This is a genomic window from Collinsella tanakaei (genome assembly GCF_016900375.1).
Classification (GTDB): Bacteria; Actinomycetota; Coriobacteriia; order Coriobacteriales; family Coriobacteriaceae; genus Collinsella.
The window spans coordinates 115,128-172,798 of sequence record NZ_JACJKB010000002.1; the positions used below are offsets into that span (position 1 = coordinate 115,128).

Here is a 57,671-nt window from a genome sequence, read left to right on the forward strand (position 1 = left end):
CGCAGACCTCCTTCTCGCGACCCTAGACCGGGTGCATAACTCGCAATTTCATCCAAGGAGCTCTTCCACCGGCCCAGCAAGACCGATTCTTACCGCACCGTCGACGCAGTCCGACTCAATCGCGGCGCAAAAAAGGGGCCAGGATTGCATCCTGGCCCCTTATCGCCATATCGCGTAAGCGCTACTCGTCCATCAGGTCCTCGAGCGCCTCGTCACCGCTTCCGATATCGACGTGATCCTCCTCGTTGGGAACATCCATCGCGCCAGCTGCAGCAAGATCGAGCGACTCCTGGCCCTCGGCCACCGCGGGGGCCTTCGGCTTCTTCTTGGCGCTCGTCATGCGCGCCACGGCGGTCACGCAGTCGCCGTCGGCAACCGACATCATCTTGACGCCCTGCGTGGCGCGGCCGGTCTTGGAGATCTCGTCGGTCTTCACGCGGATAACCGTCGCGCCCTCCGTGATGATGAACAGCTCGTGCTGCGGGCCGACCGTCTTCATAGCCGCCAGATTACCCTTCTTCTCGGTCATCTGGATGGTGTAGACGCCCTGACCGCCACGGTTCTGCTCGGGATAGTCGGCAACCGGAGTGCGCTTGCCGTAGCCGCGCTCGGTGATCACGAACAGGTCGCCGCGGCCGTTGGAGATCTCCATGCCGAGCACCTTGGTGTCGCCCTTCATGGTGATGCCGCGCACGCCGCTCGTGTCGCGGCCGGTCGCGCGCACCTGTTCCTCGTTGAACATGATGGCCTTGCCGGCGGTCGTCGCCAGAATGACCTTATCGCCCTCGCGCACGCGGCGAACGTCGAGCAGATTGTCGCCGCTCTTGAGGTTGATGGCGATAATGCCGTCGCGGCGGCTGCGGTCATACGCGCTCATTACGGTCTTCTTGACCATGCCGCTCGCGGTGGCGAACATCAGGTACTCGTTGTCGGGGAACTCGCGGCACGAGATGACGCTCGCGATCTTCTCGCCATCCTCGAAGGGCAGCAGGTTCACGATCGCGGTGCCGCGGGCCTGGCGCGTGCCGACGGGCAGCTCATGCACCTTCAGGCGGTAGACCTTGCCGCGGTTGGAGAAGAACAGCACGTACTCGTGGGTACTCGCGATGAACATCTCCTCGATGACGTCGTCTTCCTTGAGGTTCGCGCCGGTCACGCCCTTGCCGCCGCGCTTCTGCGCGCGGTAGGCGGCCACCGGGATGCGCTTCACGTAGCCGGTGTGGGTGATCGTGACGACCATGTCCTCGTCGGCGATGAGATCCTCGACATCCAGATCCTTCTCGGCGGCGCAGATCTCGGTGCGGCGCTTGTCGCCGTACTTGCGCGAGATCTCGCGCATCTCCTCCTTGATGACGCCCAGGATCTTCTCCTCGTGCGCCAGCAGGTCCTCGTAGTAGGCGATGGCGCGGCGCAGGCCGTCCAGCTCCTCCTGAATCTTGTCGCGCTCGAGGCCGGTCAGGCGGCGCAGCTTCATCTCGAGGATGGCCGTGGTCTGCTCCGGCGTGAAGCCGAAGCGCTCGATCAGGCGCTGGCTCGCCTCGGAATCGGTGCGCGATCTGCGGATGATGGAGATGACCTCGTCGATGTGGTCGAGCGCCATGAGGTAGCCCTCGAGGATGTGCGCGCGGGCCTGGGCCTTCTTGAGGTCGAAGCGCGTACGGCGGGTCACGACGTCGGCCTGGTGGTCGATGTAGGCGCGCAGCATATCGCGCAGAGACAGGCACTTGGGCACGCCGCCGACAAGCGCAAGGTTGTTCACGCCGAAGGTGTTCTGCAGCGAGGTGTACTTGTACAGGTTGTTGAGCACGACCTGCGGGATGACGCCCTTCTTGAGCTCGATGACCAGGCGGATACCCTTCTGGGTCGACTCGTCGCGCATGTCGGAGATGCCCTCGATGCGCTTCTCGTTCACGAGCTGGGCGATCTTCTCCTGCAGGTTGCCCTTGTTCACCTGATAGGGGATCTCGGTGAACACGAGGCGGTTGCGGCCGGTCTTCGTGGACTCGACGTGCGCCTTGGCGCGCACGGTGATGGAGCCGCGGCCGGTCTCGTATGCCTGGCGGATGCCGTCGGAACCCATGATGCGAGCGCCGGTGGGGAAGTCCGGACCGGGCATGACGGTCATGAGCTCATCGGTGGTGGCATCCGGGTTGTCGATCAGCATGCACGTGGCCTCGATGGCCTCCGTGAGGTTATGCGGCGGGATGTTCGTCGCCATGCCGACCGCGATGCCCGAGGAGCCGTTCACCAGCAGGTTGGGGAAGCGCGCGGGCAACACCTGGGGCTCGGCGAGCGACTCGTCGTAGTTGGGCTGCCAGTCGACGGTGTCCTTCTGCAGGTCGCGCAGGAGCTCCATAGCGGGCTTGGCAAGGCGGCTCTCGGTGTAACGCATGGCCGCCGCAGAGTCGCCATCGATGTTGCCGAAGTTGCCATGACCGTCGATGAGCGGGGTTCGCATGGAGAACCACTGCGCCAGGCGGACCATGGTGTCGTACACCGCGGAGTCACCGTGGGGGTGGTACTTACCGATAACCTCGCCGACCGTCCAGGCCGACTTCTTGTGCGGGCGGTTGGGATAGATGCCCGACTCGTTCATGGCGTAGAGGATGCGGCGGTGCACAGGCTTCAAACCGTCGCGGACATCCGGCAGGGCGCGGGCGGTGATGACCGACATCGAGTACTCGATGAACGACTGCTTCATCTCGCGGCCGAACTCGGAGACCTGCAGCTGTCCGCCGTTGATATCCTCGCCGGCAGCCTCACCGCGGTCGACGGTGCCGAAGCTCTCCTCGAGCTCGCCGTCATCCTCCTCTTCGTCGTCCTCGACCGCGTCGGGATCGTAGCCCACGGTCTCACCATCCTCGTTTTGCGTCTCGGCGCGCGCGAGGAGGCGCTTCAGGTCCTCGGGCAGGCCCTCGGTACCCTCATCTCCCGTCGGCGTGTTGTTCATATCGTCTGCCACGTACTACCTCCTGTGGTTCGGTCGTGGTTCAGTGCATTCAAGACAAGATGCGACAAGTTTGTACCTGGCCCCATCTTGTCAGCTACGAAAAACCTAGCAGGTCCTTCGGGTTTCCCAAGTGCCCGAGATTGCCCTGAAAGCCGAGGGCGCACGCCTAGCGTGCGGCGCCCGAAGGCTTGAAGGGCAAGGTCGGGTGCTTGGGGAAGCCGAAGCTATGCGTCGAGGAACCTTGCGTCGTGCGCGTGCTTCTCGATGTACTCGCGGCGGAACTCCACCTGGTTGCCCATGAGCTCGCGCACGGCGCGGTCGGCGACGGCAGCGTCCTCGATGGTCACGCGCTGCAGGATGCGCGTCTTGGGATCCATCGTGGTCGACGCAAGCTGCTTGGGGTCCATCTCGCCCAGACCCTTGTAGCGCTGGACGGTGTAGCCGCGGCGCTTCTTGGTCATCTTGCCACCAGCGGCCTCATCCTCACCCTCGTCGGGATTCAGGCCCAGGCTCTTGATGGTGTCGCGCAGGATCTCCTCCTCGGGCTGGCGGCCGTTGGGATAAACGTAGTGGATCTTGTTGCGCACCTTGATGCCGAAGATGGGCGGGCAGGCGACGTACACGTAGCCGGCATCGATCAGCGGACGCATGTACTTGTAGAAGAACGTCAGCAGCAGGATGCGGATGTGGGCGCCGTCGACGTCTGCATCGGTCATGATGATGATCTTGTGGTAGCGGGCCTTCGTGATGTCGAAGTCGCCGCCCTCGCCGTTGCCGGTCGTCACGCCGCAGCCGATCGCCGTGATGAGCGACTGGATGGTGTCGCTCGAGAAGGCGCGGTGGTCGCCCACGCGCTCGACGTTCAGGATCTTGCCACGCAGGGGCAGGATGGCCTGGATATCGCGGCGACGGCCGTCCTTAGCCGAACCGCCTGCGGAGTCGCCCTCGACGATGAACAGCTCGGTCATCTCGGCGTCGCGCACCGAGCAGTCGGCGAGCTTGCCGGGAAGCGAGGCGGTCTCGAGCAGGCTCTTGCGGCGCGTTGCCTCACGCGCCTTGCGCGCGGCGTTGCGGGCCTTAGAGGCCTGCTGGGCCTTCTTGATGATCTCGCGCGCCTGCTTGGGATGCTCCTCGAGGTAGTCGGCAAGGCCCTCGGACACCACCTTGCGCACCAGCGTGCGCATGAAGGAGCTGCCCAGCTTCGCCTTGGTCTGACCCTCGAACTGCGGGTCGGCGAGCTTGACGGAGATGACCGCAGCAAGACCCTCGCGCACGTCGTCGCCCGTGAGGTTGGCGTCCTTCTCCTTGAGGATGTTCTGCTTGCGAGCGTAATCGTTGATCACGCTGGTCAGCGCGGTGCGGAAGCCCTCGAGGTGCATGCCGCCCTCGGGCGTGTAGATGTCGTTGGCGAAGCTCATGACCGTCTCGGAATACGAGGTGTTCCACTGCATCGCGATCTCGACCTCACCGGTGCGGTCGGCCGGCAGGCCCGGCTCGGAGGCTCCGGACAGGTAGATGGGCTTCTTCAGGCCATCGGGGATGTCCTTGCCCTCGTTCAGGAACTTGACGAAGTCGATGATGCCGCCGGCGTAGCAGTACTCATCGACGCGCGGGGCGAGCTCGCGCTCGTCCTTGAGCACGATCTTCAGGTTCTTGTTGAGAAACGCCGTCTCCTGCAGGCGGTTGCGCAGGATATCGTAGTCGTAGACGGTGGTCTCGAAGATCTCGTCGTCGGGCCAGAAGGTCGTGGTGGTGCCCGTCGTCTTGGACGTGCCGACCTCGATCATCTTCTGGGTGGTCTTGCCGCGGCTGAACTGCATCTCGTAGATCTTGCCGTCGCGGCGGACCTGGACGACCATCTTCTTGGAAAGCGCGTTCACGACCGAGACGCCGACGCCGTGCAGGCCGCCGGACACCTTGTAGGCGGAGTTGTCGAACTTGCCGCCGGCGTGCAGGATGGTCATGACGACCTCGAGCGTCGGGATCTTCTTGACCGGGTGCTTGTCCACGGGGATGCCGCGGCCGTTATCCACGACGGTGATCGAGTTGTCGGGGTGCACCGTCACCTCGATCTTGGTGCAGAAGCCGGCCATGGCCTCGTCGACGGAGTTGTCGACGATCTCCCACACGAGGTGATGCAGACCGCTCGAGCTCGTCGAACCGATATACATGCCCGGGCGCTTGCGGACAGCCTCAAGACCCTCGAGGATCTTGATTTCGCTACCGCCGTATTCGTTCTTTTTCGCCACGCACATCTCCTTTGAGTTCAGAAGTGCTATTAACCTTCAATATTCTAATTGATTACCAAGGGTACGTAGCTATGGTTCGGATGGCCCTACAAGACCACCAGACGGCGTTCACGCCTTGTTGAGACCGTCGGTTGGTATTTTGTGCTCAAAACTGGCTTTCATGGCGTTTTTGAGGGCCTGCCGCAGCCGGGGGTCATCGATTGGGGAGACATCCTCGTCGAGCGCGCGCTCCGCCGCAGGAGACAGCGGCGTGGCGGAAGGCTTCTGCTCGGTACGGGGCTTCTTCGACGATTCTGGCTGGACGAAACGGCGCTCGAAGCCCTCGCGCGAGCGCTTGATCTTGATGTCGGCGATATCCACGCCGCGGCGGAACATCCGGGCACGGATGATCTCGCGCATCATGGAAAGTTCGCTCACCCAGGTGGCGCCGTCTGCGTACACGATCAATTCGTTCGATTCAGGGACGTAGTGCAAGCCGGTCACGTGCGCTGCCTCGCGCGTGCCGGAGCATACCTCGTTCCAAGCGCGGTAGACATCGCGGCTCGCCTCGGCGGCGCGCATCTGCTCACGGCGGACCTTGGAGGCGCCGTCCATGATGCGGCGGCGCTCGGCGGGCAGGAAGTCGGCCAGCGAATGGGTCTCGCCGGAGCGGTCGCTACGCTTCACCGATATGCACCACCTTCGCGCCATCGAGCACTGACGACGAGAAGTAACCCAGGTTCGTCGTGGTGATGACCGTCTGGATCTCGCCGGCGATGAACCGGACGATCGACTCGCGCCGTGTCTCGTCAAGCTCGCTCATGACGTCGTCGAGCAGCAGGATGGGGTAGCGGCCCAGAATGTCGTTGGTGACCTCGACCCCGGCGATCTTCCACGCGAGCACGAGGCTGCGCTGCTGCCCCTGGCTCGCGAACGAGCGGGCCTCACGGCCGTCGATCATGAAGACGACCTCGTCGCGGTGGGGGCCGACCAGCGTGAGCCCGCGGCGAGCCTCCTCGTCGGCTGTCTCGCGAAGCGCGTCAGCGAACCGCACCATGACCGCATCACGGTCTTTCGCCTCGTCGCGGGCGATATCGCCGATCGATGCGCGGTAGCGCACGTCGATGCTTTCACGTGGAGCGATGGCGCGGTACACCTCGATGAGCCGCTCGCGGATGCGCTCCAGCAGCGCGACGCGGTGCACCAGGACCGACGAGCCGGCCGAGATGAGGGCATCGTCCCACGCAGCGAGGAGATCACGCGAGGCGAAGCGGTCCTTGAGCAGGTTGTTGCGCTGCTCGAGCGTGCGCTCATAGCTCGAGACAAGCTGTGCGTAGCTCTCGTTCAGCTGCACGCCGAAATCATCGAGCGCGGCACGGCGGACCGATGCGGATCGTTTCACCATGTCGAGATGGTCGGGGCAGAACAGCACGCTCGGCAGGATGCCGCGCACGCCGGCGGTGGTCACGCGCTTGCCGTTCTTGGTGAAGTTGCGGCGGCCGCGCTCGGCGGTGATCCCCAGGTCGACCAAGCGACCGTCGCCCTCGAGCCGCAGGCTCGCCTGTGCGCGGGAGGCGCCGTCGCGCACGAGGTCGGCAGGGGAGGGACGGCGAAACGACTGCCCCGCGGTGAGCAGCTGGATCGCCTCGACGAGGTTGGTCTTTCCCGCCGCGTTGGGACCGACGAGGACGGTGACGTCCTCGGCAAGTGCCAGCTCGAACGAGTCATAGCTGCGAAAATCATGCACATCGAGCGTGCGTGCATAGATGCCCAACAGCATCACCTCCCCAACGCTCTCACAGGTGTCCACTTTCGGGACGGAGATGCTTCCGGACGCCCGGCGCGGGCTGGCCTCTGTGGGGCCGTAGCCGGGAGGCGCCAAGCCGGGAATCCCGGATGGCGGCCTCGCCGCGGTAGCGGCTTGGCGCCTCCCGGCTACGGCCCCACAGAGGCCAGCCCGCGCCGGGCGTCCGGAAGCATCTCCGTCCCGAAAGTGGACACCGCCACCGATAGACTGCTAGATACGGACCGGCATGACCAGGTACAGATAGTTGATCTTGTCGTAGCTCTTGAAGATACCCGCCTGGCTGTAGCTCTGCAGCTCGAGCGTGAGCTCCTTCTCGCGCGAAAGCACGTTCAGGCAGCCGAAGATGTAGTGGTAGTTGAAGGCGATGACGCCCGAGGCGCCCTCGACCTCGACATCGATGGTCTCCTGCGCCTGGTCTTGATCGTTGGAGATGGCGGAGAGGCCCATCGTGCCGGTCTCGGCCGAGATCTCGAACTTCACGGCGGAGTTGGCCTGGGCGACCACCGCGACGCGCTTGAGCGCGGCCGAGAACGACTCGACGTCGATCTTGACGGTCGTGGCGCAGGTCGCGGGCAGCAGCGCCTTGTAGTTGGGGTAGTTGCCCTCGATACGACGGGACACATAGGTCGTGTTGCCCGCAGCGAAGACGACCTGCGTGTCGGTGGAGCCGATCATGATGGTGCCCTGGCCGCCCATGATGTTCAGGGCGTCGTTGAACGCCTCAGCGGGCACGTTCAGCTCGAAACTACCCTCGAGCGAGGAGGTCTCGACCTGCGTGTCACACACCGCAAGACGATACGAGTCGGTGGCGACCAGACGCACCGTGTTGTTCTCGACCGTCATGTACACGCCGTTCAGCACCGGGCGGTTCTTGTCCGTCGAGGTCACGCGCCATACGCGGCCGACCATCTCGGACAGGATATCGCACGGCAGCTCGACCGAGCGCTCGAGAGCGATGGTCGGGAACTCGGGAAAGTCGGTCGGATCGAGCGTGTTCAGCTTGAACGAGCTCTTCTCGCAGGTGATGCTCACCTGGCGTTCGGCGATCTCGAACGACACGGGCGCATCCGGCAGCGTCTTGGTGATGTTGGAGAGCATCTTGCAGGGGATGACCGTCTCGCCCTCCTCTTCCACACGCGCGGCGATGCGATGGCGGATAGAGATGGTGTAGTTGGAGGTGTGGAACTCAAGCACGCCGTCGGCGGCTTTGATGAGCACGCCCGAGAGGATGGGGAGCGTGCTTGCGCTCGCAACACCCTTCATGACGATGCTGAGCGCCTCGGCGAGTGCCGGCTGGCTGACGGTGAATCTCATGTGCCATCGGTCCTTCCTTTTATATCTCTATCTATATATCTATATCTAACAATAGTAATAAGTAGGTGGACGGTGTGGACTACTGGTAAAACGCCTGCTCAGGATAGGCGAAGTTCTCATTTCACCCCTGTGGATAACCAGAGTTGTTTTCCACAGGCCCAGCCGAGCGCTCTCGTTGTCCCCGGTCCCCATGCATCTTCCCACAGGTTTTCCCTCAGTATTCCCATGGTTTTCAACATGTTATGACTTGATGAGGATAACGTTTTTGAGTTGCTGAAGCTCCTCGTTGAAACGGGCGTCCTCCTTCATCTTGCTCTCCACGACCTCGAGGCTGTGGATGACGGTCGTATGGTCGCGTCCGAAGGCGGCTCCGACCGCCTTGAGGGACATCTCGCACATCGTGTTCGTGAGGTAGACGGCCACATGGCGGGGGAACGCGATGTTCTTCGAGCGCTTGCGGCCGATCATGTCCTCGTGGCTTACATGATAGAACTCCTCGACGACACTCTGGACGGTGTCGACGCGCACGACCTTATGGGCGGTGTCGAAGTACTCGTCGGCGATGGCGTCGATGTCGCTTGCCGTGAGCTCGCCACCCGCCTGCTCCTTCTCGTAGGACAGGCCGGCGCAGCGCTCGCAGAAGCTCTCGAGCTCGCGAATGTTGTTGCCCGAGATCTCGGCCATATGGCGCAGGTGGTCATCGGTCAGATGACCCTCCTCCATGCCGATGCCGTCGAGCAGCGATGCCCCCGCACCATCGACGGGGCGCGCCGCGACGGCGCGGATGGTGTGCTCGTAGTAGTTCTTGAGGATGGCGTACTTCATCTCAAAGCCCGGTTCAGACACGAGGCACAGCATGCCGGAGTTGAACCGGCTCGTCAGGCGTTCATCCATACCGAGTTTCTTGGGGGCGCGGTCGCTGGCGATGACGATCTTCTTGTTCTCGCGGATGAACTCGTCGACGAGCTGGAAGAAGAACTCGATGGACGCCTGGCGGCCGATGATGTTCTGGATATCGTCGATGATCAGCACGTCGGCGGCGCGGTACTCGCGCATGATCGGTTCGCCCGGCCCGCGCTGCGCACCGAGGTCGCGCATGTAATCGTCGATATACGCCTGGCTGTTGGCGTACTTCACGCGGATGTAGGGCTTCTCGGCGGCAAGGTAGTTCTTGATGGCGAACAGCAGGTGCGTCTTGCCGAGGCCGGAGTTGCCGTAGATGAAGAGGCTCGTGCACTGGCCGGGCTCCTCGGCGAAGGCGGCGAAGCGCACGGCCGACTGGTAGGCATGCTTGTTCTCGTCGCCGAAGACGAAGTTCTCGAACGTGTACTTGGCGTTGATGCCGACGGCCGGGTAGCTCTCCTCATGGGGCTGCGGTTCCGGCTCGTGCACCGACACGGGCTCAGGCTCGGCCGCCCCGCTCGACTTGAGGTTGGCGATCAGGCGCTTGAACTGGTCGTTCGATATGGTGTTGTTGACGTTCACGCGGTGCCCGTCGCCTGCGTCGGCGGCGAGCATCGGGCCCGTGTGACGTGGCATGTTTGCACCCGAGGCGGTCGCCTTGGCCGGTTCGGCGGCTGGTTCTGCGGTCCCGCGGGCAACGGGTGCCGCTGCGCCAGCGTTCGCCACCGGCTCGGTGCGCGACGCCGGGGCGCCCGCGACCTGCGGCACGGTGATGTTCAAGGCGATCGGGGCGAACGCGATCTCCTCCAGATAGCGTTCGATGATCGGCCGCTGCTTCACCAGATACGAGTAGGCGAACCTGCTCGGCGCCTCGATGGTGAGGGCGTCTTCGGTGAGGTCGGTCGCCCGCGCGCTGGCGAGCATGTTGATCAGCCGCGCATCCATGCCGTCCCGTTGGCAGAACGCGATGGCGTCGTCGAGGAGCAGTCGTGCCTCGCTCTCCATGGTTCACCGGCCTTTCTGTTTATATCTGACGGCTTTGGATCCACGCCTGCCCGGCGTCGGTCAAAAAGCGCTTCTGTCCACGTTTGATAACGAGCCCGACCTGAGCGAGCGCCTCGAGCTCACGCGACCAGGTGGGCGCCGACGATCCGAAGGCACCGGCGAGGTCGGTGGGGCCGCCGCTTCCGCGCTCTGCCAGGAAGGCGAGTGCCTGCGCCCCGCGCTCGGACACGTAGGGCTCGGCTGCTGCATTCGGAGCGCCCGGCGCGCCTGCGTAGGGCTGCTGCCATGCCTGCTGTTGAGCGGCGGGATTTTGCCCCCAGGGATTCTGCTGGTACGGCGTCCATCCGCCCTGGCCGGGCCACGGCTGGGGCGGCTGCGGATAGGGCCATCCCTGCTGATAGGCCGGGTACATCGCCGACTGCATGCCGGGCGCCATCTGGTTCGCCGGCGCTTGCATTCCTGCCTGGGGATATCCCATGGCCTGGGGTGCGGCAGCTTGACCTGCGGGGATGCCGCCGGGCCCCATCGGCTGTCCAGGCATCGCGCCCGCAGGCGGCATCGGGGAAGGCATTCCCGCGGCACCGCGCACGGCGCCGCCGCGCGCGCCCGCCCGCTCGATCTCGGCCACGCGCGCAGGGTCGATCGATACGGTGACCACGGTGCCCTGATGCAGGTTGTCCTCGATGGACACGGCCCCGCCCGCGTTCTCCAGGTACTGCTGGACCATCGGGAAGCCCGCACCCGTGCCGCGGATGTAGCGCTTCTGGTTGCGGTCGGCGCTCGTCACGCCGAACTCGAACGCCCGCTCCTTGTCCTCGATACCCGGGCCCTGGTCGGCGAAGCGGATCGTATTGCCGTCGTCGAGGATGGAGATGATCGGCTCCACGAAGTTCGCGTGGATGAAGTTTTCCACGATCTCGCGGATGACCATGAGCGAGATGCCTCCGCCCTGCTCTTTCATGCAGCGGTAGACGGTGTTCGTGATCTCCTCGAGGTAGGTTCTGACGTCTTTCGGCGCGATGACGATTACCCGCGGCGTCGAAAGCAGGTCGTCGTAGATGGCGATGCGCGTGGCATAGCTGACCTGCGAAGCTACGTCGCCCCCGTTACCCGCGACCTCCTGCGCATCCGCTGCCCGCGCGCCATCGCCGCGCCCGGTTAAGTGCGCGTTATCTGGAGCGGGGTCTCCGGAGTCCACGAAAGGGTAGAAGTCATCTGACATGGGGCATATCGCAATCCTCGAACCTGCGGTGGCACAAGGATATCAGCTCGCCACGCCCGCCCGCGCAGCTTTCAACAACTTTTCCCAACTTGTTGAAAACTGTCGCAAACGAATGAAAAGTTATTCACAGTTTCCCCGCTGCCTGTGGAAAAGTCTCTGAAAGAATCTGAAAACTTGTCGAGTCGGTTGCACGATGTATGAAGGGTTCGCGCGGAGATGAAAACTAAACGTGCTTTTAGCTCGCATTCATTGACATCGCCGCACCATATTCCCTACAATCTCTAAGCTCACGAGTCTATACCGTGCATATCGCACTGAAAGCACTAAACGCAGCAGGAGGATGTCAACCATGAAGCGTACGTACCAGCCTAACAAGCGTAAGCGCGCCAAGACCCACGGCTTCCGCGCCCGTATGGCCACCAAGGGCGGCCGTGCCGTGCTCGCCCGTCGTCGCGCCAAGGGCCGCAAGCGTCTTACCGTTAGCGATAACTAAGACAATGCGTCTCGCATGAGGACGATTAAGTCTCGATTGGATTTCGAGCGCGTCTTCCATCAGGGTAAAAGCTTCAAGCATCCCCTGATGCGTATGATTGCATGCGAATCCGTGAACGAAGGCGATCCGGGGCGGGTCGCCTTCGTTGCTGCAAAACGTCTTGGCTGTGCCGTCGTGCGCAACCGTTCCAAGCGCGTTTTGCGCGAGGCCGCCCGGTCCTGCGGGTTTCCCAGGCCGGGCTACGATGTCATCCTGTTCGCGACGCATCGGTCGCGAACGTCTACGCCATGCGAGCTGCAAGCCGCCCTCACCACGCTGTGCTCACGGGCAGGCTTAGATGGACAACAGAGGTAACGTGCTTGCGCACCTGCCGCGACGCCTCGCCGTCGCTGCGGTGCGCTTTTACCAAAGAGCCATCTCGCCGCTTTTGCCCAACGCCTGCATCTACACGCCCTCGTGTTCCCAGTACACCCTCGAGGCCATCCAGAAATACGGTGCGCTCAAGGGCTGCTGGCTAGGGTTTCGCCGCATTCTGCGCTGTAACCCCTTCCACGAGGGCGGTTACGATCCCGTGCCGTAACACGGCGCCTTACGTTCGGAGGTTTTACACATGTGGGACTGGATAGTCAACATCCTCTTCCAGGTACTGAAGCTCATTCAGGGTTTCGCAGTTGACTGGGGCCTTTCGATCATCATCTTGGTGGTCATCATCCGTCTGCTGCTGACCCCGCTGATGGTCAAGTCGTCCAAGTCGACGGCTCGTATGCAGGTGCTGCAGCCCAAGATGATGGAGATCCAGGAGCGCTATGCCGACGATCCCCAGCGTCAGGCCGAGGAGATGCAGAAGTTCTACTCCGAGAACAAGTTCAACCCGTTCGGCGGGTGCCTGCCGCTTCTCATCCAGATGCCCGTCCTGTTCGCCCTGTTCACGCTGCTGAACAACCTTCCGCAGTACTTCTCGGGCGAGAACTTCTCGTTCTACAACATCCTGCCCGACCTGCAGGCTACGCCTGCCGGCACGATGGGCGAGGGCCTGGCTGTCGCGGCTCCCTACCTGATCGCCCTGATCCTGTTCGCCGTCCTCACGCTGATCCCGCAGCTGTATATGTCTCGCAACCAGACCGGCCAGCAGGCCCAGACCATGCGCATGACCGCCCTGATCATGACCGTCATGATGCTCTGGATCGGCTGGGGCCTGCCCGCGGGCGTTCTTCTGTACTACGACGTCTCGTCGCTGTGGCAGGTCGCCCAGCAGCTCTTCGTGACCCAGAAGGTCATCGAGAAGGCGAAGGCCGAGGAGGAGGAGCGCATGGCGAATGCTCCTATCGAGGTCAACGTCGTGCGTCGCGAGCGCAAGCAGCGTCCGCACAAGAAGAACTAGCCTGAACAGTAATTAGGTACCTAACTAATGGAGTATGACATGACTGACGAGCTTCAAGAGGTAACCGAGGAAGTTGGCGGTCCGTACGCTCAGATCGCCGAGCGCTACAAGGCGGGGGAGGAGCTCTCCGACGAGGAGCTCGATGCCATCGCCGATCTCGCCGTCTCCGTTCTTCGCGACCTTCTGTTCTACTTTGACGCCCAGGATTCTCCCATCGATGAGTATGATGGGGACGAGGGGGAGCTTATCCTCGACGTCACCGCGCCCGATCTGGCGGTGCTCATCGGTCGTCACGGCAAGACCCTGGAGTCGCTTCAGACCCTCTTCTCGCTGCTGGTTAGCCGCAAGCTCGGGTTCCGCTATCCCGTTGCCGTGGACGTCGAGGGCTATAAGAGCCGCCGTCACGACAAGGTGATCTCGATGGCCCACAACGCTGCCTCCCGCGCTGTGCGTCAGCATTCCTCCGTTTCGCTACCGCCCATGAGCGCGTACGAGCGCCGTCTGGTGCATATCGCGCTGCGCGATAACGCCCGCGTGGATACGCACTCCGAGGGCTCCGATCCCGAGCGCCGCGTTGTCATCACGCTTCGCTAGTTTTCTTAGGAACTGGATCGAAGGGGTATGTCACCGACATGCCCCTTCTTTTTTGTCAAAACTTCTTGTTACACTGATTTCTGTCGGAACATAAGGTTTGTAAGGTGAGGTCGCTGCCATGTCCGATACACCCAATCGCACAATCCTGCTTCACGATCTGGATGTCGATGCTTCCCGCTTCGATAGTCTGAAGATTCGGCTTCGCTCTCTTGCCCAAGAGGTCGGTGTCTCGCTCGAAGATGATCAGGCGCGACTTTGCCTGGAGCATCTGCTGTACGTCGACCAGGTGAATGCCTATATCAACCTGACGCGCATCACCGATCTCGATGATGCCGTCGTGCTGCATATTGTCGACTCGCTGACGCTTGTTCCCTATATCGCTGCTGACGTGTATTCGTTTGTGGATATGGGTACCGGTGCTGGTTTTCCGGGTGTGCCTTTGGGCGTGGTTTCCGGTCAAGCGGGTTACCTTCTTGACTCGGTGGGGAAGAAGGTCAACGCTGTGAACGCAATCGTTCAGAAGCTCGGCCTCGATAGGCTCACTGCCGTCCACAGCCGCCTGGAGACGTATGGCAAGGAGCACCGCGGATCTGCCGATCTTGTTGTGGCTCGTGCGCTTGCCCAGCTTCCGATTCTGCTCGAGTACGCTTCGCCGATTCTGAAGCACGGGGGACAGCTTCTTGTCTCCAAGGGGAACCCGACTGATGATGAGGTGCAGCATGGTCGTGCTGCTGCCAAGCTCTGTGGGTTCGAGCTTGTTGATGTTCACCGTATCGAGCTTCCCGAAGGTTATGGTCATCGAGAGATCTGCGACTTCAGATTGCTTCACAAGCCTTCGGTGAAGCTACCTCGTGCCGATGGCATGGCAAAGCGCCAGCCACTCGGTTAAGGGATATTCCAGTGAAAGGGCCAGATTTGCATCTGGCCCTTTCACTTTTAGTTTCACGTGAAACATCAACGTTGGCCTCTTCCGGCTACGTCCCCAATGAGGCCATCTTTGGCCTTATTGGGGACGTAGCCGGAAGAGGCCAAGTATAAAGCTGGTCGTGTTTGGCTTGAGAGCTCGTTCTATTAATATGCGTGCTACATCGGCGATGCAATCAAGAGAGCCTGCTGATCACCTGATGTCGAAAATCAAAGTTTCCGGCGACTTCTGGTTTCACGTGAAACGATGACGGTGTATGAGAGTGTTGTTATGAGCTCATATATCTAGCAGAGCATGTTGAAGCAATACACGCGGTACGTCGTACATGAGGAATCTGAGGTTCAAATACGACTCCCGTATCACCACTGCAAATCGCAATCCAATCTCAGCTCTCATCAATGTCTTTGAGATAGTTCAGAATGCCTCTCACGGACGCTTGCGCTTGGGTTTCACGTGAAACATAATGAACGATGGAACGCGTGGGTGAGAATCGACACATGTTTCACGTGAAACGCGCTTTCAGCACTGTAGACAATTCGTACCAAGGAGGGCGCAGTGGGATTCAGGGATACCAAACGCTCTAAATCCGGCATCAGCACACGCGTGATTTCGATCATCAACCAAAAAGGCGGCGTCGGAAAGTCAACGACTGCTGTCAATCTAGCAGCTGCCTTGGGAGAGCTCAATTACAAGGTGCTGGTTGTCGATTTCGACCCGCAGGGAAACACGACGAGCGGACTCGGTGTCGAGAAGGAGCAACTCGATCATTGCATCTACGACGCGCTGCTTCACGATGTGCCGGTTGAGGATATTATCCAGGACACCGAGTGCAAGAAGGTGTACGTGGTGCCTGCGACGATCCAGCTTGCGGGTGCAGAAATCGAGCTCGTTTCGACCATGGCGCGCGAAACGAGGCTGAAGGATCTTCTCGAGCCAGTAATCGATGAGTTTGATTTCATCTTTATCGATTGTCCACCCTCGCTCGGTCTGCTCACCATCAACGCTTTGACTGCAGCCGATAGCGTGCTGATTCCCATCCAGTGCGAGTACTACGCGCTCGAGGGCGTTACGAAGCTGCTCGAGTCGATGAAGATGGTCAAGTCGCGTATCAACAAGAAGCTCGAGACCTTTGGCGTACTTATGACCATGCACGACAGTAGGACCTCGCTTTCGAACCAAGTGGTGGATGAGGTTAAGGGTTACTTCGGCGATCTTGCGTTCAAGACGTGCATTCCGCGTTCGGTGAAGGTTTCCGAGGCTCCGTCGTTCGGCATGCCGGTCGTGACGTATGCACCCACCAATAAGGGTGCTCTGGCATACAAGGCTCTTGCGAAAGAGGTGGTGAAGCGTGCCAAGTCCTAAGAAGAAGGCGCTCGGCCGTGGCTTGGGTTCCCTCATTCAGGAGGCTCAGACTGAAGCCGGTAGCAATCAGCAGGATCGCCAAGAGACCATGGTCTCCATCGAGGACATCCATCCGAATCCCCATCAGCCCCGTACCCACTTCAACGAGACCGAACTCGAGGAGCTGAGCGAGTCCATTCGCAGCCATGGCGTTCTCCAGCCTCTGCTGGTGCGCAAGGACGATAAGGGCTATGAGATCATCGCGGGTGAGCGACGCTACCAAGCGTCCAAGATCGCTGGCGTGACTGAGGTCCCCGTCGTGGTCCGTGAGGTCGACGACAACGAGATGCTCGAACTTGCCCTCATCGAGAATCTTCAGCGCTCCGACCTCAATCCTATCGAAGAGGCAAAGGGCTATCGCAAGCTGATTCAGGCGACTGGTATGACGCAAGAGGCTCTCTCAAAAGCGGTCTCCAAGTCGAGGTCTGCCATCACCAACTCGCTGCGCCTGCTCGATTTGCCGCAGCGCGTTCAGGACCTTCTGTTCGAGGGTAAGCTGACTGCCGGACATGCACGTGCCATCCTTGCAGTGCCGTACGAGGAAGCGCGTATCAAGCTGGCGGAGAAAGTGGTTGCTGAGGGTCTGTCCGTTCGTGCGACAGAAAACCTTGCTCCATTGTTTTCGGTCGGAGATACGCCAAAAGCCCCTCGTCCGGTCACGCCGCAGTCGTTTAAGAAGGCTGCGCGTATGCTTCGCCAGGTTTTCAATACCAACGTGAAAGTTAAGTCCTCCCGTGGCAAGAATAAGATCGAGATCGAATTCAAGGACGAGGACGAGCTCGCGAACATCATGAATCGCGTGCTCTCCGATATGAAGCCTTCGGAGGTGGAGGATGAAGAGTAGGATCATCGCGGCGTTGATATCAGGTGCGGCCGTTATTGCGGGAGTCGCTGTCGGCTACAAGATGGTTACCGACGAAGAGTTTCGCGGAAGACTGACGCGTGGTGCGAAGGATGTCTACCAGACCTCGAAGAAGAAGGTGGGGGACATGACCGAGGACGTTGCGGTCCGCACCGCCCAGATGACCAAGAACCCCAAGATCAACCAGGAGTGGGTTGAGAACCAGTGGGAGGCTATTGGTCTATAAGGTACCTAAATAATTGTCGGTACCTGCGCTAATAGCATCTAGTAAGAACGAAGGCCTGCCGGCGATCGTGCCGGCAGGCCTTCGTGTTTCATGTGAAACGTCGTATCGCCTCGTGTGGGCTTACGCCTTCTGCTGGGCGCTCAGGCGCTGCTGCAGCTGGCCGCACGCGGCGTCGATGTCGGAGCCGCGCGAGTTGCGGATCGTCGCTTCGACGCCATGCATCTGCAGACGCTTCTGAAGCGTTTCGACCTTCTTCATGGGGGAGGGCTTCAGCAGGGCATTCGGCGTGTCGTTCAGCGGGATGAGGTTCACGTGGCATAGCGTGCCCTGGCAGAAGTCGATAAGCGCTTCCATTTCGGGGTTCGTATCGTTCACGCCGTCGATCATCGCGAACTCGTACGTCGGGCGGCGACCCGTCTTCTCGACATAGGCCTGAATCGCCTCGTGCAGGCGGGGAAGCGTGTACTTCTTGACGCCCGGCATCAGCTTGTTGCGGGTGCTCTGGATGGCGGAATGCAGCGAGATGGCGAGCGTGAACTGCTCGGGAAGCTCGGCGAAGCGCTTGATACCCGGAATAACGCCGCAGGTGGAGACCGTCAGATGGCGCGCACCGATGGCCATGCCGTTCGGGTCGTTCAGCATGCGCAGCGCCTCGATCGTGGCGTCCATGTTGACGAAGGGCTCGCCCTGGCCCATGAAGACGACGCTCGTCACGCGCTCGTCAAAGTCGCGGGCAACGTGGATGACCTGGTCGACGATCTCGCGCGCCGTCAGCGAGCGCTTGAGGCCGCCCATGCCGGTGGCGCAGAACGCGCAGCCCATGGCGCAGCCAGCCTGGGTCGACACGCAGACCGACAGCTTGCCGCGGCTCGGCATGCCGACGGTCTCAACCGAGGTCCCATCGCTGAACTCCAGCAGATACTTACGCGAACCGTCGTGTGAAACCTGCTTGGCGGCCTCGGTCGGCGTGGCGAACGTGAAGTGCTCGGCGAGCTGTTCGCGCAGCTTCTTGGGGATATTGGTCATCTCGTCGAACGAGCCTGCCTGCTTGGCGAAGAGCCATTCGCAGATCTGCTTGGCCCTGAATGCGGGCTGGCCGAGTTCTTTGACGAGATCGGCGATCTCCTGCTCAGAAAGCGAGCGGATATCGCGCAGACGATGAGAACGTTCCATGCAGTACCTTCCAAAGGTTGTACAGCTTGTAGGTGTACAGCTTACGATACCTATACAATAAAATAACGCGCGGCTCGCGGCCGCATGAGTCGCGCGCAATGGACAAAGAACATCAAGGCATGCGACCGTGACACCGATAAAGGAGCAACGATTATGCAGAGCAGTCAACGTGCGGATATGCACATCGCCGTGCTTGCAGGAGGTTTCTCGTCGGAACGAGAGATCTCGTTCTCATCCGGACGCAATGCCGTCAATGCGCTGCAACAGGCCGGTTTCGGGTCCGTTGACCTGCTCGACCCCGCCGACGAGGGCTTCATCGACGCCATGCGCTCCAGCTCCTACGACGCCGCGTTCATCGCCTTGCACGGAGCCGGCGGCGAGGACGGCATGATCCAGCATGTGATGGAGTTCCTCGACATCCCGTACACGGGCTCGGATGCCCAGGCGAGTGTCTGCGGTGCCGACAAGGAGCTCTCGAAGATCCTGTACGAGCGCGCAGGCATCCCGATCGCCAAGGGTATGTCGGTGCAGAAGGGGGAGGATATCGACCCCGGGCGTGTCTTTGCCGAGCTCGGCAGCACACTGTTCGTGAAGCCCGCGGTCAACGGGTCCAGCTACGGAGTCACGAGGGTAGCCGACCCCGCCGAGCTCTCCTCGGCGGTTGATGCGGCGCTTGAGTACAGCGAGAAGGCCCTGATCGAGACCTGCCTCGAGGGAACCGAGATCACCGTCGGCGTCTTCGGCGGTGAAAACCTGAAGGCCCTGCCCATCGTGGAGATCTGCACGCCGGAGAACGCCGAGTTCTACGACCTGAGTGTCAAGTACGTCGACCCCACCGACATCCACCGCATTCCCGCGCGCCTGCCCGAGGACGTGTACGCCCGCGCGCAGGAGCTCGCCTGCCGCGCCCATCGCGCCCTCGGATGCTCTGGCTTCTCTCGCAGCGACTTCATCGTCACCGCCGACGGCCCGGTCATCCTCGAGACGAATACCATTCCCGGAATGACCGATACCTCGCTGTTCCCCGATGAGGTCCGCCACGCGGGCATGGATTTCAGCGATGTGTGCGGTCAGCTGATCGAGATGGCGATCGAGCGCCACGCGCGCCGATAAGGAGAGACCGTGCCCATGACGACGATGGAAGATGCCGTGATGGCGGGAACGCCCGACGCGGTTGTGGCGGCCTACGAGACCCTGGCCGAGCGCGCCAAGACGCGTTCGTTCGGCCTGATCGAAGATGACGTCATCATCCTCGACACCGAGACCACCGGTCTTTCGGTGCAGGACAACCGCCTGATCGAGATCGCCGCGGCCCGCCTGCGCGGCCGCGAGATCGTCGACCGCTTCGACACCTTCGTACACCCAGGTGTGCCCATCCCCGACGAGATCGTGCGCCTGACCGGCATCCGCGATAGCGATGTCCAGCACGCGCCCTCGCCGGAGGAAGCGGTCGCCATGCTGGCCGATTTCGTGGGCGGATGCCCTGTCATCGCGCATAACGCCACCTTCGACCGCTCGTTCATCGAAGCGGTTCGCGGCGGCGTTAACGTCAGCGACATCTGGATCGACTCGCTTGCGCTCTCGCGCATCGCCCTGCCGCGCCTGGCGTCGCATAAGCTGTCCGTTTTGGCTGAGCTGTTTGGCTGCGATGCCGTTTCCCACCGCGCTATCGACGACGTCGAGGCGCTTGCCGGCGTCTGGCGCATCCTGCTCGTCGCCCTGACCGACCTGCCGCGCGGTCTGATGCGTCGTCTTGCCGATATGCATCCGGATGTTCCCTGGAGCTATCGCCCCATCTTCTCGTTCTTGGCCGGCGAGGACCCCGACGGCATCTTCTCTCTGCCTGCAGCCCGTACCGAGATCCTGCGCGCGCAGGCTCCCGATGAGCGTGTCGATGCCGATGACCTGCCATTTCTGTTGCTCCCGACCGCCGACGAGACCAAATCGTGCTATGAGCCGGGCGGTATCGTCGACCACATGTATCCCGGATACGAGCCGCGCCCCGAGCAGGTCGAGATGGCCTGCGAGGTCCGTGATGCGCTTGAGACCAGCTCGCATCGCGTGATCGAGGCTGGTACCGGCGTCGGCAAGTCGATCGCCTACCTGGTGCCCTTCGCCGCTGCCGCCAAGCGCAACAACGTCACGGTTGGCATCGCGACGAAGTCGAATAACCTCGCCGACCAGTTGATCTATCACGAGCTGCCTCGCTTGGCGCGTGAACTCGATGGCGGGCTGACCTTCTGCGCGCTCAAGGGGTACGACCACTACCCCTGCCTGCGCAAGCTCGAGCGCCTGAGCCGCTCCGACGCCGAGATCAGGACCACGCGCGACCCCGCAGACACCCTGACGGCCATCGCCGTGATCTATGCCTACGTATGCCAGTCGCCGACCGGTGACCTCGACGGCTTGGGCATCCGTTGGCGCAGCGTCAACCGCGCCGACCTCACCACGCCCTCGCGGGAGTGCGCGCGCCGCCTGTGTCCGTTCTTCCCGGATCGCTGCCTGGTGCATGGTGCCCGCCGTCGCGCCTCGCGTGTGGATGTTGTGGTGACCAATCACTCGCTGCTGTTCCGCAACGTTGCTGCCGATGGCAAGATTCTGCCTCCTATCAGGCATTGGGTTATCGATGAGGCCCATTCCATCGAGCGCGAGGCGCGCCGTCAGTGGGCGGTGACGGTTTCAGCCGATGAGTCGCGTGCCATCTTCGAGCGTTTGGGCGGCGAGCGCTCCGGCTCGCTCGGCCAGCTGGTGCGCAATCTGGCATCGTCTGACGCGGCGACGCTCTATATGGGGTTGTCGGCAAAGGCGACCGCCACGGTTCAGCGCGCGTCGCTCGCCATGGCGGAGGTCTTCGATGGCGTCCGCGACCTGGCGCGCCGCGGCAGGTCCGATGGGTACGACAACGCCAACGTCTGGATCGGCCCCGAGATGCGCGAGAGCGCCGGCTGGCAGCACTTCCTCTCGCCCGCGCTGACCGCCATCGACGCGCTCGATGAGGCGCATAAGAATCTCGCCTCGCTCGTGGAGACCGTTTCGGCCGATAAACCCGAGTTCGTGGTCGATGTCGCCGACGGCACGCGACGCCTCAAGGAGATGCTCGATGGGCTCTCGCTCATCGTCAAGGGCGAAGATGAGCGCTATGTGTACTCCCTGCAGGTGAACCGCCGCCTGCGCGCTGGCGGCGAATCGCTGACCGCAGAGCTGCTCGACGTGGGCGAGATGCTCGCCGAGCGTTGGCTTCCCGAGGTACATACGGCCATCTTCACCTCGGCTACCATCTCGATCGCCGGCAACTTCAACCACTTCAACCGCGCAGTGGGTCTCGATAGGCTCGCGCCCGGCGCGTCGAAGGCCCTGCATCTCGATTCGAGCTACGACTTCGACGAGAACATGACGGTCGTCGTGGCGGGCGATGTTCCCGATCCGCGCAACCGCGACGCGTATCTCGACACGCTTGAGCAGCTGCTTGTCGACGTGCACATCGCGATGGGCGGCTCCGCGCTCACCCTGTTCACCAACAGGCGCGATATGGAGGACCTGTTCGCGCGGGTCGAACCCAAGCTCGCGGCAGCGGGCCTCGAGCTCGCCTGTCAGCAGCGCAACTCCTCGGCGCGCCAGCTCAGAGACCGTTTCATCTCGGAAAAGAGCTCGTCGCTTTTTGCGCTGAAGGCCTTTTGGGAGGGATTCGACGCATCGGGTGATACGCTGCGCTGCGTGGTCATCCCCAAGCTGCCTTTCTCGAGTCCGACCGATCCGCTCGCCTGTGAGCGCGAGCGCCGCGAGGAGCGCGCCTGGGCGCAGTATGCCCTGCCCGAGGCCGTGCTCGAGGTCAAGCAGGCGGCAGGCCGCCTTATCCGTTCGTCGTCCGACGTCGGTGTCCTCGTGCTGGCCGATTCCCGCCTCGTCACGAAGGGATACGGTAAGAAGTTTTTGAACTCCCTGCCCACCTCGGGATACCAGCGCATCGAAAGCGAGCAGGTCGGGCGCTACCTCGAGCTGTGGCGCCGCGCGCACGGCGCGTAAGATTGAGCACGTAGATTGGCGGATAGGGGCTGCTTCGGCGGCCCCTATCCGTTGCTGATGCTGTCGAGCAGGGCATTCGCATACACGAGGAGCTCGTCACGCAGCTCGGCGGGCTCGAGCATCTCGATATCGCCGCCCATTGCGAGCACCTGGTCGAACAGCCAGGGTTTCGACGAGTAGAACAGCGTGAACTCCGTCGATCCGTCGTCGCTGCGCACGATATCCGCCACGCCGGCCCAATCGAGCATAAAGGAGGAGGCTCCGGCGCGCAGTCGCAGGCGCGTCGACGTTCCCGCTCGATGCAAGCTTTCCGCGATGTCGAGTGTCCCAACCTCATGGGCGTCGACCGACTCGTCGGTGAACGCGAGACCGCTGATGCGGTCGAGGCGGTAGCGCCGCTCGGCGTCCTTCTGCACATCCCAGGCCACCAGATAGGCGTCGCCGTGCTCCTCCTGGATGGAAAGAGGGTCAATCAGGCGTTCGCGCGCCGTGTCGTCCGTGAGGGAGCGGTATGACATCGTGCAGCGGATGCCATCCTCTATAGCCTCGCTGAGCTGGGAGAACCATGATCCGTATCGCGCAGGCTCGGCGATGCCGGGGCGCTCAGCGCGGCCGTCGACAGGCCCCAAGGCGCGGCGGATACGCTCGCGTGTGTCGTCATCGAGGTCGAGCACGTCCAGAACGTGTGCGAGAACCATGCTCTCCTCGAGGCTGAAACGGCGCGGCATGATGAGCGCGGCATCACCCTGCAGGACGACGCGGTCGCCCGCGAGCTCCACGGCGGCGCGCGCACCGCTCGATCGGTCGGAAAGCGCGGAGAGGGTCTCCACAACCTGCCCGAGCTGCGCGCTATCGATACCCAAGCGCACGGTTGCGTCCTGCGCGCTGAGCGTCTGTCCCGGGGCGGCCGAGAGCGCCTCAAGCAGTCTGATGCCGGCGATTACCGTCTGCTCTGCGGTCAAACGTGCGTTAGCCATGGGCCGCCACCGCCTTATCTATACAAGCCTTCCAGGCGTTTACCAGTTTCTGCGGCGCCAGCGGCCTCATGCCGCACTGAGCGTGTGCGAGCGCAAACCGCGCTGCCTCGGTCACATCGCCTGCCTTGACGGTCCACACCCAGGCGCCCCGACTCTCGTCGCATGTCAGCTCGCCGCGCTCTTTGGTAAGGGCCTTGAGCTCGGCAGCGTCGACGGCGGCGGGAATGGTGAACGAGACCTTGGTGGCAAGGCCCGCGCCGAGGTCGAACGGCAGGAACAGGTAGTCGCGCACATCGAACCATGAGGGTATGGCATAGCTGCCCGTGGGGCGCCATGCGCGGACGATGCGATCGCCCCGGAATGTGCGCACGCTGCCCGATTGGTCGTCGAGTCCCACGTAATAGGTGTGGCCGTCCTGCATGAACATGCCCCAGATGGCGAGCGTGCGCTGGCTTTCGGAACCCTTGGCGTCAATGTAGGCGATCCGAACCTTGCGCCGGAGCGCGAAGGCGCTCCAGAGCGTTTCGGCCGCGCGGCTCTCCTGGTGCGAAGGGCTCGCGTCGAGACTTGCCGGTACAGCTTCCCGGGATGTCATGGTCTGCAGGCGCTGCCTGATATCGAGCAGCGCGCGTCGGAAGGGGATGTCGCTGCGCGAAAGGCACTCGTCGACGGCGCGCAGCAGCGCGTCGGCATCGTCGCGCGAGATGGCACCGAGCGATGCGTACGTGCTGGAGCGGTCGATGGTCCAGAGGCTTTCCTCGGTCCGCTGAGCCCCCTCGGGGCGGATCTCCTTGACGATCACGCCGCGCTCCGCGAGCTTCTCGCGATCGCGCTTGAACTTCTTCAGGTCCGAGGCCCTGTTGGCCGAACCGTAGCCGACGTCGGCATCGCTGATGATCTGCTCGGTCGTCAGGGGCACCGATGAGGCGTTGAGGATGAACAGGAGGTTGAGGATGCGCAGGGCGGTTTCGCTGAGCTCGAGCCCTTCGGGCTGCGCGGTGGTATCGGATTCCAACATGACGGCGCCGCCTTTCTGCCGCAAGGTGAAAATCAACGGTTCCGGACCATTCTAGTCGATGTGGAGATAGGTGGCTGAACGGGAGGTGTGCAGCGGTAAGAGGTATGTAAAGCTGCGGGTCAATTGAGTTCAGGGTATACTTTCGACTACATACGGACGGATGTGTTCGCATCGTCCGTCCGCATATAGGTCATAACGATGTGGAGCCCTCATGGCGAATACCCAAAAATACCTGAACCACCTGCTTCAGAGCGTCGGCATCACCCCTGCGTGCAGCGAGGAGGAGCGTGCCGCCGCCGAGGAGATCGCAAGTATCTTCTCGAACCACGGTTTCGAGCCGGAGATTCAGGAGTTCACCTCGTCATCGTCGCCGCGCCTCGTGCGCGCCGTGCTGTGCCTGCTGATGTTCATCGGCGTGGTCCTCATGGTGGTCGGCGGTGTCGTCGGTGCGGTGGGAACGTTGCTCGTGATCATCTGCGGCGTTCTGTTCATGCTGGAGCGTTTCGGTCGTATTCGCTTTCCGCGGATCGGCGCCGGCGGTCTGTCGCAGAACGTAATCGCCTACCACAAGGCGGCCGGCCCGCTTGCCTCACCGCGTAACCGACCGGTTGTGGTCGTGGCCCATTACGACTCGCCTCGCGCCGACTTCCTGGCGCAGATGCCGTTTTCGCCCTACCGTCCGATCCTGGTCAAGCTGCTTCCCTTCGCCATGGCGATTCCTGTCGCCGTCGCGGTGGTGCGCCTGCTGCCCATCCCCGAGGTCGCGAAGCTGATCCTGTGGCTCGTTGCCCTGATCATCTCGCTCGTGCCGCTTGTCATCGGCGTTTCCGTGCTGCTCAACCGCTACGTGCTGCCCTATACGAGCGGCGCGGTGTGCAACAAGTCGTCGGTCGCCGCCATGCTCGGCGTCATGGATGCCGTCTCGCCCTTCAAGGGCTCCAAGGAGTTCCCGGAGGACGTTCCGTTTGCCGCCTTTATGGCCGAGCAGCGCCGTGAGTTCAACGATGCCTTTATGGAGGCCGCCGCTGCGAACGGTCAGGCACCGATCATCGAGCGCGGCGAGTCCGATGGTACGACCGACGAGGACGTCTTCACCGAAGAGGAGCCGGAGGAGGAGTTCGCCTACGGTCTCGAGGCGGCAGAGGACGAGGTGGCCGACGAGGAGGACGACGTGGTCGTGCCTCTGACGGGCGTTACCGTTCAGATGCCTGTCGTCCAGGTTTCCGAGGATGATGAGCTTGTTGCCAACGACGGCGTTGAGGCCGCCCTCGAGTCGCTCGATGCCGAGCCCGCTCCCATCGAGGACGAGGACGAGGCGGACGTCGAGGAGGAGCTCGATGTCGAGCCCGAGCCCGTCGAGGAGGAAGAGCTTCCCGTCAACGATGCCGGTTGCATCCGCTACGGTCTGGACGCTATCCGCGGTCTCGGCATGGTCGCCGAGAGCACCGTGATCGAGTACGAGCCGAACGCGATGCCCAAGCCGAAGCCCAAGGCCGTTTTGAATTTCCCGATTCGCAAGGCTGCGCCCAAGCCCGAGCCGGCACCGGAGCCTAAGCCTGAGCCCAAGCCTGAGGCGACTGCTCCCCGTGCTATCGCGGATATCCCCATGCCTGTCGTCGAGGCCGCTCCCGTCGCCGCTGCCGCTGCTGCCGCCGTGGCAAGCCAGGTCGCGCCCGCTGCCGATGAGGTTTCCGAGCGGGAGGAGGCCTACGAGGAAGAGGACGTATTCGAGTCCGACGCCATGGCCGCCGAGGTCGCCACGGAGGACGAATATTTCGAGGACGATCAGGATATCGAGCCCGCCGAGTACGCGGAGAATGAGTACGACGCCGAGGACGAGCAGGACGTCGGCGCCTATGACGACTCGTACGAGATGATCGATGGGGAAGAGGACGACGAAGCTGCCGAGGAGTACCTCGAGGACGAGGATTACGAGGAGGACAGCTGGGAGGACGACATCGACATCCCGATGGAGGCCATGTTCGAGGCCATCGAGGATGACGATGAGCTCACCGATGAGGACGAGGATGAAACCGAGTCTGAAATCCAGCCCGAGGGCGACGAGTACGTCGCTGACGACTACGCTGACGACGAGCTTGTCGAGGACGATACCGAGGCTGCATTTGAGGACGACGAGCAAGACGCCGCGTTCGACGAGGAGTCCGACGAGCTCGATGGCTACGACGATGTCCAGGAGGCGATCTTTGACGAGGTCGACGACGAGGACGAGGTCGAAACCGATGATGAGGAGCTGACCGACGAGGTTGCTCCGGTTGAGGGTGCCGACGTCGCGTTCGAGGAGGATGTGGCTGACGAGGAGATGCTCGAGGAAGAGGTTCCGGCCGAGGCCGAGGAGCAGGTCGAGGACCAGCAGGTCGAGCCTGCCCTCGAGGAGTCCGTGTCCGACGACGATGACCTGACGGCGTTCGCTTCCATCTACCAGAGCGCACTGTTCACCGAGCCCGTTGCCGGCTATGAGGATGAGTTCGTGTCCGAGCCTGCGGCAGCTGTGGAAGAGCTCCCGATGGAGGATGAGCTCCAGGGTGCCGTCGAGGCCGGTTACGAGCCCGAGTCGACGGCGGTCATGGAGCATATTCCCTTCGAGCAGCAGGAAGACGGTTCGTGGGCGATCGGCGTCTCGGACGATGCCGAAGCCATCGAGCCCGGCGCGACCGCGGTCATGAGCGCCCTCGTCGAATCGTATGAGGACGAGGAGCCGGTTGATTCCTACGACGGGGAGATCGTCGAGGATGATGCTGAGGTCGACGCCACCGCGCCCGCGCCTGAGTTCGAGGGTGAGCTCGAGCTCGAGCCCGAGTCCGACGGGGAGATCGTCGAGGACGAGGCTTCTGTTGAGGATGAGCCTGCAGTTAAGGATGAGCCGCTCGAGGATGCTCCGTCCGATGAGCGCATCGATGCTGCCTATGAGTCCCCCTCGTTCGATGACGTCTCGTTCGACGAGTCGATGTTCGACGTCGAGCCGCTCGCCGATGACCTCGACATCATGGAGGCGATCTTCGAGCCTGTCGACGATGACGAGTCCGAGGGCGATATCGACGAGGACGAGATCATCATCAGCGATACCGAGATCACCGTGCCCGAAGAGGCCTCGATCGACCACACCGTCGAGTTCGCAGCTGCTGCTGACGCCGCCGCCGAGGAGGTCTCTGAGGACACCGAGACGGCTGTCGAGGACGAGACGTTCGCCATCGACGACGATGTCGTTGTAGAGTCCGAGGTCGACGAGTATATCGAGACTGAGGAGACTGAGCCCGCGTACGACGAGTTCGACGAGGAAGTCGCTTCCGTGGATGGGGGCTTCGTAGAGGACGCCGCTGCTTTCGAAGCCGAGGACGAGCTTCCGGTCGAGCAGGAGGATGAGTACATTCCTGAGCCCGAGCCGGTCCAGCATCAGGTGCGCGAGATTCCGAACCTGCCGACGCTCGATCAGGCTCAGGTGCCCCAGACATCTGCGGAGTCTCAGCCCGAGGCGCCTCTGAACGGGGAGACGCGGCTGTTCGACATGTCCACCGTCATCGATTCCACCGTGCCCGTGCCCGGCGTGGAGCCGCGTCGCGTGGAGACGGTCGACTCGATCATGAACGAGATCGAGCATGACGTTCCGCAGCGCCGCCAGCGCTCCATCAAGCTGCCGGATATTTCCGCCACGACCGGTGCGGCGCCTGCACGTAGCCGCTCTTCGCTGCTCGACCTGCCCGATCCGACCCCGTCGGCTTCCGGTCAGCTGTGGACCGGCGGCGTGACCGACACCAGCGCCCGCGCCAAGGGAGGCACCATGCAGTTCTCGGTCGTGAGCTCCGACGATGCGCCCAAGCCGTCGACCGGCAAGTTCAAGACCATCTCGGCTCCCACGCCCCGGAAGGCGAAGAAGAAGCGCGGTCTCGGCGGTCTGTTCGGTCGCAAGAAGAAGCGCGACGAGAACAGCATGAGCGAGTGGCTTGGTGTCGACGAGGATTACGATGCCAAGAACTCCGGCCGTAACATCGGCTCGTGGGATAAGTTCGAGGGCGACGACAGCTGGAAGGGCGGCGCTGCCAGCGACGGTACGCTGACCGAGGATGAGCTGCGCGAGGCCGTCGCCTCTCTTGGTGACGACGAGCTGCTCGGCCATGACATCTGGTTCGTTGCGACCGGTGCGTCCGAGAACGGCAATGCCGGTATCCGCGAGTTCCTCGATGCGCATCGCGACAAGCTGCGCGGCGTGTTCATGATCAACCTCGAGTGCGTCGGCGCGGGTCGTCTGGCCATGCTGACAACCGAGGGCGAGCGCCGTGTGCTCAAGGGCGACAAGCGCATCATGGGCCTCATCTCGCGCGTGTCTTCCGACTTCCACCACGAGATCGGTTCGGTCGACATGCCGTTCCTGGACACCGACGCCCATGCTGCCATGGAGATGAGCCTGCGTGCCTGCACGCTGGCGGGTGTCGACGGCGCGAGCCTCGCCTGCTCGCACAGCCAGGAGGACATCTCGCTCAATGTCGATCCGGCGAATATCGCGCTTGCTGCCGACGTGGTGACCGAGGTCATCCGTCGCTCGTAGCAGAGGGTTTATCGCATGCAAAAACGGCCGCGCTCCCTTGGGATCGCGGCCGTTTTTTCTGGTGTCCTCATGTGTTGCTAGCTCAGGTTCTTCGCCAGGTAGTCGATGATGTCGAGCGATTCGTAGAGCGGCTTTCCATCGATGAACAGGCAGGGAACCTGACGCTTTCCGCCCACATCGATCAGAGTTTGCTCGGCCTCGCGATCCGTCGTGATGTCCCTCAAGGGGATGTTGATGTCATGGTCGTCCATGAACGCGAGAACGCGATGGCAAAACGGGCAGGAGGGCATGATATACAGCTCGTAGGAATGGTCTGCCATAATCGTCCTTTCAGGTTGCTTGCTTTAACCCGGTTATGGCTTTCCTACCCGTTTTCTGGAGCATATTCCCTATGGTGATGCGGGTAGAGGACACCTTTTTCGTCGAATGCTGCTAGCATACCAATCAACCGAGGAAATCACAGGAGGGCTTGTGTTCTCATTCATCAAGAAGCATTGGGTGTTCTATCTGGTCGGCGCCATCGTCGCCGTGGCCCTTGGTTTCGCGCTTGCCCTGTTCGTGGGTGCCAAGGGGTCAACCCCTGAGAACCTCCATGCCGACGACGTCGTTCAGGAGGCTACCGATTCGACTACTGTTCAGGATGGAGCTGCCGAGGGCGATGCTGCCGTTCAGGGCGATGTTAACGCCGAGGGCGGCACTGCTGCTTCCGGCGAGGCTGCCGATGCCACTGAGGGTGAACCCGCGGCCTAGGCTTTCACGCCGGGTTTCCACTACTCCTCAGACAACGCGTCTACTTGGGCGAACACGATAAGCGTGCGCGTCCTGCCGCCGGCTTGAGCTTCAGAGCAGGTCACGAGCGTCAAAACCCGTATGGCGTGTTCGGTAAAAGCGATGGCGTTCGGCGATACCGCGGTGGCAGAACCGATGAGATCCTCGAGCCATGCGTGCAAGTCGTTGGAATCGGTAAACTCAAAACGCTGGATGCTGGCGTAGGATGCGTCGACGTTCATCGCCAGCAATGGCGTGAATTCGGTTACATCCCCTTGCGGGGTAGCCCAGCTCGCCATGCGTATCGTGTCGAATGAATCCTGCTCGTAGGCCGAAGAGAGTTCGCTGAACATCTGATTGGTGCCTTGCATATGGTGGCCAAACACCAAAAGGTGCTTGCCCTCTACGCCCGATCGGCGATCAAGGTACGGGCAGCCCAAGGGATCCCAATCTCCCCATACATTGTGGGTCAGATACCAGTCGCGCGGCAGCTCGTCATCTGGTTGCACGACGGGATAGGAGATATCCGTACCGCCGACGGTAAGCCATGCTGCGATGTCCATCGACCGAAGGTTATCCATATCAGGGGAAGCGCCGTCCTGGCCGGTATCGTTTTGATCTGCACTTTCAGGGGACGAAACGGCATCTCGCAGCTCGTCATACGCGCGATCGTTAACGGTCGTATGGGCCAACAGGATGGCTGCCGACATGACGCAAACGAAGCAGGTAAAGGCAGCGATGAGCCGAACGGCGCGGCGAACGACCGACGTCATCATGTCAGAGCCTCGAACGTGAAACGAATAAGGCCAAGGCGCTGTTCAGATTGAGTTGCAGCAGCTATGAGGTCCGCATGGTTCGCAGCATCCAGCGGACCGATTTGCCAGGTGAGCTCCTTGGAATCCTTCACACCAATTGATAGCCCGCTGCCGCCACCTGCGGTCGAGAAGACGATGGTATCGCCGTCGTGCAGGGAGATCGTCGTATCAGCCTCCTGCTCTACCGCTTCGATCGACACTGCGGTCACATCGACGCAGGAGTCGTTTTCGATTGCGTATCCATCGGGGGCGACGACTTCTCCCGAGGGTAGGATCGTGCAGGGGACAATCGCCGGCACGCGCACCGTGATGATGGGCTCGTAGACGGGGCGCACGATCAGGTCGGCTGTGACGCAGCTGAGGTCCGCATCCCATCCGCATGAAGCGTAGCCGTCTCTATCGGGAATCGCGGGAGCATCGATGGAGGTGCCGTCGTCGACGGTTTCCCGTGCGATTTCATTGCCGTCGCCATCGAGAAAGACAACGCTCCAGACCTTGCGGAATGTCGCTTCGATTCGATGGTCGCCATTGATATCGGTAAAGGTGTATGAGCTGACAGGCCCGACATCCTCTCCATCGACAAGAACGGCATCGATGCGGTATCCCTCATCGGGGGTAATCGCAAAGGTGTGGGTCGATCCGGGATCCGCATACAGTGAGGCGGAGGGGCTGATTGAGCCGCCTTCGTTATCGCCCACAGCGATAGCGAAGGGGACCTTGACCTCGAAGTCCCATCCAGCCTTTGTTTGGGTACCACCTCTGAACTCAGTTTCCGTGCTCGTGATGCGGTGGACGCCGCTTTCCGACAGGAAGAACGTGGCGGATTGGGTGATACTGCCACCCATGCCGGCCTCATCGTAGCTTGGCTCAATGCCTGCTACCCATGTGCCATCGCAGTAGATGTCCTTCGAGGTCGTCCACATCACGTAATTGAGGCCTGTGTTGTAGATCGTGGTGCGGACGGTGACGCCGATGGAGCCATCCGATGTGGGCTGTTCAGCGATAAAGAAGTCGTTGACCTGCACCATCCCGATGCCTTCCTCGCGGCTGAACTCCTCCCATTGTCCCGGCTGGGCGTCGAAGATTGTGGAGCTTCTAGCGCGCGCCTGAGGCAAGATAAGGGTCGGTGCGGGAAGGCCGTAATGTTCCGCCAGGTCGGATATGTCGCTTGCAAGGGCAGGCATAGGGTTCAATGCGAGCGTGAGAGCCAGGGCCAGAGCGGGGACCGCCCTTCGCATAAGAGCGACAATATGATTCACGGCGGTCCCCTTTCTAGGCTATTGGGTGCTGCTATTCGATGCGGTGTCAGATGTGGCGGCGAGGAGCAGGCAGGAACCGAGACCTGCGATCATGATGAACGTCGCGGGATTAGCGGTTCCCGTTTGAGCAAGGTCTCCGGTGCGAACGGTAGTGGGTTGCGTGCTCCTTGGAGCGGCGCTCGCCTTCGGGGAGACCTGCATGACGGAGACCTCGGTGGTTCCCGACGCGGTCTGCTCGGCGGCCGCCGGTACGTCTGTTGCCCAAGCTGCTCGAATGCCGCTGAGCGGCCAGGTAAGAGCAGCTGCCGCGCAGATGCACGTCAAGCCATACATCTGCGCACGCGGGTGATTAGACATGATGCTGGCCGGCCTCAACCGTCCACGTGATGGTGGCTACCTTGGAGCCGTCTGCGGAAAGGTCTTCGGTGACATGGGATATATGTCCTGATGCGGAAAGATTGAGGGATTCCGTGCCCGAGCCTAGGTATCCCATGTCCCATTTTGCATTTCCTGAAAGGTCAGTTCCTCCATTTTGCGAGGCGTTGTACGCATCTTTCTCGTCTGTTTCTGGACCAACTTTGAAGTCAATGGAGTTGCTTTCATCAGAGTCCAGGGCATCCTTAACAAGAGTCCAGGGGTCTTCCTGCGTAACCTCCATGTTGGTGACGTGGATAGCGAAAATCGATTTGTTCGAAATCTGAAGAGTCTCACTGTCCGGCACGATCAGCGAACCGTCGCCGCCCGCAGCAAAGGGAATAACCGTCGGCACCTCAAACACAATGTTGCCTTCTGCCGCCTTGACGGTCACCTCCGTTGTCCCCTCATTGCCGGTTACTTCGGTTGTTGTAGTAGCGAAGGCGCTAACTGGCGCCATGAGCGCCGAGAGCGTTCCCAGCGCGCACGCCGTCATCCCTACGTACTGCCTCGTTCGATTCAGTTGCTGTCCCATGGTCCATCCTTTCTCTTTCGGGCATCGCGCACGATGCCAAACCTACGAAGCTTGTGCTTCGTTGACGGTGATGTTGACCCGCGTGGGGCTGCCGTGAGCTTCGTTCGTGTCTTCCGTCACGGCCTGTATCTCGATGCTCGCCTCGCCCGGTTCGAGGCCGTCGATCTCGCAGGTTTCGATCTTGCGGCCCGGAGCGAGCGGCTCCGATGTGTACAGGACCTCTTCGTCCTGAATGATCGAATACTGCTGATAAAACGCATTGTCTTCGGGGTTGACGAGGTTGACGCGCACCGAGCCGTCCTCGTTGATGATCGCCGTGGACGCTATCGAGACCGTCATCATGTTCTCTTCGACCGTGCGATTGAGTGCCTCTTGGATCTCGTCGCGCGTCATGCCCTCGTAGTCCCCGATCGTCGTGCCCACCGGATCGTCCCTCATGCCAACGATCTGCCAAATGAGGCATCCAAAGCAAACGAGCGCGAGCATGATCGCAACGGCACGGATGATCCTGCCTTTATCAAATCGGTTTGTGTCACGTGAAACCATCGCCTACCATCTCCTTCTTCTTATCGGTATGGGTCGGATACGGCGGCTGCGCATCATCGACCAGATGCCCGCCCCTGCGGCGGTTGCGGCAACGAATAGAAACCCTCCGATAGAAACGCCGGTTTGATCGAGATCCCAGATGGTGGCACCGGCTCCCTGCCGCACGCGGTCGCTGTCATGAGCTTCAAGGCCGTCGCCTCCGCCGTTGCGGAACGCATCGACGCGCGCGGTGTTGGCAAGCTCGACGCCATCGCTGAAGACCTCGGTGGTCTTCAGCTTGACGATGAGTCCTGACGACTGGCCCGCCTCTTGAGCGTCGGCCACGCTGTCGCCCTCGTCGTGTAGGTCGGAACGGTCCCAAAGGTCGATGCGTGTCGAAAAATCGGCGTCGACCGCTCCGTATTCCAGGCGGATGGCGATAATGTGCTCTCCGCCCTGCAAGGGAAGGTTGCTTGTGGTCAGATAGGTCGAATTATCCGCTTTGACCGATTCCCTCCACAGGTGCCAACCGTTGTAATCGAGGGCACGGCGGTCCTCACCTAAGCCGTTGAGCACCGTCTCATCGTCGAGCCATGGATTGGAAGATGCCTCGTTGTACGTTGCGTTCGCGCTGGATGTCTCGATCGCTGAGGTCTCCGCATCGGTTCGATACCACACGTTGAGCACGCCATCGCGATCTCCTGCGATGCGGGGCGTGGTGATGCCCTCGAGATAGGCCGATCCGTTCGTGGCGGCCTCGATTTCGTCGGTGACAGTGAATTCATCGACCCATGTCGAGCTCGTATTGCGGAAGTCGATGCAGTAGGAGATTTCCTTTCCCGCTTTGACATCCTCCTCAAGCTGCTCCTGACGCTTATCGATCGTCGCCGAGATGCTAATTGGGTCGTCATACATCGTGACCGACTGAACCTCGGGTGTTTCCTCGACGGTAAAGGCGACCTCGGTTGCCTCGTTGTACTCGCGCGGTGCGGTTTCCTCGGCAAGGATGTACTCGCCAGGCGCCAGACCCTCGACGCGATGGGGAACAGCTTCGGATGTCCAGCTTTCGATGGGCCAGCCTTCGCTGTCGAGAAGTGCCAACTGAGCACCTTCAATAAACGATTCATCGGCCGAGCTGCGTTTTGAGATGTCCACCTTGGTCGTGTCGTTCTCGATGGTAAATGCGGCATGGGGTTGTCCGTCGATGAGGCCATCGGGGGATACCTCGAAGGTGGGGCCGGATGCCAGGTATTTGATATAGCCCTCGGGAGACGCGACCTCTTCGATGCGGTACGTGCCGGAATCCAGATGGAGCACCGTGCAAGTTCCCTGCTCATTGGTCGTGTAGACACCGGACTGGGCATCCTCCACCGGTTCGTCGTCACCTGACTCGGTCACTGAATCGGTTTCCGGTTCAGTGGTTTCATCGATGGTGGTATCGCTGTTGTCTGCGGATTCATCGTCGTCAGGCGTCTGGTCCGTCTCTTCATCGGTTGCCGGATCATTCTGCTGCTCCTGCGTGCGCAGTGCTGTTGTTTGTGGCTCTACCTGCTCGTCGCTCCGATTGTTTTCGGAATCCTGATCAGTGGCGGAGTCGTCCGGAGCGTCAGCGTCCTCGGTTGGGGATTCATCGGCCGTATCGTCCTCCACGGGTGCCGCCTCGTCAGTGGGTACGATGCGGAACTGGGCGCCCTCGAGCACCTGGCCACCTTCGCCAGCCGCAATCTTGGTGATGGTGATGCCGGTCGGCTCGTTGGTCGCTGAAACCTGCGCCTCGACCACGGGCGTTTCCTGGTCGACGTACGAAACGGTGAACGCAAGGGGCTCGGTGCTAAGGGCATGTCCGATAGGCGCTTTCGTCTCGATGAAGGCATAGGATGCGGTTCCAGAACCCAAGGGAAGACTCTCGATTCGGGCCGTGCCGTCGGCACCGGTCGTTACCGCTCCCATGGTTTGCCCCGCCGTTGCGCAGATCGTACCAGTGGGGTCGACGACATCCTCCTGCGCCACTACGCGGTACTCAGCCCCTTCAAGCGGCTGGTTGTCCGCGCTGCAGGTCTTGGTGAGCGTCGCCGCGCCGGTGGCGGGACGGTCAGATACGGTGACGACCGCCTTCGGCATGCCCTCGTCAATCACGAGCTCGGTGTCCTCTTCCCTGACGACATAGGGCGCCGGCGCGCTGGTCTCGCGAATGCGGTAAATTCCGGCGCGCAGATAGGAGGGCAGTGTGACCTGACCGGTTTCATCGGTGGTGAATGAGCTGCTCTCTGGTGCGGTGGGATACCACGCGTCGTTTCCGACGGGCTGGCCGTCCGAATCGAGGATCGTGAAGGTGAATCCGGCCAGTTTGACCGGCATGCCGCTCTCTTCGTCCGTCTTCACGATGGTGAGCTGAGAGGTTACCACGGTGTTCGTAACGGCGTAGTGCAGCGTTGCACCGTCGACCATCTCGTCTGCACCGATGACCCAGTCGCCAAGGGGCGCGGCTCCCACCGGAACGGTTGCGGGGTCTTCGCGTACGGTGTAGCCGGCCGCGTCATAGGGGATAGATCCCTGTGCGCCATCGGGACGCTCACCGGTTCCCATCCAGGTTCCCACGGTGGAAGCATGGCCATCGGCATCGGTGATCATCGTGCCGACGACCTCGTTTGTCGTGTTGGAAATGATCTGGAACGTGACGCCCTCTGCGGGAGGAAGCTCTTCTCCCTCGGCTTCCTGTCCCGAGTCGAGCGTTTTAACCAGGTCGATGTCGAATGCGATAGGAGTCTCGTAAAAGATGTCGGCAGGGGAGAGCATGAACGGTGCTCCGGACGAGATGTCCTCAGCGGTCACCTCGAAGACGTGCTCCGTGGCGTCGAGTGCATAGCCGGGCGACGCGGCGGTTTCCACGATGCTAATCGATCCAAGAGGGATTCCGTCGAACACGATGCGTCCTTCGGCGTCGGTCGTGCCCGATTTGGTAAACCCGGCGGTTGAGGTAGAGGTAAGCGTATAGGTCGCGCCCTCGAGCGAGGCGCCCGGCTGCGCGGAGCCACCCGTGGCGGCATCCTTTTTGGTGAGTTCGAACGAGAAGGTCAGCGGGTCGTCCAGCAGCTCGACGGTTGTCGGTTCGAGCGCGGTTTCAAAGGGTATGCGCTCCTCGGAGCTGGAATATCCAGCGGGAGCCGCAGTTTCAACAGCGTAGTACGAGGTATTCGGCTTGAGCTTTACCTCGGCATGGCCATTCGCGTCGGTCGTGACGGAATCGACGAGTTCCTCGCTCTCGGTCAAGAAGATGTCGTATGATGCGGCCTCGAGGGAGTAGGCGGCGTTGCCGCCGGTGAGGGAGGGATTGCTCGAGGCCTTCTCGAACGAGACCGTCACCCGCTTTTCCGCAGTGACAAGAGCCTGATAGCTGTAGTTGTTATCGACCTCATAGATCGTATGGTTGAGCCATATGATGGCGCAGCCGGCCTCGTCGCCGCCTGCTCCCGCCTCGCGATAGGCGACAGCTTGGTCATACAGCTCCTTGGCAGCGTTCTTGACCTGCTCATCCTCGAGGCGCTGCCAGCGCTCGAGATACATCTTGTTGCCGTGGAACGGCTCACCGTTATTGGGAACGAAGTTGAGGACCTCCGGGCACTGCTCGCCGATGGCCAGCCAGACTGCGGCCGTTGTGGCGGCTTCGGAGCGCTCCTCGTCGAGTCCGAGCACCGAGGTGACGGTTACGCCGTCGTAGCCGTGGTACATGACGTAGTCGAGCTCGGGGATGTCGATCGCGCCATGGCGCTCGAGGACCTGACCCTCCTGAGGGATGATGAGCCAGCCCTGAGCGCAGTACGCGACAGGGGAGTCCGCCTGATCGGTTCGGATGAAGTGGCCGGTTCCTCCGTAGGAGTACGGGTTGGGTACCAAGGAACCGACGGTGATGCTTTCTGGCTCGGCGAGTGCGGTGCGCGGGCATGCTGCCGCCGCGCAGCAGGCGGCGATGGCGGTGATGATCGCGATCGCGCGCATCAGGATATGCAGCGTCGCCTGATGGTGCGCAGCGGGACGCAGAGAGACATCGCTGCATGTCGATGGACTCATGTCTAGACCTCCTTCACATAGTGGTGAAGGAATCCTAAACGGGGGTTTCAAACAGATTCTGGGCGGCTTCTATCCCGATCCGGACAGCTGGTTGCAGACGTACGGTCCCGTTTCCAACACGGCAGGATTATGGCTGTGGATTGGGCTCTACGCTTGCGTCTCGTACGCTCGAGTCACGGCGCGTCTTGCCGGCAATCATAAAAGGAGCAAAGCTTCGAGGACGTGCTCACCGTGGGCAGATTGTTGCGTGCGGACGTTCTGCGCGCTTGTCGAGCCCGATGCCGCGGGAACACGCTATACTATCCCGTACGCCGCATCGCGGCGGACACATACGCGGGCATCGCCAAGTGGTAAGGCATCAGCTTCCCAAGCTGACACTCGCGGGTTCGAGTCCCGTTGCCCGCTCCAGGATTATTTACGGCACCAGCAATGGTGCCGTTTCTCGTTTGGGCACCCTGCACGGACTCGAACCGCAAGGTCGCGAGACTGTGCAAACGCGTGAGCGTTTGCCAGTGAGCGTGCGAGGGCGCAAAGCGCCTGAAGCTGCGGACGGCGGAGCCGGACGCGAGTCCCGTTGCCCGATCCAGTAAAAAGTGCAGGTCAGAGGTATTAAAACCTCCGACCTTCTTTCGTATTCAGAAGCGACAAGAAGGTGCCAGGTACAAACTTGTCGCCAAAAACATGACACTGGGAACCGTTCTAACTGTCATATTGCAAAAATGGGGAGTGTCCCCAATTTTGCATGGGGGTGAGTTCGAGCGCGTACAATATGTGCGTACCGTTCGCGTGCCAATAATCAAAAAGGAGCCGCAATGATCGATCGCTATACCCGTCCGGAGATGGATCACATCTTCTCGCTCGAGAACAAATACGCCATCTGGCAGGAGATCGAGGTGCTTGCCTGCGAGGCGCAGGCCGAGCTCGGCAACATCGGCATCACCAAGGAGGAGGCCGCGTGGATCCGCGAGCACGCCGCCTTCAACAAGGAGGAGGTCGACGCCATCGAGGCCGTCACCAACCATGATGTCATCTCGTTTCTCACCAACATGGGCGAGTATATCGACAAGGACGTTCCCGAAGGCGAGCCCAAGCCCAGCCGCTGGGTCCACTTCGGCATGACCTCTTCCGATCTGGGCGACACCGCCCTGTGCTACCAGCTGGTTCAGGCTACCGACATCCTCATCGACGACTGCAAGAAGCTCGGCGAGATCTGCAAGCGCCGCGCCTTCGAGGAGCGCAACACCCTGTGCGTGGGTCGCACCCACGGCATCCATGCCGAGCCCATGACCTTCGGCATGAAGTTCGGCAGCTGGGCTTGGGAGCTCAAGCGCGATCTCGATCGCCTGGTCGATGCCCGCGCCAACGTCGCGTTCGGCGCTATCTCCGGTGCGGTGGGCACCTATTCCTCCATCGACCCCTTCGTCGAGGAATACGTCTGCGAGCATCTCGGCCTTGTTCACGATCCGCTGTCCACGCAGGTCATCTCGCGCGATCACCATGCCTATCTCGCCGGCGTCCTTGCCACCACGGCTGCCACCTGCGAGCGCATCGCCACCGAGATCCGCAACCTGCAGAAGACCGATACCCTTGAGGCCGAAGAGCCGTTCAAGAAGGGTCAGAAGGGCAGTTCGGCCATGCCGCATAAGCGCAACCCCATCACCATGGAGAAGGTCTGCGGCCTCTCCCGCGTGGTGAAGGCCAACGCGCAGGTCGCCTTCGATAACGTGGCCCTGTGGCATGAGCGCGACATCTCGCACTCCTCCGCCGAGCGTGTGGCCCAGGCCGACAGCTTCATCGCGCTCGACCACATGTTCCAGTGCCTGATTCGCGTGGTCGACGGCCTCATCCTGTATCCCGAGCAGATGAAGGCCAACCTCAACAAGACGCGCGGTCTGATCTTCTCGTCCAAGGTGCTGCTCGCCCTCGTGGAGACGGGCATCACGCGCGAGGAGGCCTATGCCATCGTCCAGGAGAACGCCATGGCCACGTGGCGCGAGGTTCAGCAGTGTGCCGGCGGCACGACGTTCCGCGAGAAGCTCGAGGCAGATCCGCGTTGCACGGTCGCGTCCGAGAAGCTCGACGAGATCTTCGATCCGTGGGACTTCCTGACCCGTGTCGACCGCGTTTTCGATCGCCTGGAGCAGCTCGAGTTCTAAGCTTGCAGGCGGAATGACACGCTAAGCGAAGGCGACCGCACCGGACTGAATCGGTTCGATGCGGTCGCCTTTCTCGTGCGATGCGGTTCTGACGCGGTCTTGAAGCGGTGCGGTGCGGTCGGAAGCTAGCGCTTGGGATTGCCATACTCGGCGATGTAGTCCAGAATCTCCTGGCGCGAGTGCAGATCGGTCTTGTCGTAGATGCGCTTGATATGCGTGTGCACCGTGTTGGTGGAAAGCTTAAGCTCCTCGCTCACGCGGGCCTGCGTGTGGCCGAGTGCGTACAGGGTCAAAACCTCGACCTCGCGTCCCGTCAGACCGAAGCGCTGGCCCATCTCCATAACGGAGGTGGCGATATGCACGTCGGGCTTCTGCTGGACCATGGGCGGCTGAGACTGGGGAGAGATCGCCAGCACACCCATGAAGGGGACGCGACGGATATCGTCCTCGGTCACGGGGCTCGACGCATGTTGACGCTCGGTGCGCTGCGTGGGCGAGAACAATAGGCGGGTGAACACGACCTGCGCTGCGATGAGCACGAACAGGCTCATGATGGAGATGATGACGGGCGTGTTGCTGGGAATGACCTGCGTGATGATATTGTCGACACGCATTCCGGCGACCTGCAGGAGGGTCTTAGCGATCCACGCGGCGCTGCAGTAATAGAAGGGGTCGCGCCAACCGAAGCTGATGAACGCGATGGTCAGATACCAGATGAATGCCTGCAAAATGAGTGACGACGCCATGACGAACGAAGCTCCGACCGAAATCGTCTTGGGCCAGACCGAGAAGAAGACGGCGCCCAGCGCGATAAGCACCTGCATGACGATCCAGATGCTCGCGGTGATGGCGCGCATGCGCGAGGCCAGGCCGAAGCGGATCCACTGGATGGAGACGCCGACCACAAAGAGCAGCACCAAAAAGCGCGGCACCGTGCTCATATAGATCGCCTCGCCGCTGGAAAAGCCCAGGCCCATGCCCATGGGGATGGAGATGAACCAGATGCCGAGCGCGGCGACGGCAAGGAAGCTGCGGTTTGAGAACTGGTCCTCGTCGGTACCGAAATACGATTCCGAAACTGCCGGGAAGGGGTCGCCCGCAGCTCCGAGGCGGCGCGAGGCGCGGATGGTACTGAACTGCGCATAGCTGAGCAGCACGCCGGCGGTGTACCAGACGAGCTCGCCCGAGAAGCTCAGGCAATAGGTGACGAACTCCGACAGAGCGAGCGCGCAGAACACCACGATGACGGTTGCCTGGGCAGAGGTGCCGCGCAGCTTGCGAAGCCAGTAGAACTTGACGAATGTGCTTCCCAGCGCCACGCCTGCCTGCAGCAGGACGGCGAGCCCCAGGGGAACGGTAGCCCCCTGGGCGGTCAGCAGCGCGAGTACAAGGCAAGATAGGGCGGCGATGTGCGTCGAGGCGAGCACGAAGACCGAAACGAATCGCTTGGTGAATCGTTTAATCGAGAACGTCGCCAAGAACAGAAGGCCAGCAAGAAGTGCGGCCACGATCATCGCCGATCCGTTGAACGTCGACACCCCGGTGGTGCGATGTGCCTGCTGGACCGCAACATTCACCACGGTGGACGAGAGCGCGAGGCCGACGATGGGCGGGAGCAGCACCCGGTAGGTTTCAAACGAAACCGGCGGCATCGCCTGGTTGTCATCGCGTTGCTGCACGCTACCCACCTGTACCCTTTCGCGCCTGTACCACGGGTCACCTGTTTCAGGCGATATAAGAGTATAGCTTGTACTACACTGAACCAAGCCGATGCGAAGAACCGATTTTGCGAGGTGCGTATGATGCAGGAGGAATCGAGCGAGCTGATCGACGGCGCCCATGCCGACGACGCCGTGACGGCGCAGGACGCCACTCAGGCACAGGATGCAGTGGAGCTCGAACGTATCCATGCGGAAAACAAGTTCATCCGGGCCATGGACGAGGCGCTCACCGACGTCCGCCAGCGCTCCTACGAGGGGAAGCTCACGAAGTCGTCACGTTGGCGCAAGCTCGCGCTCACGCCCGAGGGCATGGATGCGCGCACCTTCGAGGAGCAGGTCCTCATGTTCATCGAGACGCACGACCATGCGGAGGACACCCCCGCGATCGGCAAGCTCGTAGCGCCCAAGCCGCTTTCGGTTCAGCTGGAGGGGACTGAGGTCTCCGATGACGAGCCACTGCCCGAGCTCGACGTCTCAGATATCGTGCTGATCTACGGCAAGAAGGGCATCTACCTGTATTCGAAGGCGCTGATGTCGCACAGCTTCGCCCATGCCCTGTACCAGACATCCGAGAACAACGCCGTGGCGACGTTCGTCGACGTGGTCCGCAGCGAGTCGAAGACCTATCCGCGGCCCGTCGCGGTGGGCACGTTCATGAACCCGCCGTACCTGTGGGCGAACAGCAAGACGCTCGAGGTGTATGAGCAGGTCAAGAAGTCCGGCTCGTTCGACGACATCCACATGGTGCGCACCAGCATGGGTGAGCCCTATTTCTACTCGACCCTGTACCTGTCCGACGCCCAGGGCAAGTCCCTCGCCGAGTGGTATGGCGTCGAGAAGCGCCTGAACCCCTAACGCACCTGCCTGCACGAACTACGAAGGAGAACAACGATGCCCAAGCAGAAGCTCACCGAGGACACGCCGTTTCTGCGTACCCCCGATATGTATCAGATCGAGAACGACGCTCCCATCACGGAGTATTCCGACACGCTGCTCGACCTGATCGCCGACACGCCGAACGGCGGCGTGCCCGATGGCGCCAATGCGTTTTGCAGCGTCGGCAAGGAGAAGCGCGGCACGGTGCAGATGCAGCTGTTCGCGGTGGTCGATCCTGAAACCGAGACCTTCGGCAACGTGGGCTTCCGCAGCCATGGCTGCCTGGCGGCAATCGGCTGCGCGGCGACCCTTGCCGAGATGCTTCCCGGCAAGACGTTCGCCGAGGCCCTTGCCATCACGAAAGACGAGATCAACGAGCGCCTGGGCGGCGTTCCCTCGGCCAAGATGTACACGCTGATTCTTGCCACCTGCGCAGTCAAGGCGGTCATCGGCGACTACCTGATGCGCGTGAAGGAGGCGCCGGAAGAGCTCGATGCGCTCTTCACCTGCCAGAGCCTTTCGGTCGATTGCCTCATGACCGAGAACTGCTCGCTGCGCGACGAGCGCGTTGACGCCTACATGCGCGCTTGCGGCGAAATCTAGATGAAAGTTTGGGACCTGTCCCCAAACTTTCACTCGGCGTCGGCGGCTTGAGCAGCGGCGATCTGGCGCTCGGCTGAGTCCGAGAACATCTTGCGCTCGTCGGCCGGCAGCTGTGTGCGCAGGCGGTCGCGCTCGGTGTTCATGCCGATGAAGATCTGGCGCATCATCACGAGCACCAGGTAGCGGCCGCGGCGCGTGAGCGTGAGCTCGTCGGCGTTGTTCTTGTCGAAGGCGCCGTTCGCGGCGAGGTAGCCGTACTCGATCGGCATATCGTACTGGATGTACTTGCCGAAGTCGCGGCGCCAGGCGCGGTTGTCCAGGCGCAGGCCGAACAGCTCGCGGCCCATGCGGTAGCGCTTCCAGTTGGCGCGACCCATCTCGATGCACGAGGCGACGCTCATGTGGCCGCTCTCGATGCGCTGGATGTAGCCCGAAACGGACGAGTCGTTGTTGAAGATGTGCTCATCCAGGAAGGAATAGGCACCGCAGCCTGCACCGACGTACTCGGCATAGTCAACCACGTACTCGTCGATCATGGCGTCGCGGTCGGCAGCGAAGGTGTAGACGTCGGTGGCGTAGAAGCCGGCGCCGCCCTCGCTCACCGGTGCGGTCATGCGGTCGAACAGGGTGTGGTACAGGGTCTTCTCGAGCTTGTAGTCGACCTGCCCGTGGAAACAGGTCTGCATGAGCTTCTCGGAGCCGGGCGACGCCATGAGCGGGTAGTACGTCAGCTGGTTGGCACCGGTGGTCTTGAAGATATCGATGTCGCGCAGGATCATCTCCGGGGTCTGACCCGGGAAGTTGAAGATCATATCGACGTTGAAGGTGTCGAACATGTCGTGCACGTTCTGGATGCGCTCGACGATCTCTTCGGCACTGCCGTACTTGTCATAGCGGTCCATGCGCTTGAGCAGCGTGTTGTCGAAGCTCTGGACGCCGACCGAGAAGCGCTGGACCATGCGCGAGATGCGCTCGAGGCGCTTGCGGTCGAGGTGCGGCGGGTTGGTCTCGCTCGACACCTCGTGGATGGTGGGGAACAGCTCGCGCATGTAGTCGATGGTGCGCTCGAGCTCGTCCATCATGATGGTGGGTGTGCCGCCGCCGATGTAGGCGCTCGTAGGCTCGTAGCCCAGGTCGCGGATCATCTTGAGCTCTTTGCGCAGCGCGCCGAAGTAGCGGACGGCGAGGTCTTCCTTAAAGGGGAAACGCGTGAACGAGCAGTAGGGGCACAAAACGTCGCAGAACGGAACGTGTACGTACAGCAGGTACTCATGGCCCGGCTGCGGGGCGGGGACCAAGGGGCTCACTGCGTCCTTGGAGCGCAGCAGGTGCGTGGCGCCGAAGCCGATGGTCTTGGAAAGCAGGCGTTCAGAAAGCATGGGACTTACCTCCTGCGGGCAGCGCGCCCGCGTGTCGATAACTTGACCATTGTGCCACACGTTGGCACGGTTTGGTGCAGTCGTCGCGCAGTTGCCACAGGCGTCGTACAGCGGCTGGCAGGGCGCCTGCCACAGCCATCGGCAGCGTTCCGAACAGCGTTCCAAAGAGGAAGCGCGGCAGTCATTGAGCACCAACCAGCCATATGGCGCAGTCGACAACCCGCAGGTAGCGATAGGTACCCTATTACAGGTGATGCCGTTTTGGCCGAATTGGAGGGAATGTCACCAAATTACCCACAAGGAGGTGATGCCGCGCGGGCGGCGGCAGGCACAATAAACTCGTCGAGGTATGGCGCGCATCGCCGTGCGCCGTACCGACAAGAGGGGCCGGGCGTCTGCCCTTGGCGTTTCCGGCCGAAGATCCTGAAAAGGGGGGACTATGAAAGAGAACACCGCTTTGGAGCATGTGGGCTCCGGCGCGGACCGTCTCGACTCCTTCTTCACCCGTCGCGGGTTCGTGAAGGTATCGAGCGCGTTCGTGGCCAGCATGGTGGCGCTGGGACTGCTCCCGGATTCCGCCGCAGCTGCTCCCACGAGCTCGAAGGGTAGGGTCGACTACTACGCGACCCCGTCTCACGTGCTCAAGGTCAACCGCGCCAAGTGCACCGGTTGCCAGCGCTGCGAGATGAGCTGCACCCTGCTGAACGACGGCAAGGCGCAGCCCGCGGCCGCCCGTATCCACGTGAACGACGGCTTCTTCTACGGCAGTGAGCTCGGTAGCGGCGACGGCATCTACTACTCCATGGAGTGGAACGTCCGCACCTGCCACATGTGCACCACCGCCCTGTGCCAGACCGCTTGCCCGCACGGCGCCATCATCACCAACGACAACGGCGTGCGCGTGGTCGATTCCGAGAAGTGCGTCGGCTGCGGCACCTGCGTCGCCGCTTGCCCGTGGCACATGCCCGTGGTGAACACCGAGACCGGTAAGTCCGCCAAGTGCATCGCCTGCGGCCGTTGCGCCGAGCAGTGCCCCAACGGCGCCCTCGAGCTGGTCGAGTGGGAGGATGTCAACCATTCCTCCGGTCCGACCCGCCAGGAGGATCCGCTGCCGCTCGTGAGCGAGCAGCAGGACTTCATTGCCGGCGGCAAGATCGCGTAAGTAGAGGAGTAACGCAATGGCTGATAACGTCTCTTACGGTTGGATGGGCTGGATCGCCCGTGTCAACCTTTCGACTGGCGAGATCACCGAAGAGTCCGATGAGGCGATGCAGAAGGACTACATCGGTGGTATGGGTTTCGCCAACAAGATCATGTACGACGAGGTTCCCGCCGGTGTCGACTGGATGGACGAGGAGAACAAGGCCGTTCTCGCCGTCGGTCCCCTCACCGCTGCGGGTGTGCCGCTGGCCGGCCGCTCCACGTGGGCCACGCTCTCCACGTTCACCAAGGACCACCTGGTCGTTGACTGCCACTGCGGCGGTCAGCTGGGCGCCAAGCTCAAGTACTCCGGCCATGACGGCCTGATCATCGAGGGCAAGGCCGACAAGCCGGTCTACATCCTGATCGACGACGACAAGATCTCGATCGAGGACGCCTCCGCGCTGTGGGGCAAGGGCACCCGCGAGACCACCGAGGCCCTGTGCAAGAAGCACGGCGTCGACGTCTGCGTGGCCGCCATCGGCCCTGCGGGCGAGAACCTGCTGCCCTACGCCTGCGTCATCAACACCCGCAGCCACTCCGCGGGTGCCGGCCTGGGCGCCGTGCTCGGCTCCAAGAACGTCAAGGCGGTCGTGGTGCGCGGCACCAAGGGCGTCAACGTTGCCGACCCGCAGATGGTCGCCGACCTGTCCGACTACATGATCGACCAGGTCATCGGCTCCAACAACAACCACGTCGTGCCGTCGACCCAGCAGTCCTGGGCCGAGTACTACGACAAGGGTTCCCGCTGGACGGCCAAGAAGGGCCTGTACTGGGCTGCCGCCGAGGGCGGTCCCATCGAGACCGGCGAGCCCAAGCCGCATGAGCCCAACACCATGGGCTATCGCTGCATGAAGTCCACCAAGGACCTGGGTCCCGAGGCCGAGAAGTACACCGTCAAGATGGCCGGCTGCCACGGCTGCCCCGTGCGCTGCTACGCTCAGGTGAAGCACCCGCAGATCCTCGAGAAGACCGGTTACGAGTCCATGGGCAACACCTGCGTGCCCAACTTCCCGTTCTCGAGCTATATGCAGGGCATGATGAAGGTCCCCGGCACCACCACCGAGGAAGGTGCCCTCACCGAGCAGTCCGTCCTCTACAACCTGCTCATCCAGGCTGTTGTCGACGATCTCGGCCTGTGGTGCAACTACGCCCAGCTCTACCGTGATATCGCCCACACCTACGTGGACGGCATCCTCGAGCGCGAGCTTGGCGACCAGTTCGCCGAGTACGGCTTCGACCAGATCATGGCCGGCGATCCCACGCCGTTCATCAAGATTCTGTCCGATATCGCCTCCAACGATACCGAGAACAAGCCGATCGCCTGGCTCGGTCACGGCCCGCTCGTGTGGACCGAGAAGTGGAACGACGCCGCGTGGTACGACGATTCCCGCTCCTGCCTGATCAACTATCGCGGCTGGCCCGTGCACCACGCCATCGAGTGCTTCGGCCAGGTCGGCGGCCTGTACAACATGGTCTTCAACCGCGACGACATGATTCACTCCGCCGTCAACTTCCAGGGTTGCGGCCTGCCCATCGACCTCAAGAAGGAGATGGGTGCCGAGATGTGGGGCGAGGGCGCCGTCGACGCCGACAAGAACTACACCCCGATGAACGAGGCCAAGGCCGAGTTCGCCTGGTGGAGCATCGTCACCGACGTCCTGCATGACTGCCTCACCCTGTGCAACTGGGTGTGGCCCATGGCCATGGCTCCCGACAAGGACCGCAGCTATCGTGGCGACCTGGACCTCGAGGCCCAGTTCTATACCGCGGTCACCGGCCAGGAGGTCACCATCGACGACCTGTACAAGGCCGGCGAGCGCGTCATGACCCTGCAGCGCGCCAACACTGCCCGCGGCATGACCGACAAGGATGGCAAGATGGGTTGCAACGACTTCCGCAACATCCACGATGTCATCACCGAGTGGCCGTTCACCAAGGACCCGGACATCGAGCCCTTCACCGAGGGCACCGACAAGATGGAGCGCGAGGACTGGAAGACCGCCCTCACCATGCTCTACAAGCGCTTCGGTTGGGACGAGGAGCTCGGCTGTCCGACGAAGGAGTGCCTGGAGGATCTCGGCCTGACCGATCAGGCGGCCGACCTCGAGGAGCTCGGCCTGCTCACCGAGGGTGCTGCCAAGTACGATGACCGTACGCGCACGTATCACCACGTGCTCGAGAAGTACTGCGGCGACAACCCGGCGCTGAGCGCCTAAGCGCAGCCCGAGAGGAGAACACTATGGCTGACGAGATCAAGGAGACCACGGAGGCTGCCGCCCCCGAGAAGGCTCCGAAGAAGAAGATCAACTGGAAGGGCAAGCGCCTGCCCATCGTCATCGCCGCGGTCGTCGTCGTGACGGTCATCGGCGTTGCCGGCTGGGCCTGGCATGCCACCCCCGAGTGCTGCGACACCATCTGCCACAGCACCATGGGCAAGTACTACAACACGTTCGTGAACGACACGAGCTCGCTGGTCTACCAGCATCGTTCCGCCGCGAACAACCAGTGCCTCGGCTGCCACGAGGCCACCCTGCCCCAGATGATGCACGAGGTTCAGGTGCAGCTCTCCGGCAGCTATGAGCAGCCGTTCGAGAAGGTCACCTTCTCCAACGACTTCTGCCTGCAGAGCGGTTGCCACTCCGGCGCCGGTGTGATGCCGGGCGCGACGGAGTCCTCCACCGCCGACTGGAGCTTCGACCCGCACAGCACCGCCCACGGCGTGCAGCAGTGCAACTCCTGCCACCTGATGCACGACCAGAGCGTGTTCACGTGTGCCAGCTGCCACACGAGCTATGAGGCTCCCGAGAGCTGGACGCAGGAGGCCGACGTCAACGGCAAGACCATCAAGCTCCCCGAGGGCTGGACGGTTCCGCAGAGCTTCGAGGCCGCTCAGTAAGCGAGCGTTCGAAAGCATCCGAGCGTCGAGAGGCGGTTCCCCCACGGGAGCCGCCTCTTTTTTGCGACAAGACCGACAAGAAGGGGCCAGGTACAAACTTGTCGGCTTTAAGACAAGGTGAAACCCGGTTCAGCCTTATCGAAAGCCGACAAGTTTGTACCTGGCCCCTTCTTGTCGGTGCTGGCCCCCATCTGGTTATAATGGCCTTCAACCAAGAGAGGGGTATTCCGATGATTCATCTTGATTACAAGCCGCGCGGCGTCTGCTCCCGCATGATCCATGTCGACCTGTCCGACGACGGCAAGACCATCGAGCAGGTGAGCTTCGAGGGCGGCTGCAACGGCAACCTCAAGGCTGTATCCAAGCTCGTCGCAGGCCAGCAGGTCGATCACATCGTCGAGATTCTTGCGGGCAACACCTGCGGTCCGCGTCAGACCTCGTGCGCCGATCAGCTCATCCATGCGCTGACCGAGGCCGCCTCGAAGGCGTGCTGATGAAGCTCTTTGGCAAAGACGGCGTCTCGCGCCGTCGCTTTTTGATCGGCGGTGCGGCGGCGACGGCGGCGGCAACCGCGGCCATGTCGCTTTCCGGCTGCAACGGCGGCGAGGAGGAGGACAAGACCGGCGAGCCCCAGTTCGTCGACGACGACTCCCAGATCATCGACGCGCTCGAGGAGTACGCCGATGCCGAGCCGGCCGTCACCCTCAACGCCACGTGGACGCTGCCGCTCGGCACCCTGCTCTACCACAGCGACGGCGTATGGGCGGCGGCCATGATGACGCCCGAGTCGGCGACCTCCATCAACACGCTGGGTGTGCTCTCGCTCACCTCGGGCGACCTGTACACGCTCGTGTCGTCCCCGGTGCGCGGCCGCACCTACGGCTTCCACGATGTCCGCTGCGGCTCGGGTATCTTCACCTGGCTGGAGGTCGAGTACTCCACCAACACCTGGGTGCTGCTCGCCGCGAGCTACGCCGACGCGTCGCTGCTGAGCGACCCGGTGGAGCTCGATAGCGGCGGTGCCGATTGGGATCCGCCGATGTTCACGGCCATCGGTTCGACGGTCTACTGGCAGAAGTGCCCGAGCCTCACGGGTTCGCGCACCTCTGACGCCAGCCACTGCTACGCATGGTCGGTGGGCGACGAGGGTCGTCACGAGGTGTGGGAGTCGCCGGGCCGCTTTGCCACGCAGCCGCGGGTGTGCGGTGGCATCCTGACCATCTCGCCGCGCGTGCGCGCCGACGAGGGCACCTATTACGGCATGACGGCGCTCGATGTGTCGAACGGCTCGTACAAGCAGGTCGACCAGCTCGTGCTGCCGGCCGGCGTGCGCCCCTTCGAGGCGGTATATATGGATGGCTCCTTTGCCTTCGCCATCGAGGCGAGCTACAACGGCAGCGGAAGCCTGGGCAACATGGGTACGTTCATCGGCCGCGAGGGCGGTCCGTACGTGTACCTCGGCCGCGAGCCGGCCGCATGCCCTGCGGGCAAGGGGACCCGCTATATCATCAAGACCCGCTCGTCGCACTGCGTGATCGACACGGCCGAGCAGACCTACGGCATGATCTCGTGCCCCGACCGTTCGCTCGACTATGGCGATTACCCGGCAAGCGAGGGGACCTGCGACCTGTTCTTGGTCTATGCGACCGTCAAGAATGAGCAGGGCATGCCCGACAGCGTGAACGCGCGCGTCTACGCACTGTAACTAAGAAGACCGCGGACGAAAAATGCTCGTCCGCGGTCTTTTCTATGCCTCGCTTTCGGCGAAGCGCCTGTTCACGCGCTCCAAAAGCGCTCCGACAAGATCCGGATCGGGCGCCGTGCGTGGGTCCGGGTCGGTATCGCAGGGGAGCAGCTGCTTTTCGAGCCAGAGCACCGATAGCCATTGGCCAAGCTTGTATCCGCACGCCTTCTGCTTGCCGCAAAGATGGTAGCCGTGCCGCTTGTGGAAGGCCACCGAGGCGTCGTTGCCGTCGGTGATGCAGGATTCCGCCATGCGGATGCCCTGCAGGCGCATGAGCTCCTCGAGGGCCTCCAGCAGCGCGGAACCCAAGCCGCGGCCCTGATGCTCGGGCGCAAGGTAGATGGAGATCTCCGACGACCAATCGTAGGCCGGGCGCGACCGGAACTCATGGTTGTAGGCGAATCCGACGACGGCATCGGTGTTGCCGTCCACGGCGACGATGAAGGCGTAGCGCGCGCCGATGTCGGCGATGCGCCGCTCGAACTCGGCGGCGTCGGGCACCTCGGTTTCGAAGCTGATCACGGTATCGCGCACGAACGGCGCGTAGATGGCGGCGACCTGAGCTGCGTCTGCGGGCGTGGCGATGCGGATTCGGTAGGGCATGGGGTCTCCTGGAACTCTGCTGGAAGAAATTCTGCGCTCTGGGAATAATGTACAGCAGCCACGCCGCTGTGCCGAGTGCACGGCCGATCGGTTGCGCACACAAAACGCACGATATCACGATGTGCGCTAAAATGGGCAGTTGTCGAGTCGAACGGGAAAAGGAGGCCGCACATGGCTTCGGACGCAAGGAAGATTCTGCTAGTCGAAGACGAGAAGGCAATCCGCGATGCTGTGGCCGCCTACCTGGAGCGCGAGGGATACTGGGTCGTGGGCGTCGGCGACGGCCAGTCCGCTGTCGAGGAGTTCGAGAAGCACCAGTTCGACCTCATCGTGCTCGATCTGATGCTTCCCAAGCTGTCGGGCGAGCGCGTGTGCCGCGCCATCCGCGACACCTCCGATGTGCCCATCATCATGCTGACCGCCAAGGGCGAGGTCGAGGATCGCATCATCGGTCTCGAGCTCGGCGCCGACGACTATCTCATCAAGCCGTTCTCTCCGCGCGAGCTCGTGGCCCGCGTGCGCGCCCTGTTCCGCCGTGCCCACCAGTCCGATGAGCCCCAGGTTGAGGTTCTCGACTTCGGCGATCTGGTCATCGACATCTCCGGCCATAAGATTTTGGTTGAGGGTCGCGAGGTCGACCTGACCGCTTCCGAGTTCAAGCTCCTCACCACGCTGGCCCGCCATCCCGGCCGCGTGTACAACCGCATGGAGCTCGTCGAGAAGGTTCTGGGCTACGACTTCGAGGGCTACGAGCGCACCATCGACAGCCACGTCAAGAACCTGCGCGCCAAGCTGGGCGACGACCCCAAGAAGCCCAAGTGGCTCTACACCGTCCACGGCGTCGGCTATCGCTTCGAGGCGCCCCAGCAGCCTAAGAACGAGGACGCCGGCAAGTAATGATTCCCGCGCATCTGGCTACGGATCAAAAGAATAAGCAGGATTCCGAGGCGAGTTCCCGCGCAAGCTGGAACACGCCTCGTTCCGATTCGCGCGGCCGCATGAGCTACGGTTCGCGCATGGCGCTGTCGTTCGCGCTGACCTCGCTCATGACCGTGCTCATCATGATCTGCGTGGTGTCGGTCGTGTGGGGCGGCGTGTTCTCCGAGTACACGCGCTCGAACGTGACCGAGATCGCGCACCTGACGACGCAGAAGCTCGCGAGCATCTACGAGCAGAACGGCTCGTGGAGCCTGTCCGACCTTGCCTCCCTTGCCGATTCGACGATCTCCTCGGGCGATATCGGCCTGCAGGTCGTGGACGTCGACGGCACGATTCTCTACGACGACACCTGGCCTGCGGCCCCCGTTGCCGCCGAGCTCAAGCGCCTGAAGGAAAGCGAGGGTAACACCTCCGATAAAAACGATAAGGGCGACGAGGACTGGTCGCGCCGCGCGCACAGCCTGGTTTCGACCGCCCCCATCGATTCGGAGGGCGCCGTCACCGAGCCGATCGTAACCTCCGACGGCGTGACCGTGGGCAAGGTGAGCCTGTGGGTCATGGGCAGCGACGTGCTGCTCACCAAGGCCGACACCACCTTCCGTGACCGCACGTTCAACGCCATGGTCATCGCCGCGTTCGTGGCCGTCGCCATCTCGATGCTCATCGGCCTGCTCGTGTCGCGCATGCTCACGAACCCCATCCGACGCATCACCAGCACCGCGAAGCAGATCCGCGACGGCGACCTGTCCGCCCGCACCGACCTGCGTGGAGACGACGAGATCGATCAACTCGGCGAGACCTTCGACGAGATGGCGACCTCGCTCGAGAAGGACCTCAAGCACGAGCGCCGCCTCACCTCCGACGTCGCGCACGAGCTGCGCACGCCGCTCATGGCCATGCTCGCCACCGTGGAGGCCATGCAGGACGGCGTGTACCCCACCGATTCCGAGCATCTCGAGACCGTCGCATCCGAGACGCGCCGCCTGGCGCGCCTCGTGCAGCAGATGCTCGACCTGTCGCGCATGGAGAACCGCACCGCCCCGCTCAACCTCGAGACGGTCGACGTCGTCGCACTCACCCGCAACATCGTGAACTCCCAGGAGCAGCTGTTCACCCAGCGCGACCTGCGCCTTCGTTTTGCCGACGAGACGGCCGGCCGCGGGGCGAACATCGAGATAGATCCCGATATGATCACGCAGGCGGTCATCAACCTGCTCTCCAATGCCATGCGCTATACGCCCGAGGGCGGTTGGGTGGTCGCATCCGTCTCGCTCGACCGCAAGAACGTGCTCATCTCGGTGGCCGACACGGGTATCGGCATCGCCAAGGAAGACCTGTCGCGTATCTTCGGACGATTCTGGCGTGCGGATGCCAGTCGCGCACGCGAGGCGGGCGGCCTGGGCGTGGGCCTTGCGGTAACCAAGCAGATCGTCGAGCGCCACCATGGTTTCATCTCGGTTGAGTCGGAACTTGGAAAGGGTACGACTTTTACGATTCATCTGCCGCGCGAGCACGCACCCGAAGCCCCATCTACTACAATGAATCATTAGGGAGGTCGTGACCGATCGATCTTGAGGCGGTAACGCCGCAAGAATGACCGGTCATTGCCTCCTTAGTCTGCGTTGCCGGTTAAGGAGGGCGCACGCCGTGCCGCCGCTGCCGCTCCGTGCTGCGCAGGCTGCGCGCAAGCGCGCCATCATTCCATCTATGTGAGGAGTTGACCAACGTGACTTCGATCGAGCGCCGTCCGGATTCCCAGGGTAAGGTTCGCGACATCTACGATGCGGGTGACAACCTGCTCATGGTCGCATCCGACCGCATTTCGGCTTTCGACTACATCCTGCCCGACGAGATTCCGTTCAAGGGCGAGGTCCTGAACCGCATCTCCGCGTTCTGGTTCGATAAGTTCGCCGACATCGTGCCGAACCACCTCGTGTCCATCGACGTGAACGAGTTCCCGGCGGAGTTCGCCGAGTACCGCGACTATCTGGCTGGTCGTGCCATGCTCGTCAAGAAGGCCGAGCCGATCAAGATCGAGTGCATCGTGCGCGGCTACCTGACCGGTTCCGGCAAGAAGACCTACGACGCCGACGGTACCGTGTGCGGCATCAAGCTGCCCGCCGGCCTGACCGAGGCCTCCAAGCTGCCCGAGCCGCTGTTCACGCCCTCCACGAAGGCCGACCTGGGCGATCACGACGAGAACATCTCGTACGAGCGCTGCGTCGAGATCGTGGGCGCCGACATCGCCTCGCAGATTCGCGACCTTTCGATCAAGATCTACTCCGCCGCCGCCGAGTACGCGGCGACCCGCGGCATCATCATCGCCGACACCAAGTTCGAGTTCGGCGTGATCGACGGCAAGGTCACCCTGATCGACGAGTGCCTCACGCCCGATTCGAGCCGCTTCTGGCCCGCCGACACCTACGAGGAGGGCAAGGTCCAGGACAGCTACGACAAGCAGTTCGTGCGCAACTGGCTGCTCGCCAACTGGGATATGACCGGCGACGCCCCGCATCTGCCCGCCGAGGTCGTGGAGGGCACGTCCGCCCGCTACATCGAGGCCTACGAGATGCTCACGGGCACCAAGTTTGAGTCCATGAAGGAGAACAAGTAAGTGAGTACCCGCAACCCCATGAACAAGCGGACCCAGGCGCAGATGCAGGGCGAGTCGAGCGGTTTCACCCGCAAGTCCGCCGGCTCCGCCAAACCTGCCCGCGCCGCCGCCTCGTCGGTGCGCGTCGTTCCGGCGTCCGCCAAGGAGAAGCGCAAGCAGGCTGAGCGCGGCGAGTCGCTCGAGGGCCTGTCGCGCGAGGAGAAGCGCGCCCGCAAGCGCGAGCTTCGCCTGAAGGAAGACCGCATCTACACCGCGTCGACCGAGCTGCTCAAGAGCGAGCCGGACTACGCGAAGCACCGCCGCGTCTTCTGGGGGCTGCTGGTCATCGGCATCATCGCGAGCGTGTTCGTGTGGGTTGTGATGCTCGGGCTGCCGGAGGGCAGCAACGAGCTCTCCACGCCGATTCAGATCGGCGGTCTGATCGTTGCCTACGTGTGCATCATCTCCGCGTTCATCTACGACCTGGTGAAGATCCGCCCGCTGCGCAACGACGCCCGTCGCCGCGCCGAGGGCATGTCCGATTCCAAGCTGGTCGCCCTCCTCGAGGAATCCGCCGAGGAGAACCGCCGCAAGCGCGAGGAGCGCAAGAAGAAGTAGCGCCTCACCGGCGCAGGAGCTCCATGGGAGCCATGTGGTTGTATCTGAGGGGGCGTGTCGCAGCAAGGCGATGCGCCCCGCTTTGGTTATAGGGGCATTGCGCGCAATGCCGACGATGGGAGACGATATGACAGCAAAACCCGAGATGACGGCACAGGAAGCCCGCGAGGGCATCCGTGCCCTCGAGCCCCAGATCGATCGCTACGCGCAGCTGGTCGTGAAGACGGGCGTGAACGTCAAGCCCGGCCAGGAGCTGGTCATCCAGGCTCCGGTCGATGCGAGTGCGTTCGTGCGCCTGCTGGTCAAGCACGGCTATCAGGCGGGCGCCGGCCACGTGACGGTCATCTGGCACGACGACGCCGTGACGCGTCTGACGTACGAGCATGTGGAGACCTCCTACTTCGAGCAGACGCCGGAGTGGCAGCGCATCCAGCTCGATTCCCTTGCCGAGGCGGGTGCCTGCTTCGTGTTCGTCGAGGGCGCGGACCCCGATGCCCTGCGCGGCATCGACCCGGCCAAGCCCGCCACTGCCTCCAAGGCTCGCAACACGCAGTGCCGCGTCTTCCGTCGCGGACTGGACTTCAACATCAACCCGTGGTGCATTGCCGGCGCGCCGGTTCCCGCATGGGCCGAGCAGGTCTTTCCGGGCGTGCCCACCGAGGTGGCCATCTACCGCCTGTGGTGCGCGATCCTTTCGGTTTCCCGCGCCGATGGCGACGACCCCGAGAGCGATTGGGAGCTCCACAACGCGACGTTCGAGAAGAACCTGCGCTTGTTGAACGAGAAGCGCTTCGTCGCACTGCACTACACAGCCGAAAACGGCACGGATCTCACCGTGGGCCTGACCGACCGTCACCTGTGGGCGGGCGGCTGCGGCGAGACTCCCGACGGCCATCCGTTCTTCCCGAACATCCCCACCGAGGAGGTCTTTACCTCGCCGGACTGCGAGCGCGCCGACGGCATCGTGCATTCGGCCCTGCCGCTGATCTACCACGGCAACCGCATCGACGGCTTCTGGTTGCGCTTTGAGGGCGGTCAGGTCGTCGACTACGATGCTGTCGTGGGCAAGGATGCGCTCAAGAGCATTCTCGCGATCGACGAGGGCGCACGCCGCCTGGGCGAGGTTGCGCTCATCTCCAAGAATACGCCTATCCGCGAGAGCGAGACGCTGTTCTACGACACCCTCTACGACGAGAATGCCAGCTGCCATCTGGCGCTGGGCATCGGCTTCCCCGAGTGCTACGAGGGCGGCTACGACATGACGGCTGAGGAGCTGCGCGCCCACGGCATCAACACGTCGAGCACACACGTCGACTTCATGATCGGCACCGACGACATGGACATCATGGGCATCTGCGCCGACGGCACCGAGGTACCCGTGTTCGTGAACGGCCAATGGAGCTGGGAGTAGCTTTGCGCCGCGCGCTTCGACCGTGCGGGTGTTAGCGCAAGCGTCCGGTATGTGAGCGAGTTTCCAATTGGCAAGCGACTCTGGCCGCCCGCGCCGCGCGTGGTACAATGCCTGTCGCGGGCCGTTAGCTCAGCTGGCAGAGCAGGGGACTTTTAATCCCAAGGTCTAGGGTTCGAACCCCTAACGGCCCACCCTTGATTGAAGAGGACCTCGCGGGAGCGGGGTCCTTTCACGTTCGTGGCCCCGGCGGGGGTTCGAACCGCAAGGTCGCGAAGCTGAGCAAACGCGCGAGCGTTTGCCAGAGAGCGTGCGAGGGCGGCGCAGCCGCCCGGAGCTGCGGACGCCGCAGGCGGACGCGAACCCCTAACGGCCCACCCTTGATCGAAAGGCTCTAAGCACGCGCTGCACCGCAGACTGTCGCATCCACATCAGATGGTAAGATGGGCGGCGTTCGAGCATCTTCAGGAAAGGGGGGAAGCCATGACGAGAGACGAGGCCCTGAGCGTCTTGGGACTCAAACCGGGCGCATCGCGCGACCAGATCACCATCGCGTACCGTGAGCTCGTCCAGATGCTTCACCCCGACAAATACGGCGATAACAAGCGCCTTCGTGCCCGCGCGGAGCAGCAGATGCGCACCATCAACGAAGCGCGTGACGTGCTGCTCAAGGGCGCCCGTACCTCGAGCAGATCCTCATCGGCCTCCGCTTCGCCCACGTCGCCCGATGTCATCGCCTACGAGGCGACCATACGGGCCAATGCTGCCGAAACGGCGCGTCTGTCCGTTGTCGCCGAAGCCCGCACGCTGCGTGAGCGTCGTCGCTCCATGCTCACGATGGCGGGAATCGCCGCGGTCGTGGCGCTTGTCTGCTCGCGCATGCGCGGCGGCCTCGGGGTGACCGTCTTTTCCATTGCCTCCATGGTGGCAGTGTGGGGTGTGGTGGATGCGGCGTTGCTCTCGAGCCAAGTCGAGGCCCTGCAAAAGCGCTCGCGCGAGCTGCTGCAAGCGCGTGACGCCGCGCGCAAGATCGCCGAGGAGGCGCGCCGACTGTAATGCTGAGCCGTGCAGTCTTCCAAATGGATAGAGCGTAGGCCATTTCGGCAGAAAATGAATAAGGAACGACAGGCGCGGTTCTGCCTGAAATCACGAATAATGTCTGATATAAACCGAGGTGCGATTTCGAGGCGGCGTGCACTTGGCGGCCGACAATCCTGCCCGCTGCAGTCGGGCCGTCGCGCTAGAATAGAGCGGTTATCCCGCATATGCACCGAGGAAGGACGCCCGATGCCCCAGAACAATCAGAACGCCGGCGCCGTGTCGTCCGAGCTCGATGCCATGACCTGCGATGTTATCGGCGCGTTTTTGGATTCCCTGGCCGAAGGCGAGGATCCGGGCGTGGTCGTGTGCGCCGAGGACGAGACCGGCGCCCGCTACGAGGCGGAATTCACCGATGACGGCGAGGAAGCGTGCCTGACGGCGGCG

At 62.3% G+C, this 57,671-nt stretch carries 47 protein-coding genes and 2 tRNA genes (1 of these 49 only partly in view); 30 read left to right on the plus strand and 19 right to left on the minus strand.

Translation table 11 applies throughout. The annotated features are described in order from the left end of the window. Window positions 1-181: 181 nt before the first annotated feature. The 7 genes from gyrA to H6A16_RS01870 all read right to left on the minus strand — a co-directional run bounded on the left by gyrA (window position 182) and on the right by H6A16_RS01870 (window position 11,429). Window positions 182-2,950: a DNA gyrase subunit A gene (gyrA, locus tag H6A16_RS01840; RefSeq protein WP_275052337.1), complete on the minus strand. Its 2,769-nt coding sequence runs from the start codon at window positions 2,948-2,950 to the stop codon at window positions 182-184. A gap of 224 nt (window positions 2,951-3,174) precedes the next feature. Next, the gene (gene gyrB, locus H6A16_RS01845) at window positions 3,175-5,199 is read right to left on the minus strand and encodes a DNA topoisomerase (ATP-hydrolyzing) subunit B (protein WP_342589701.1); all 2,025 of its coding nucleotides are present in this window, start codon (window positions 5,197-5,199) and stop codon (window positions 3,175-3,177) included. Between the two features lie 108 nt (window positions 5,200-5,307). Continuing rightward, window positions 5,308-5,865: a DciA family protein gene (locus H6A16_RS01850; protein ID WP_342589702.1), complete on the minus strand. Its 558-nt coding sequence runs from the start codon at window positions 5,863-5,865 to the stop codon at window positions 5,308-5,310. Next, a complete protein-coding gene (recF, locus tag H6A16_RS01855) occupies window positions 5,855-6,952 on the minus strand; it encodes a DNA replication/repair protein RecF (RefSeq protein ID WP_239458132.1) in 1,098 nt (365 codons plus the stop codon). Before recF ends, H6A16_RS01850 begins: the two co-directional genes overlap by 11 nt. Window positions 6,953-7,195: 243 nt before the next feature. Further along, entirely contained in the window at window positions 7,196-8,299 is a 1,104-nt protein-coding gene (gene dnaN, locus H6A16_RS01860) for a DNA polymerase III subunit beta (protein WP_204615622.1), read from the minus strand. Between the two features lie 240 nt (window positions 8,300-8,539). Next, on the minus strand, window positions 8,540-10,207 hold the full coding sequence (locus H6A16_RS01865) for a DnaA ATPase domain-containing protein (protein ID WP_204615624.1): 1,668 nt from the start codon (window positions 10,205-10,207) through the stop codon (window positions 8,540-8,542). Between the two features lie 19 nt (window positions 10,208-10,226). After that, window positions 10,227-11,429, minus strand: coding sequence for an ATP-binding protein (locus H6A16_RS01870; protein WP_204615626.1), 1,203 nt, complete (start codon window positions 11,427-11,429; stop codon window positions 10,227-10,229). Between the two features lie 349 nt (window positions 11,430-11,778). Here H6A16_RS01870 and rpmH point away from each other — a divergent pair, with 349 nt between their 5' ends. The 9 genes from rpmH to H6A16_RS01915 all read left to right on the plus strand — a co-directional run bounded on the left by rpmH (window position 11,779) and on the right by H6A16_RS01915 (window position 17,311). Then, entirely contained in the window at window positions 11,779-11,922 is a 144-nt protein-coding gene (gene rpmH / locus H6A16_RS01875) for a 50S ribosomal protein L34 (RefSeq protein ID WP_085829682.1), read from the plus strand. Between the two features lie 15 nt (window positions 11,923-11,937). Then, window positions 11,938-12,276 (plus strand): ribonuclease P protein component, encoded by a 339-nt coding sequence (gene rnpA / locus H6A16_RS01880; protein ID WP_204615627.1) that lies wholly within the window; start codon window positions 11,938-11,940, stop codon window positions 12,274-12,276. Beyond that, window positions 12,260-12,502: a membrane protein insertion efficiency factor YidD gene (gene yidD, locus H6A16_RS01885; protein ID WP_428830073.1), complete on the plus strand. Its 243-nt coding sequence runs from the start codon at window positions 12,260-12,262 to the stop codon at window positions 12,500-12,502. The genes rnpA and yidD overlap by 17 nt, the downstream gene beginning before the upstream one ends. 30 nt (window positions 12,503-12,532) lie before the next feature. After that, window positions 12,533-13,303, plus strand: coding sequence for a YidC/Oxa1 family membrane protein insertase (locus tag H6A16_RS01890; protein WP_204615629.1), 771 nt, complete (start codon window positions 12,533-12,535; stop codon window positions 13,301-13,303). Between the two features lie 39 nt (window positions 13,304-13,342). After that, on the plus strand, window positions 13,343-13,897 hold the full coding sequence (locus tag H6A16_RS01895) for a protein jag (RefSeq protein ID WP_239458133.1): 555 nt from the start codon (window positions 13,343-13,345) through the stop codon (window positions 13,895-13,897). Window positions 13,898-14,015: 118 nt separating this feature from the next. Further along, window positions 14,016-14,786, plus strand: a complete 771-nt coding sequence (gene rsmG, locus H6A16_RS01900) for a 16S rRNA (guanine(527)-N(7))-methyltransferase RsmG (protein WP_204615634.1) — start codon at window positions 14,016-14,018, stop codon at window positions 14,784-14,786. 591 nt (window positions 14,787-15,377) lie between these two features. Beyond that, a complete protein-coding gene (locus H6A16_RS01905) occupies window positions 15,378-16,184 on the plus strand; it encodes an AAA family ATPase (protein ID WP_204615635.1) in 807 nt (268 codons plus the stop codon). A 34-nt stretch (window positions 16,185-16,218) separates the two neighbouring features. Then, the gene (locus tag H6A16_RS01910; protein WP_204615817.1) at window positions 16,219-17,067 is read left to right on the plus strand and encodes a ParB/RepB/Spo0J family partition protein; all 849 of its coding nucleotides are present in this window, start codon (window positions 16,219-16,221) and stop codon (window positions 17,065-17,067) included. After that, window positions 17,057-17,311, plus strand: a complete 255-nt coding sequence (locus tag H6A16_RS01915) for a hypothetical protein (RefSeq protein ID WP_204615637.1) — start codon at window positions 17,057-17,059, stop codon at window positions 17,309-17,311. Before H6A16_RS01910 ends, H6A16_RS01915 begins: the two co-directional genes overlap by 11 nt. Before the next feature lie 120 nt (window positions 17,312-17,431). Here H6A16_RS01915 and rlmN read toward each other — a convergent pair whose 3' ends face one another. Continuing rightward, the gene (rlmN, locus tag H6A16_RS01920; RefSeq protein ID WP_204615639.1) at window positions 17,432-18,484 is read right to left on the minus strand and encodes a 23S rRNA (adenine(2503)-C(2))-methyltransferase RlmN; all 1,053 of its coding nucleotides are present in this window, start codon (window positions 18,482-18,484) and stop codon (window positions 17,432-17,434) included. 153 nt (window positions 18,485-18,637) lie between these two features. Between rlmN and H6A16_RS01925 the strand changes: the two genes are divergently transcribed. Both H6A16_RS01925 and H6A16_RS01930 read left to right on the plus strand, forming a co-directional pair. Continuing rightward, window positions 18,638-19,597, plus strand: coding sequence for a D-alanine--D-alanine ligase family protein (locus H6A16_RS01925; RefSeq protein ID WP_204615640.1), 960 nt, complete (start codon window positions 18,638-18,640; stop codon window positions 19,595-19,597). 15 nt (window positions 19,598-19,612) lie between these two features. After that, on the plus strand, window positions 19,613-22,507 hold the full coding sequence (locus tag H6A16_RS01930; RefSeq protein ID WP_204615642.1) for a helicase C-terminal domain-containing protein: 2,895 nt from the start codon (window positions 19,613-19,615) through the stop codon (window positions 22,505-22,507). 44 nt (window positions 22,508-22,551) lie between these two features. On the opposite strand, the gene H6A16_RS01935 is transcribed toward H6A16_RS01930, so the two are convergent. Continuing rightward, window positions 22,552-23,484, minus strand: a complete 933-nt coding sequence (locus tag H6A16_RS01935; RefSeq protein WP_204615644.1) for a helix-turn-helix transcriptional regulator — start codon at window positions 23,482-23,484, stop codon at window positions 22,552-22,554. After that, complete coding sequence (locus tag H6A16_RS01940; RefSeq protein WP_204615647.1) at window positions 23,477-24,502, minus strand: helix-turn-helix transcriptional regulator; 1,026 nt, start codon at window positions 24,500-24,502, stop codon at window positions 23,477-23,479. The genes H6A16_RS01935 and H6A16_RS01940 overlap by 8 nt, the downstream gene beginning before the upstream one ends. A 211-nt stretch (window positions 24,503-24,713) precedes the next feature. Between H6A16_RS01940 and H6A16_RS01945 the strand changes: the two genes are divergently transcribed. Then, entirely contained in the window at window positions 24,714-29,063 is a 4,350-nt protein-coding gene (locus tag H6A16_RS01945) for a M28 family peptidase (protein WP_204615649.1), read from the plus strand. A 77-nt stretch (window positions 29,064-29,140) separates the two neighbouring features. Here H6A16_RS01945 and H6A16_RS01950 read toward each other — a convergent pair whose 3' ends face one another. After that, the gene (locus H6A16_RS01950) at window positions 29,141-29,383 is read right to left on the minus strand and encodes a glutaredoxin family protein (RefSeq protein WP_204615651.1); all 243 of its coding nucleotides are present in this window, start codon (window positions 29,381-29,383) and stop codon (window positions 29,141-29,143) included. Between the two features lie 151 nt (window positions 29,384-29,534). Between H6A16_RS01950 and H6A16_RS01955 the strand changes: the two genes are divergently transcribed. Beyond that, window positions 29,535-29,813 (plus strand): hypothetical protein, encoded by a 279-nt coding sequence (locus H6A16_RS01955; protein WP_204615654.1) that lies wholly within the window; start codon window positions 29,535-29,537, stop codon window positions 29,811-29,813. Between the two features lie 20 nt (window positions 29,814-29,833). On the opposite strand, the gene H6A16_RS01960 is transcribed toward H6A16_RS01955, so the two are convergent. The 5 genes from H6A16_RS01960 to H6A16_RS01980 all read right to left on the minus strand — a co-directional run bounded on the left by H6A16_RS01960 (window position 29,834) and on the right by H6A16_RS01980 (window position 37,447). Next, a complete protein-coding gene (locus H6A16_RS01960; protein ID WP_204615657.1) occupies window positions 29,834-30,607 on the minus strand; it encodes a class B sortase in 774 nt (257 codons plus the stop codon). Then, complete coding sequence (locus tag H6A16_RS01965; protein WP_204615660.1) at window positions 30,604-31,905, minus strand: InlB B-repeat-containing protein; 1,302 nt, start codon at window positions 31,903-31,905, stop codon at window positions 30,604-30,606. The genes H6A16_RS01960 and H6A16_RS01965 overlap by 4 nt, the downstream gene beginning before the upstream one ends. Window positions 31,906-32,254: 349 nt before the next feature. Next, the gene (locus tag H6A16_RS01970) at window positions 32,255-32,854 is read right to left on the minus strand and encodes a hypothetical protein (protein ID WP_204615663.1); all 600 of its coding nucleotides are present in this window, start codon (window positions 32,852-32,854) and stop codon (window positions 32,255-32,257) included. Between the two features lie 42 nt (window positions 32,855-32,896). Continuing rightward, window positions 32,897-33,400, minus strand: coding sequence for a hypothetical protein (locus H6A16_RS01975; RefSeq protein ID WP_204615665.1), 504 nt, complete (start codon window positions 33,398-33,400; stop codon window positions 32,897-32,899). A 3-nt stretch (window positions 33,401-33,403) separates the two neighbouring features. Further along, window positions 33,404-37,447: a SpaA isopeptide-forming pilin-related protein gene (locus tag H6A16_RS01980; RefSeq protein WP_204615666.1), complete on the minus strand. Its 4,044-nt coding sequence runs from the start codon at window positions 37,445-37,447 to the stop codon at window positions 33,404-33,406. A gap of 333 nt (window positions 37,448-37,780) precedes the next feature. Here H6A16_RS01980 and H6A16_RS01985 point away from each other — a divergent pair. Both H6A16_RS01985 and purB read left to right on the plus strand, forming a co-directional pair. Continuing rightward, window positions 37,781-37,855 (plus strand) — tRNA-Gly (locus tag H6A16_RS01985). Between the two features lie 404 nt (window positions 37,856-38,259). After that, window positions 38,260-39,603 carry an adenylosuccinate lyase gene (purB, locus tag H6A16_RS01990; RefSeq protein ID WP_204615667.1) on the plus strand — a complete coding sequence of 448 codons (1,344 nt, stop codon included), beginning with the start codon at window positions 38,260-38,262 and terminating at the stop codon, window positions 39,601-39,603. 125 nt (window positions 39,604-39,728) lie between these two features. On the opposite strand, the gene H6A16_RS10965 is transcribed toward purB, so the two are convergent. Further along, window positions 39,729-41,291 carry a LuxR C-terminal-related transcriptional regulator gene (locus H6A16_RS10965; protein ID WP_204615668.1) on the minus strand — a complete coding sequence of 521 codons (1,563 nt, stop codon included), beginning with the start codon at window positions 41,289-41,291 and terminating at the stop codon, window positions 39,729-39,731. 111 nt (window positions 41,292-41,402) lie between these two features. Here H6A16_RS10965 and H6A16_RS02000 point away from each other — a divergent pair, with 111 nt between their 5' ends. Together H6A16_RS02000 and H6A16_RS02005 are read left to right on the plus strand one after the other, a co-directional pair. Then, window positions 41,403-42,179, plus strand: coding sequence for a hypothetical protein (locus tag H6A16_RS02000; RefSeq protein ID WP_204615669.1), 777 nt, complete (start codon window positions 41,403-41,405; stop codon window positions 42,177-42,179). A 36-nt stretch (window positions 42,180-42,215) separates the two neighbouring features. Beyond that, entirely contained in the window at window positions 42,216-42,803 is a 588-nt protein-coding gene (locus H6A16_RS02005) for an iron-sulfur cluster assembly scaffold protein (RefSeq protein WP_204615670.1), read from the plus strand. A 29-nt stretch (window positions 42,804-42,832) separates the two neighbouring features. On the opposite strand, the gene H6A16_RS02010 is transcribed toward H6A16_RS02005, so the two are convergent. Further along, entirely contained in the window at window positions 42,833-44,182 is a 1,350-nt protein-coding gene (locus tag H6A16_RS02010) for a coproporphyrinogen III oxidase family protein (RefSeq protein ID WP_204615672.1), read from the minus strand. 439 nt (window positions 44,183-44,621) lie between these two features. Here H6A16_RS02010 and H6A16_RS02015 point away from each other — a divergent pair, with 439 nt between their 5' ends. From H6A16_RS02015 to H6A16_RS02035, 5 genes are all read left to right on the plus strand, one after another. Continuing rightward, window positions 44,622-45,344, plus strand: a complete 723-nt coding sequence (locus H6A16_RS02015; protein ID WP_204615674.1) for a 4Fe-4S binding protein — start codon at window positions 44,622-44,624, stop codon at window positions 45,342-45,344. A 16-nt stretch (window positions 45,345-45,360) separates the two neighbouring features. Then, the gene (locus H6A16_RS02020; protein WP_204615677.1) at window positions 45,361-47,601 is read left to right on the plus strand and encodes an aldehyde ferredoxin oxidoreductase; all 2,241 of its coding nucleotides are present in this window, start codon (window positions 45,361-45,363) and stop codon (window positions 47,599-47,601) included. Window positions 47,602-47,624: 23 nt separating this feature from the next. Further along, on the plus strand, window positions 47,625-48,281 hold the full coding sequence (locus H6A16_RS02025) for a cytochrome c3 family protein (protein ID WP_204615679.1): 657 nt from the start codon (window positions 47,625-47,627) through the stop codon (window positions 48,279-48,281). 230 nt (window positions 48,282-48,511) lie between these two features. Next, window positions 48,512-48,775 (plus strand): TIGR03905 family TSCPD domain-containing protein, encoded by a 264-nt coding sequence (locus H6A16_RS02030; RefSeq protein ID WP_204615681.1) that lies wholly within the window; start codon window positions 48,512-48,514, stop codon window positions 48,773-48,775. Beyond that, the gene (locus H6A16_RS02035; RefSeq protein ID WP_204615683.1) at window positions 48,775-49,986 is read left to right on the plus strand and encodes a hypothetical protein; all 1,212 of its coding nucleotides are present in this window, start codon (window positions 48,775-48,777) and stop codon (window positions 49,984-49,986) included. Before H6A16_RS02030 ends, H6A16_RS02035 begins: the two co-directional genes overlap by 1 nt. Window positions 49,987-50,028: 42 nt before the next feature. Here the strand turns inward: H6A16_RS02035 and H6A16_RS02040 are convergent, their stop codons facing one another. Then, window positions 50,029-50,628, minus strand: a complete 600-nt coding sequence (locus H6A16_RS02040) for a GNAT family N-acetyltransferase (RefSeq protein WP_204615685.1) — start codon at window positions 50,626-50,628, stop codon at window positions 50,029-50,031. A 171-nt stretch (window positions 50,629-50,799) separates the two neighbouring features. On the opposite strand from H6A16_RS02040, the gene H6A16_RS02045 reads away from it, so the two are divergent. The 8 genes from H6A16_RS02045 to H6A16_RS02080 all read left to right on the plus strand — a co-directional run. Continuing rightward, window positions 50,800-51,525, plus strand: coding sequence for a response regulator transcription factor (locus tag H6A16_RS02045; RefSeq protein ID WP_204615687.1), 726 nt, complete (start codon window positions 50,800-50,802; stop codon window positions 51,523-51,525). Beyond that, on the plus strand, window positions 51,525-53,117 hold the full coding sequence (locus H6A16_RS02050) for a sensor histidine kinase (protein ID WP_204615690.1): 1,593 nt from the start codon (window positions 51,525-51,527) through the stop codon (window positions 53,115-53,117). The genes H6A16_RS02045 and H6A16_RS02050 overlap by 1 nt, the downstream gene beginning before the upstream one ends. A gap of 176 nt (window positions 53,118-53,293) precedes the next feature. Next, the gene (locus H6A16_RS02055; RefSeq protein ID WP_204615692.1) at window positions 53,294-54,181 is read left to right on the plus strand and encodes a phosphoribosylaminoimidazolesuccinocarboxamide synthase; all 888 of its coding nucleotides are present in this window, start codon (window positions 53,294-53,296) and stop codon (window positions 54,179-54,181) included. After that, window positions 54,182-54,778, plus strand: coding sequence for a hypothetical protein (locus H6A16_RS02060; protein ID WP_204615694.1), 597 nt, complete (start codon window positions 54,182-54,184; stop codon window positions 54,776-54,778). A 127-nt stretch (window positions 54,779-54,905) separates the two neighbouring features. After that, on the plus strand, window positions 54,906-56,189 hold the full coding sequence (locus tag H6A16_RS02065) for an aminopeptidase (protein ID WP_204615696.1): 1,284 nt from the start codon (window positions 54,906-54,908) through the stop codon (window positions 56,187-56,189). Window positions 56,190-56,307: 118 nt separating this feature from the next. Then, window positions 56,308-56,380: transfer RNA gene (locus H6A16_RS02070), tRNA-Lys, on the plus strand. A 289-nt stretch (window positions 56,381-56,669) separates the two neighbouring features. Continuing rightward, entirely contained in the window at window positions 56,670-57,242 is a 573-nt protein-coding gene (locus H6A16_RS02075; protein ID WP_204615698.1) for a J domain-containing protein, read from the plus strand. Between the two features lie 231 nt (window positions 57,243-57,473). After that, window positions 57,474-57,671: the 5' portion of a hypothetical protein gene (locus H6A16_RS02080; RefSeq protein WP_204615699.1), read on the plus strand. The gene runs 255 nt beyond the window's last position; only the first 198 of its 453 coding nucleotides appear in the window; its start codon is at window positions 57,474-57,476; the stop codon falls past the right edge of the window.

What these genes read in the sequence shown, in the direction of transcription:
- gyrA (WP_275052337.1), bottom strand. Translation starts at nt 2,950, where the DNA reads ATGAACAACACGCCGACGGGAGATGAGGGTACCGAGGGCCTGCCCGAG.
- dnaN (WP_204615622.1), bottom strand. Translation starts at nt 8,299, where the DNA reads ATGAGATTCACCGTCAGCCAGCCGGCACTCGCCGAGGCGCTCAGCATC.
- H6A16_RS01865 (WP_204615624.1), bottom strand. Translation starts at nt 10,207, where the DNA reads ATGGAGAGCGAGGCACGACTGCTCCTCGACGACGCCATCGCGTTCTGC.
- H6A16_RS01870 (WP_204615626.1), bottom strand. Translation starts at nt 11,429, where the DNA reads ATGTCAGATGACTTCTACCCTTTCGTGGACTCCGGAGACCCCGCTCCA.
- rpmH (WP_085829682.1), top strand. Translation starts at nt 11,779, where the DNA reads ATGAAGCGTACGTACCAGCCTAACAAGCGTAAGCGCGCCAAGACCCAC.
- rnpA (WP_204615627.1), top strand. Translation starts at nt 11,938, where the DNA reads ATGAGGACGATTAAGTCTCGATTGGATTTCGAGCGCGTCTTCCATCAG.
- yidD (WP_428830073.1), top strand. Translation starts at nt 12,260, where the DNA reads ATGGACAACAGAGGTAACGTGCTTGCGCACCTGCCGCGACGCCTCGCC.
- H6A16_RS01890 (WP_204615629.1), top strand. Translation starts at nt 12,533, where the DNA reads ATGTGGGACTGGATAGTCAACATCCTCTTCCAGGTACTGAAGCTCATT.
- H6A16_RS01895 (WP_239458133.1), top strand. Translation starts at nt 13,343, where the DNA reads ATGACTGACGAGCTTCAAGAGGTAACCGAGGAAGTTGGCGGTCCGTAC.
- rsmG (WP_204615634.1), top strand. Translation starts at nt 14,016, where the DNA reads ATGTCCGATACACCCAATCGCACAATCCTGCTTCACGATCTGGATGTC.
- H6A16_RS01915 (WP_204615637.1), top strand. Translation starts at nt 17,057, where the DNA reads ATGAAGAGTAGGATCATCGCGGCGTTGATATCAGGTGCGGCCGTTATT.
- rlmN (WP_204615639.1), bottom strand. Translation starts at nt 18,484, where the DNA reads ATGGAACGTTCTCATCGTCTGCGCGATATCCGCTCGCTTTCTGAGCAG.
- H6A16_RS01925 (WP_204615640.1), top strand. Translation starts at nt 18,638, where the DNA reads ATGCAGAGCAGTCAACGTGCGGATATGCACATCGCCGTGCTTGCAGGA.
- H6A16_RS01930 (WP_204615642.1), top strand. Translation starts at nt 19,613, where the DNA reads ATGACGACGATGGAAGATGCCGTGATGGCGGGAACGCCCGACGCGGTT.
- H6A16_RS01935 (WP_204615644.1), bottom strand. Translation starts at nt 23,484, where the DNA reads ATGGCTAACGCACGTTTGACCGCAGAGCAGACGGTAATCGCCGGCATC.
- H6A16_RS01940 (WP_204615647.1), bottom strand. Translation starts at nt 24,502, where the DNA reads ATGTTGGAATCCGATACCACCGCGCAGCCCGAAGGGCTCGAGCTCAGC.
- H6A16_RS01945 (WP_204615649.1), top strand. Translation starts at nt 24,714, where the DNA reads ATGGCGAATACCCAAAAATACCTGAACCACCTGCTTCAGAGCGTCGGC.
- H6A16_RS01950 (WP_204615651.1), bottom strand. Translation starts at nt 29,383, where the DNA reads ATGGCAGACCATTCCTACGAGCTGTATATCATGCCCTCCTGCCCGTTT.
- H6A16_RS01960 (WP_204615657.1), bottom strand. Translation starts at nt 30,607, where the DNA reads ATGATGACGTCGGTCGTTCGCCGCGCCGTTCGGCTCATCGCTGCCTTT.
- H6A16_RS01970 (WP_204615663.1), bottom strand. Translation starts at nt 32,854, where the DNA reads ATGGGACAGCAACTGAATCGAACGAGGCAGTACGTAGGGATGACGGCG.
- H6A16_RS01975 (WP_204615665.1), bottom strand. Translation starts at nt 33,400, where the DNA reads ATGGTTTCACGTGACACAAACCGATTTGATAAAGGCAGGATCATCCGT.
- H6A16_RS01980 (WP_204615666.1), bottom strand. Translation starts at nt 37,447, where the DNA reads ATGAGTCCATCGACATGCAGCGATGTCTCTCTGCGTCCCGCTGCGCAC.
- purB (WP_204615667.1), top strand. Translation starts at nt 38,260, where the DNA reads ATGATCGATCGCTATACCCGTCCGGAGATGGATCACATCTTCTCGCTC.
- H6A16_RS02000 (WP_204615669.1), top strand. Translation starts at nt 41,403, where the DNA reads ATGATGCAGGAGGAATCGAGCGAGCTGATCGACGGCGCCCATGCCGAC.
- H6A16_RS02005 (WP_204615670.1), top strand. Translation starts at nt 42,216, where the DNA reads ATGCCCAAGCAGAAGCTCACCGAGGACACGCCGTTTCTGCGTACCCCC.
- H6A16_RS02010 (WP_204615672.1), bottom strand. Translation starts at nt 44,182, where the DNA reads ATGCTTTCTGAACGCCTGCTTTCCAAGACCATCGGCTTCGGCGCCACG.
- H6A16_RS02015 (WP_204615674.1), top strand. Translation starts at nt 44,622, where the DNA reads ATGAAAGAGAACACCGCTTTGGAGCATGTGGGCTCCGGCGCGGACCGT.
- H6A16_RS02020 (WP_204615677.1), top strand. Translation starts at nt 45,361, where the DNA reads ATGGCTGATAACGTCTCTTACGGTTGGATGGGCTGGATCGCCCGTGTC.
- H6A16_RS02025 (WP_204615679.1), top strand. Translation starts at nt 47,625, where the DNA reads ATGGCTGACGAGATCAAGGAGACCACGGAGGCTGCCGCCCCCGAGAAG.
- H6A16_RS02030 (WP_204615681.1), top strand. Translation starts at nt 48,512, where the DNA reads ATGATTCATCTTGATTACAAGCCGCGCGGCGTCTGCTCCCGCATGATC.
- H6A16_RS02035 (WP_204615683.1), top strand. Translation starts at nt 48,775, where the DNA reads ATGAAGCTCTTTGGCAAAGACGGCGTCTCGCGCCGTCGCTTTTTGATC.
- H6A16_RS02040 (WP_204615685.1), bottom strand. Translation starts at nt 50,628, where the DNA reads ATGCCCTACCGAATCCGCATCGCCACGCCCGCAGACGCAGCTCAGGTC.
- H6A16_RS02045 (WP_204615687.1), top strand. Translation starts at nt 50,800, where the DNA reads ATGGCTTCGGACGCAAGGAAGATTCTGCTAGTCGAAGACGAGAAGGCA.
- H6A16_RS02050 (WP_204615690.1), top strand. Translation starts at nt 51,525, where the DNA reads ATGATTCCCGCGCATCTGGCTACGGATCAAAAGAATAAGCAGGATTCC.
- H6A16_RS02065 (WP_204615696.1), top strand. Translation starts at nt 54,906, where the DNA reads ATGACAGCAAAACCCGAGATGACGGCACAGGAAGCCCGCGAGGGCATC.
- H6A16_RS02075 (WP_204615698.1), top strand. Translation starts at nt 56,670, where the DNA reads ATGACGAGAGACGAGGCCCTGAGCGTCTTGGGACTCAAACCGGGCGCA.